At 40.5% G+C, this 57,671-nt stretch carries 50 protein-coding genes, 3 tRNA genes and 2 pseudogenes (2 of these 55 only partly in view); 16 read left to right on the forward strand and 39 right to left on the reverse strand.

The genetic code is table 11. From position 1 onward, the window contains the following. Positions 1–166: the final stretch of a coiled-coil domain-containing protein gene (locus NYP65_RS02060; RefSeq protein WP_415697567.1), read on the forward strand. The gene continues 3,725 nt to the left of window position 1, outside the view; the window shows 166 of its 3,891 coding nt (coding positions 3,726–3,891); the start codon falls outside the window, past its left edge; the stop codon is at positions 164–166. A gap of 453 nt (positions 167–619) precedes the next feature. On the opposite strand, the gene era is transcribed toward NYP65_RS02060, so the two are convergent. The 6 genes from era to NYP65_RS02090 all read right to left on the reverse strand — a co-directional run bounded on the left by era (position 620) and on the right by NYP65_RS02090 (position 6,317). Then, positions 620–1,687 carry a GTPase Era gene (gene era / locus NYP65_RS02065; protein ID WP_415697566.1) on the reverse strand — a complete coding sequence of 356 codons (1,068 nt, stop codon included), beginning with the start codon at positions 1,685–1,687 and terminating at the stop codon, positions 620–622. A gap of 9 nt (positions 1,688–1,696) precedes the next feature. Further along, positions 1,697–3,220, reverse strand: coding sequence for a hemolysin family protein (locus NYP65_RS02070; protein ID WP_415697592.1), 1,524 nt, complete (start codon positions 3,218–3,220; stop codon positions 1,697–1,699). Next, positions 3,210–3,737 (reverse strand): rRNA maturation RNase YbeY, encoded by a 528-nt coding sequence (gene ybeY, locus NYP65_RS02075; RefSeq protein WP_473410534.1) that lies wholly within the window; start codon positions 3,735–3,737, stop codon positions 3,210–3,212. Before ybeY ends, NYP65_RS02070 begins: the two co-directional genes overlap by 11 nt. Positions 3,738–3,739: 2 nt before the next feature. After that, positions 3,740–5,023, reverse strand: a complete 1,284-nt coding sequence (locus NYP65_RS02080) for a PhoH family protein (RefSeq protein WP_415697565.1) — start codon at positions 5,021–5,023, stop codon at positions 3,740–3,742. Positions 5,024–5,026: 3 nt separating this feature from the next. Beyond that, positions 5,027–5,395: a histidine triad nucleotide-binding protein gene (locus NYP65_RS02085; RefSeq protein WP_004130581.1), complete on the reverse strand. Its 369-nt coding sequence runs from the start codon at positions 5,393–5,395 to the stop codon at positions 5,027–5,029. A gap of 124 nt (positions 5,396–5,519) precedes the next feature. Next, on the reverse strand, positions 5,520–6,317 hold the full coding sequence (locus NYP65_RS02090) for a 16S rRNA (uracil(1498)-N(3))-methyltransferase (protein ID WP_016635850.1): 798 nt from the start codon (positions 6,315–6,317) through the stop codon (positions 5,520–5,522). A gap of 145 nt (positions 6,318–6,462) precedes the next feature. Here NYP65_RS02090 and NYP65_RS02095 point away from each other — a divergent pair, with 145 nt between their 5' ends. Continuing rightward, positions 6,463–7,614: a succinate dehydrogenase/fumarate reductase iron-sulfur subunit gene (locus NYP65_RS02095; RefSeq protein ID WP_415697591.1), complete on the forward strand. Its 1,152-nt coding sequence runs from the start codon at positions 6,463–6,465 to the stop codon at positions 7,612–7,614. 16 nt (positions 7,615–7,630) lie between these two features. Here the strand turns inward: NYP65_RS02095 and NYP65_RS02100 are convergent, their stop codons facing one another. The 5 genes from NYP65_RS02100 to NYP65_RS02120 form a co-directional block, all read right to left on the reverse strand. Continuing rightward, the gene (locus NYP65_RS02100) at positions 7,631–8,482 is read right to left on the reverse strand and encodes an LOG family protein (RefSeq protein WP_415697564.1); all 852 of its coding nucleotides are present in this window, start codon (positions 8,480–8,482) and stop codon (positions 7,631–7,633) included. A 100-nt stretch (positions 8,483–8,582) separates the two neighbouring features. After that, complete coding sequence (locus tag NYP65_RS02105; RefSeq protein ID WP_473410535.1) at positions 8,583–9,842, reverse strand: Na+/H+ antiporter NhaA; 1,260 nt, start codon at positions 9,840–9,842, stop codon at positions 8,583–8,585. Positions 9,843–9,994: 152 nt separating this feature from the next. After that, a tRNA-Ala gene (locus NYP65_RS02110) sits at positions 9,995–10,067 on the reverse strand. Between the two features lie 133 nt (positions 10,068–10,200). Further along, the gene (locus NYP65_RS02115; protein ID WP_473410536.1) at positions 10,201–11,415 is read right to left on the reverse strand and encodes a hypothetical protein; all 1,215 of its coding nucleotides are present in this window, start codon (positions 11,413–11,415) and stop codon (positions 10,201–10,203) included. Between the two features lie 104 nt (positions 11,416–11,519). Then, positions 11,520–12,515 (reverse strand): DMT family transporter, encoded by a 996-nt coding sequence (locus NYP65_RS02120; RefSeq protein ID WP_473410537.1) that lies wholly within the window; start codon positions 12,513–12,515, stop codon positions 11,520–11,522. 566 nt (positions 12,516–13,081) lie between these two features. On the opposite strand from NYP65_RS02120, the gene NYP65_RS02125 reads away from it, so the two are divergent. Next, complete coding sequence (locus tag NYP65_RS02125; RefSeq protein WP_004132948.1) at positions 13,082–13,486, forward strand: pyridoxamine 5'-phosphate oxidase family protein; 405 nt, start codon at positions 13,082–13,084, stop codon at positions 13,484–13,486. A 215-nt stretch (positions 13,487–13,701) separates the two neighbouring features. Here the strand turns inward: NYP65_RS02125 and NYP65_RS02130 are convergent, their stop codons facing one another. From NYP65_RS02130 to NYP65_RS02155, 6 genes are all read right to left on the reverse strand, one after another. Further along, entirely contained in the window at positions 13,702–14,151 is a 450-nt protein-coding gene (locus tag NYP65_RS02130; protein WP_004130563.1) for a DUF3021 family protein, read from the reverse strand. 77 nt (positions 14,152–14,228) lie between these two features. Continuing rightward, positions 14,229–14,750 (reverse strand): LytTR family DNA-binding domain-containing protein, encoded by a 522-nt coding sequence (locus NYP65_RS02135; RefSeq protein WP_473410538.1) that lies wholly within the window; start codon positions 14,748–14,750, stop codon positions 14,229–14,231. A gap of 159 nt (positions 14,751–14,909) precedes the next feature. Then, complete coding sequence (locus NYP65_RS02140) at positions 14,910–15,731, reverse strand: histidine phosphatase family protein (RefSeq protein WP_473410539.1); 822 nt, start codon at positions 15,729–15,731, stop codon at positions 14,910–14,912. A gap of 9 nt (positions 15,732–15,740) precedes the next feature. Then, the gene (rsfS, locus tag NYP65_RS02145) at positions 15,741–16,208 is read right to left on the reverse strand and encodes a ribosome silencing factor (RefSeq protein ID WP_473410540.1); all 468 of its coding nucleotides are present in this window, start codon (positions 16,206–16,208) and stop codon (positions 15,741–15,743) included. Between the two features lie 45 nt (positions 16,209–16,253). Then, positions 16,254–17,666: a bifunctional UDP-N-acetylglucosamine diphosphorylase/glucosamine-1-phosphate N-acetyltransferase GlmU gene (gene glmU / locus NYP65_RS02150; protein ID WP_473410774.1), complete on the reverse strand. Its 1,413-nt coding sequence runs from the start codon at positions 17,664–17,666 to the stop codon at positions 16,254–16,256. A gap of 83 nt (positions 17,667–17,749) precedes the next feature. Further along, positions 17,750–17,822: transfer RNA gene (locus tag NYP65_RS02155), tRNA-Arg, on the reverse strand. Positions 17,823–18,070: 248 nt separating this feature from the next. Here NYP65_RS02155 and NYP65_RS02160 point away from each other — a divergent pair. After that, positions 18,071–18,144, forward strand: a tRNA-Leu gene (locus tag NYP65_RS02160). A 287-nt stretch (positions 18,145–18,431) separates the two neighbouring features. Here NYP65_RS02160 and pyk read toward each other — a convergent pair. Both pyk and NYP65_RS02170 read right to left on the reverse strand, forming a co-directional pair. Further along, the gene (gene pyk / locus NYP65_RS02165) at positions 18,432–19,871 is read right to left on the reverse strand and encodes a pyruvate kinase (RefSeq protein ID WP_032839776.1); all 1,440 of its coding nucleotides are present in this window, start codon (positions 19,869–19,871) and stop codon (positions 18,432–18,434) included. A 230-nt stretch (positions 19,872–20,101) separates the two neighbouring features. Beyond that, positions 20,102–21,448 carry an ATP-binding protein gene (locus NYP65_RS02170; RefSeq protein WP_473410541.1) on the reverse strand — a complete coding sequence of 449 codons (1,347 nt, stop codon included), beginning with the start codon at positions 21,446–21,448 and terminating at the stop codon, positions 20,102–20,104. A gap of 625 nt (positions 21,449–22,073) precedes the next feature. On the opposite strand from NYP65_RS02170, the gene NYP65_RS02175 reads away from it, so the two are divergent. Continuing rightward, the gene (locus tag NYP65_RS02175; RefSeq protein WP_473410542.1) at positions 22,074–22,379 is read left to right on the forward strand and encodes a type II toxin-antitoxin system RelB/DinJ family antitoxin; all 306 of its coding nucleotides are present in this window, start codon (positions 22,074–22,076) and stop codon (positions 22,377–22,379) included. Beyond that, positions 22,376–22,708: pseudogene (locus NYP65_RS02180) on the forward strand (type II toxin-antitoxin system RelE/ParE family toxin). Before NYP65_RS02175 ends, NYP65_RS02180 begins: the two are co-directional and overlap by 4 nt. A gap of 255 nt (positions 22,709–22,963) precedes the next feature. Here NYP65_RS02180 and NYP65_RS02185 read toward each other — a convergent pair. The 10 genes and pseudogenes from NYP65_RS02185 to NYP65_RS02230 form a co-directional block, all read right to left on the reverse strand. Beyond that, positions 22,964–24,682 (reverse strand): DUF262 domain-containing protein, encoded by a 1,719-nt coding sequence (locus tag NYP65_RS02185; RefSeq protein WP_060785520.1) that lies wholly within the window; start codon positions 24,680–24,682, stop codon positions 22,964–22,966. A gap of 8 nt (positions 24,683–24,690) precedes the next feature. Beyond that, complete coding sequence (locus NYP65_RS02190; RefSeq protein WP_430886666.1) at positions 24,691–24,870, reverse strand: helix-turn-helix domain-containing protein; 180 nt, start codon at positions 24,868–24,870, stop codon at positions 24,691–24,693. A gap of 579 nt (positions 24,871–25,449) precedes the next feature. Then, positions 25,450–25,731, reverse strand: a complete 282-nt coding sequence (locus NYP65_RS02195; protein WP_004130542.1) for a type II toxin-antitoxin system YafQ family toxin — start codon at positions 25,729–25,731, stop codon at positions 25,450–25,452. Then, positions 25,728–26,054, reverse strand: coding sequence for a type II toxin-antitoxin system RelB/DinJ family antitoxin (locus tag NYP65_RS02200; protein ID WP_004130540.1), 327 nt, complete (start codon positions 26,052–26,054; stop codon positions 25,728–25,730). Before NYP65_RS02200 ends, NYP65_RS02195 begins: the two co-directional genes overlap by 4 nt. Positions 26,055–26,226: 172 nt before the next feature. Then, positions 26,227–27,864 (reverse strand): InlB B-repeat-containing protein, encoded by a 1,638-nt coding sequence (locus NYP65_RS02205; RefSeq protein ID WP_004130538.1) that lies wholly within the window; start codon positions 27,862–27,864, stop codon positions 26,227–26,229. A 512-nt stretch (positions 27,865–28,376) separates the two neighbouring features. Further along, the gene (gene uvrB / locus NYP65_RS02210) at positions 28,377–30,491 is read right to left on the reverse strand and encodes an excinuclease ABC subunit UvrB (protein WP_473410543.1); all 2,115 of its coding nucleotides are present in this window, start codon (positions 30,489–30,491) and stop codon (positions 28,377–28,379) included. 102 nt (positions 30,492–30,593) lie between these two features. Beyond that, positions 30,594–31,271, reverse strand: a complete 678-nt coding sequence (gene coaE / locus NYP65_RS02215; protein ID WP_004132905.1) for a dephospho-CoA kinase — start codon at positions 31,269–31,271, stop codon at positions 30,594–30,596. 69 nt (positions 31,272–31,340) lie between these two features. Next, positions 31,341–31,889: a TM2 domain-containing protein gene (locus NYP65_RS02220; RefSeq protein WP_004132906.1), complete on the reverse strand. Its 549-nt coding sequence runs from the start codon at positions 31,887–31,889 to the stop codon at positions 31,341–31,343. 233 nt (positions 31,890–32,122) lie between these two features. Beyond that, positions 32,123–32,239 (reverse strand): annotated as a pseudogene (locus tag NYP65_RS02225) (dephospho-CoA kinase); the annotation flags it as partial. Between the two features lie 55 nt (positions 32,240–32,294). After that, complete coding sequence (locus NYP65_RS02230; protein ID WP_004132908.1) at positions 32,295–32,819, reverse strand: GNAT family N-acetyltransferase; 525 nt, start codon at positions 32,817–32,819, stop codon at positions 32,295–32,297. Positions 32,820–33,349: 530 nt separating this feature from the next. On the opposite strand from NYP65_RS02230, the gene NYP65_RS02235 reads away from it, so the two are divergent. Beyond that, on the forward strand, positions 33,350–35,557 hold the full coding sequence (locus NYP65_RS02235) for a sialidase family protein (protein ID WP_004132912.1): 2,208 nt from the start codon (positions 33,350–33,352) through the stop codon (positions 35,555–35,557). A gap of 142 nt (positions 35,558–35,699) precedes the next feature. Here the strand turns inward: NYP65_RS02235 and NYP65_RS02240 are convergent, their stop codons facing one another. The 3 genes from NYP65_RS02240 to NYP65_RS02250 all read right to left on the reverse strand — a co-directional run bounded on the left by NYP65_RS02240 (position 35,700) and on the right by NYP65_RS02250 (position 38,854). Continuing rightward, complete coding sequence (locus NYP65_RS02240) at positions 35,700–36,029, reverse strand: TM2 domain-containing protein (RefSeq protein ID WP_004130524.1); 330 nt, start codon at positions 36,027–36,029, stop codon at positions 35,700–35,702. A gap of 271 nt (positions 36,030–36,300) precedes the next feature. Next, a complete protein-coding gene (rpsA, locus tag NYP65_RS02245) occupies positions 36,301–37,806 on the reverse strand; it encodes a 30S ribosomal protein S1 (protein ID WP_004130522.1) in 1,506 nt (501 codons plus the stop codon). A gap of 163 nt (positions 37,807–37,969) precedes the next feature. After that, positions 37,970–38,854, reverse strand: a complete 885-nt coding sequence (locus tag NYP65_RS02250; RefSeq protein WP_004130520.1) for a bifunctional methylenetetrahydrofolate dehydrogenase/methenyltetrahydrofolate cyclohydrolase — start codon at positions 38,852–38,854, stop codon at positions 37,970–37,972. Positions 38,855–39,122: 268 nt separating this feature from the next. Here NYP65_RS02250 and NYP65_RS02255 point away from each other — a divergent pair, with 268 nt between their 5' ends. Beyond that, positions 39,123–40,193 (forward strand): metal ABC transporter solute-binding protein, Zn/Mn family, encoded by a 1,071-nt coding sequence (locus NYP65_RS02255; RefSeq protein ID WP_473410544.1) that lies wholly within the window; start codon positions 39,123–39,125, stop codon positions 40,191–40,193. 93 nt (positions 40,194–40,286) lie between these two features. Here the strand turns inward: NYP65_RS02255 and NYP65_RS02260 are convergent, their stop codons facing one another. After that, on the reverse strand, positions 40,287–40,895 hold the full coding sequence (locus NYP65_RS02260; RefSeq protein WP_115761821.1) for a pyroglutamyl-peptidase I: 609 nt from the start codon (positions 40,893–40,895) through the stop codon (positions 40,287–40,289). A gap of 341 nt (positions 40,896–41,236) precedes the next feature. Between NYP65_RS02260 and nox the strand changes: the two genes are divergently transcribed. Both nox and NYP65_RS02270 read left to right on the forward strand, forming a co-directional pair. Next, complete coding sequence (gene nox, locus NYP65_RS02265; protein WP_473410545.1) at positions 41,237–42,577, forward strand: H2O-forming NADH oxidase; 1,341 nt, start codon at positions 41,237–41,239, stop codon at positions 42,575–42,577. A 183-nt stretch (positions 42,578–42,760) separates the two neighbouring features. Continuing rightward, complete coding sequence (locus NYP65_RS02270; RefSeq protein WP_473410546.1) at positions 42,761–43,894, forward strand: 4-hydroxybutyrate dehydrogenase; 1,134 nt, start codon at positions 42,761–42,763, stop codon at positions 43,892–43,894. A gap of 162 nt (positions 43,895–44,056) precedes the next feature. Here NYP65_RS02270 and NYP65_RS02275 read toward each other — a convergent pair whose 3' ends face one another. The 3 genes from NYP65_RS02275 to NYP65_RS02285 all read right to left on the reverse strand — a co-directional run bounded on the left by NYP65_RS02275 (position 44,057) and on the right by NYP65_RS02285 (position 47,846). Then, complete coding sequence (locus NYP65_RS02275) at positions 44,057–44,710, reverse strand: TenA family protein (protein WP_004130167.1); 654 nt, start codon at positions 44,708–44,710, stop codon at positions 44,057–44,059. Between the two features lie 300 nt (positions 44,711–45,010). Beyond that, positions 45,011–47,089, reverse strand: coding sequence for a YhgE/Pip domain-containing protein (locus NYP65_RS02280; protein ID WP_004130169.1), 2,079 nt, complete (start codon positions 47,087–47,089; stop codon positions 45,011–45,013). Next, positions 47,079–47,846 (reverse strand): ATP-binding cassette domain-containing protein, encoded by a 768-nt coding sequence (locus NYP65_RS02285; protein ID WP_032819532.1) that lies wholly within the window; start codon positions 47,844–47,846, stop codon positions 47,079–47,081. The genes NYP65_RS02280 and NYP65_RS02285 overlap by 11 nt, the downstream gene beginning before the upstream one ends. Positions 47,847–48,517: 671 nt before the next feature. Here NYP65_RS02285 and NYP65_RS02290 point away from each other — a divergent pair. Beyond that, positions 48,518–50,320 carry an ABC transporter ATP-binding protein gene (locus tag NYP65_RS02290; RefSeq protein ID WP_004130173.1) on the forward strand — a complete coding sequence of 601 codons (1,803 nt, stop codon included), beginning with the start codon at positions 48,518–48,520 and terminating at the stop codon, positions 50,318–50,320. A 369-nt stretch (positions 50,321–50,689) separates the two neighbouring features. Further along, positions 50,690–52,021 (forward strand): Na+/H+ antiporter family protein, encoded by a 1,332-nt coding sequence (locus tag NYP65_RS02295; protein ID WP_473410547.1) that lies wholly within the window; start codon positions 50,690–50,692, stop codon positions 52,019–52,021. 157 nt (positions 52,022–52,178) lie between these two features. Here NYP65_RS02295 and NYP65_RS02300 read toward each other — a convergent pair whose 3' ends face one another. The 3 genes from NYP65_RS02300 to NYP65_RS02310 form a co-directional block, all read right to left on the reverse strand. Beyond that, positions 52,179–53,012, reverse strand: coding sequence for a nucleoside phosphorylase (locus tag NYP65_RS02300; RefSeq protein WP_346284134.1), 834 nt, complete (start codon positions 53,010–53,012; stop codon positions 52,179–52,181). Between the two features lie 165 nt (positions 53,013–53,177). Beyond that, positions 53,178–53,756, reverse strand: a complete 579-nt coding sequence (locus tag NYP65_RS02305) for a LemA family protein (RefSeq protein ID WP_115757190.1) — start codon at positions 53,754–53,756, stop codon at positions 53,178–53,180. Positions 53,757–53,797: 41 nt separating this feature from the next. Next, complete coding sequence (locus NYP65_RS02310; protein WP_004130182.1) at positions 53,798–54,784, reverse strand: DUF3137 domain-containing protein; 987 nt, start codon at positions 54,782–54,784, stop codon at positions 53,798–53,800. Between the two features lie 379 nt (positions 54,785–55,163). Here NYP65_RS02310 and NYP65_RS02315 point away from each other — a divergent pair, with 379 nt between their 5' ends. The 4 genes from NYP65_RS02315 to NYP65_RS02330 form a co-directional block, all read left to right on the forward strand. Then, positions 55,164–55,763, forward strand: a complete 600-nt coding sequence (locus NYP65_RS02315; RefSeq protein ID WP_004130184.1) for a sensor histidine kinase — start codon at positions 55,164–55,166, stop codon at positions 55,761–55,763. Between the two features lie 76 nt (positions 55,764–55,839). Further along, positions 55,840–56,640 carry an energy-coupling factor transporter transmembrane component T family protein gene (locus tag NYP65_RS02320; protein WP_004132488.1) on the forward strand — a complete coding sequence of 267 codons (801 nt, stop codon included), beginning with the start codon at positions 55,840–55,842 and terminating at the stop codon, positions 56,638–56,640. Further along, the gene (locus NYP65_RS02325; RefSeq protein ID WP_004132490.1) at positions 56,622–57,473 is read left to right on the forward strand and encodes an energy-coupling factor ABC transporter ATP-binding protein; all 852 of its coding nucleotides are present in this window, start codon (positions 56,622–56,624) and stop codon (positions 57,471–57,473) included. The genes NYP65_RS02320 and NYP65_RS02325 overlap by 19 nt, the downstream gene beginning before the upstream one ends. Further along, positions 57,473–57,671, forward strand: the beginning of a protein-coding gene (locus NYP65_RS02330; RefSeq protein WP_415702661.1) for an energy-coupling factor ABC transporter ATP-binding protein. 605 nt of this gene lie beyond the right edge of the window; 199 of the gene's 804 nt are visible here — the first part of the coding sequence; its start codon is at positions 57,473–57,475; its stop codon lies off the right edge, out of view. Before NYP65_RS02325 ends, NYP65_RS02330 begins: the two co-directional genes overlap by 1 nt.

Raw genomic sequence — 57,671 nt, forward strand, 5'->3', positions numbered from 1 at the left:
TAAGAGCGAATCTAAGAACGCTCAAGCTTCTGGCGGCGCACAAAACGCAGCACAAAGCGCATCCAACAGCACTACGTTTAAGGTTGTTGCAGCTATAGCGGCTGTTGTTGCAGGAATCGCAGCAATCGGAGGCGGCACTTACTTTGCTCGCCATCGTCGTGCGTAATCAAAACTAAAGAAAACAAAAACCGCGGTTGACTGGTCTTATAGCGACTCGTCTGCCGCGGGTTTTGTATCTATCAACAACAAAACCCGTCAAATCGCTCGCGCGTTACAGCGCGCTATTCCTCGCGGCTATTAGTAGCCGCTCGGCTGATTTGGCATGTAAAGTCCACTGGACTTTACATTTGAGCCAAATCACGCTTTGACTGAGCTTGAAATGCATTATGCAATTTCAAGCTCAGTCAAAGCGCTTTGCAGCGCAGAAGCAGTGCTTCTGCCTTGAGCTGCTCAGCGCTCCAAATTGCCTTCTCGCGCTACGCTCTAAGCTCGAAGGCAGGTCGTCGCGCCCGCGCATTTTGTACCAAATTCGACCTAAATCACGTACAAAATCCGTCAAACAACTCCGCACTTTGTAGCTCAACACACTAATGAGGGCTACATTCTCGGGCGCGACGAATTAGAAACCCAAGCGCTCAAGCTTCTTAGGGTCGCTCTGCCACCCCTTTGCAACCTTTACGTGCAAATCGAGCACAGCTTTAGCGCCCGTAATACGATTCACCGCAGTACGCAAACGCTTCTTAACGCGCACAAGATGCTCCGCACCGCGCCCAATAATAATCGGCTTTTGCGAATCGCGCTCAACATACACCGACACAATCACATGCGCTTTATTATCGCTATATTGCACATAGTCCCCATCTACTGGGCGCACAATGCTATCTACAACAACCGCCAGCGAATGTGGCAACTCGTCATCAAGCTCCTCAAGAAAAGCCCCACGAATCAGCTCCGCAATCATGCTAGAAGGACTCTCCTCGCTGAGCTGATCGTCTGGATACATCTTCGGACCTTCTGGAAGATTGTCAATCAAAACCTTCTTAACTTCGTCAACATTGTCGCGTTCCAAAGCGCTAACTGGCACAATATCCGTAAAATCAGCAAACTGTTGAATCTCGATCAAATGAGACACCAACTCATCTCGGCTTAGCGTATCAATTTTTGTTACGATTCCAATAAGCGGAACCTTCCACGCCCAGTTTCCAGCCGCATCTTTTTTAGCAAAGTCGGAGCGAAGTCGGCTTAGAATTCTGCGATCTCCAGGCCCAATCTCTTGATCTGCTGGAAGCAAGAAAGCAATAGCATCAACATCTGCAAGCGACTCGTCTACAATGTCATTCAATCGCTGGCCTAGCAAAGTGCGCGGCCTGTGAATTCCTGGCGTATCAACTAACACCATTTGCGCGTTTGGAGTTGTTAAGATTCCGCGAATCGCCTTGCGCGTTGTTTCTGGGCGAGAAGACGCAATTGCGATTTGCGTTCCGATTAGCGCGTTCATAAGCGTTGATTTTCCAACGTTTGGTCTGCCTACTACAGCAACAAATCCCGATTTATAGCCGTTAAAATCAGGCACTTCTACGCTCGCTTTTAGAGAAGGATCTAAATTAGCAAACATTTCGTCATTCATTTCGTCGTCCATTTCGTCCATATCGCCACTCATATCATCAACATCTTTCATATCATTCATAATTCAACACTATTTATTGCTATCATCTTGCAACGATTTGCTGTCTTTGCCACTATCTTTATCGCCATTCTTGGCATTATTCTTGCCCTCGCTCCTGCTGTCACTCTTTCCAGCGCTATCGTCTTCTTCTTTAAGACCCTGAATATCTTTAAGACCCTGAATATCTCGCTCAACAAGAATCGTGGAGACTTTCTTGCGCCGCCCAGCAGAATCAACCGCAGTTAGCTTAAGGCCGCGAGTCACAGCACTCGACCCAACAATCGGCACGTTTCCAAGCAACTTAGTAAGCAACCCAAACACAGTGTCCACATCGTCTTCGTCTATATGCACTTCAAAAATATCTTCCAAATCGGCAATCGGCGTGCGCGCAGGCATTTTCCACACACCCTTACTCACCTCTTGCGGATCCGCATGCTGAGTGCGGTCGTGCTCATCTTCTAGCTCTCCAACAATTTGCTCAATCGCGTCTTCAATCGTCACGAGCCCTGCAATTCCGCCATATTCGTCTACAACAACGGCAACGTGCTGGCGGATTCGTTGCATTTCGTGGAACAAATCATCCACTGGCTTGGATTCTGGAACAAGCATTGGGCTTCGGCCAATCGTAGAAACCGCGCGCTCAGATGCCGCAGGATTAAACACGGTTGCGCGCACAGCATCCTTTAAATACGCGATTCCTTCCAAATCGTCAACCGACTCGCCAATTATAGGCACGCGAGAAAATCCAGATCTTGAGCATAATTTTAGGAAATTTTCCAGTGTTTCGTCGTTTTTAACGCAAATCATATCGGTTCGAGGAACCATGATTTCGCGCGTTAACGTGTCGGAAAGCGTAAGCACATTGCGCATCATCTCCGAAACTTCTGGGTCAAAATCATTTGCCTCTACAAGCCTGTCAATACTCGCTTTAGCTTGATCTAATTGAATATTCTCCAACTCTTCGTCGTCGGAAAGAGCAGCATTTTTCTTATGATTTTGGCTTTGACTTTGCGAATCTCCACGGCTTGCGATTTTTGCAAACGGATTCACAAAAACAGCAATCGAAACTATTCTAGACAAGCGCATTAGCTTAAACACTGGCTGAGCCGCGCCCACAGACCTTGGCCGCACAAGAATAGAAACAATTGCAACAATCATTGCCACTATTAGTCCGATTAATAGCGTTAGCCAAAAAGACGCACCAAGAGCTGCCGCGATTGCAGCAAAAGCCACGCCGTCCAGCACATTACACACGATTCGCACAAACGCGCACGCTCCGCTCGTTGCGTACCTATCTGCTATAAGCCTCTTTGCTCTGCGAATTCTAGCAAGCTTCCTCAAGCGAACGACTTGACTTTCGTTATCGTTCGTTTGTTCTTCAATCATAAGATTATTAAGACTAGACCTTGTAACTCTTGGCACAGCCCCTTCCGCCGCCGCCATTGCAAGCGAAAGCCACACAAGCAAAACTGCGACTATTGCAATCACACCCAAGCAAGCCCACATATGCGCAGGCAAATCGGGAATCGGCGGAATTGTAATGTTATTTAGCATGATTTTTCTCGTATTCTTCCAGCTCATTTACTGCGCCCGATGGCAAAGTTGCGTCGTAAAGCTCACCAGATCTAGCCGCAAAGAACGTTAGCAAAAGCTGCCTTTGCAAGCCAAACATTTGCTTTTCTTCTTGAGGCGTAGTGTGGTCGTAGCCAAGCAAATGCACCATTCCGTGAATCGTAAGCAATAGCATCTCTTCCATTGTGCTATGCCCTGCCGCTGCTGCCTGTTGAGCCGCCACCCACGGGCAAATCACAAGGTCTCCAAGCATTCCTTCACTCACTTTGTCGTCACTTCCAGGAGTCAGCTCGTCCATTGGAAAGCTCATAACGTCTGTAGGGCCTTCTAAGTTCATCCACTTTTCGTGAAGACTAGCAATTGGCTCGGGGTCCACAAAAGTAATCGACAAATCGGATTGAACGCTTACTCGCATTTGTTGCAAAACCCACATTCCAAGGTCGGAGAATATTTTTGGGTCGATTTGCCAAACGGTTTCGTTCATCACTTCAACACTCATGATTACTTGATATTCCTCTCAAGATTTTGCGATTCAAGATTTTGCGATTGCGCGGTTTCTTGCGACTTTCCACGCGCATCCCCAGCCTCGCGCTTTGAACCATTCTTCTCGCGCCTAAAATCAGCCTCGCGCTTTTCCCACGCTTCGTACGCTTCTACGATTCGCCCAACAAGCTCGGCCCTAACAACGTCTTGCGCATTTAAGTGAACAAACGCAATACTTTTAACGCCTTTTAGCACGTTCTCAATCGAAGCTAATCCAGATTTTGGAACCGCTAAATCGACTTGCGTTCTATCTCCTGTAATCACCATTGTTGTGTTAAATCCAAGACGCGTCAAAAACATCTTAAGCTGCTGAACAGTAGCATTTTGCGCTTCGTCTAAAATAACAAAAGCGTCATTAAGCGTGCGCCCTCTCATGTATGCAAGCGGAGCCACTTCCACAACGTTTTCGTCCATATACCTCTTAAGTTGCGGAGCGCCCAACATGTCGGAAAGCGCATCGTAAAGCGGCCTTAAATATGGGTCTACTTTGTCGTTTAGAGTTCCTGGCAAGAATCCAAGATTTTCACCAGCTTCTACAGCAGGGCGCGTCAACACTATTCTTCGCACGCGACCATCTTCTAAAGCTCTAACCGCTTTAGCAACCGCTAAATACGTTTTTCCAGTACCAGCAGGCCCAATACCAAACGTTACGGTATTTGATTCCATTGCTTGCACATAAGCCGTTTGACCCGCGGTTTTTGCGCGAACAGGATTTCCGCCTGCAAAAGTTATAACGCCTTTAGCCATTCGCGCTTTCCGGCTCATTGCGCGCCTTTTAGCATCTTCACTAGATGGCATTAAATCGGCAGAATCTCGAGCAAAATCGCTTTCCATTGCACCAGCACCAAAGCCAGCACCAAAGCCAGCACCATCTCCAGCTCCAGCACCAAAAGACTTTAATCCGCCAAAAACTCCGCCATTGTGCCCAATCCTATCGATTCGCACATTATGCTCGCTACCTTTAAGCACATCTCTTTCTAACATGCGTTTTACAGCATATGAATCAACAGGAGCATCGTAAGCGCAATCAACTATTTTGCGCAACGCGTGTTCAGCTTTGCAAGCGTCTTCTTCACTTCTTGCGCTTCTAGATACGATTTTCACACAATCCGCGTGAACGGAAATATCTACGCTTGGAAAAGCCTTCTCCAACTCTCTTAAGTTTGAATCTGCTGCTCCCAAAACAGCGACTGGGCTTAATTCGCTTGGAATTTGAACAATACGCGTTGTACTATTTGCCACGATTTATAAACTACCTTCTTCAAGTTTTTCGCCTGTTAAAACATGAGCGTGAACATGGAACACGGTTTGACCAGCTCCCAAACCAGTGTTGAAAACAAGGCGATAATCGCCATTATAAAAGTCGTTTGCAATTTTTTGCGCAACGCATGCAATATGAGCCAAAACATCACAATCATTTTGCGCAAGCTCAGCAACATTCTTGTAATGATTGCGCGGAACAATCAAAACATGCACCTTGGCTTGCGGATTAATATCGTTAAAAGCCACTACTGCATCGTCTTCATACACTTTGCTGCTTGGGATTTGCCCATCAATTATCTTGCAAAAAATGCAATCTTTGTCAGTTATGTATGTATTGCATGCTTTATCCATTATTTTGCCCACTTTTCAATAATTCTTATCGCAATTCTTATTACAATTCTTATTGCAAAATACCATTTACCATTTTACACAAAACACGCACAAAGCTTGCAAGAATTAATTGCAAAATTGCTTACTATTCGTACCTGCCAAGCGCTCTAGAAAGCAATGATAAGCATACTGGCCCTGCTGTAGACGCTCGTAAAATATTGCTTCCTAAAACGCAACTTTTAGCTCCAGCATCTATAAAACTTTGCACTTCTTCTTCGCTAATTCCACCTTCTGGCCCTACAATTACGTAAACAGTGCGCGTTTTGCCGTCTTTTAAGCATTTTTCTGTTAAGTCGTTTACATAGTTTTCGATTTGACTAAAAGAATCCGTTGCATCTTGATGCAAAACAACTACAAGACTTCCATAAACGCATGCACGCCTACAAATCGCTAGAATCTGTTTACTTGTAACTGGCTCTAAAAGCTGCGGCATCCACGCTCTGCGCGATTGCTCCGTAGCAGCCTCAAGCACCTGATTCCAACGCTTATCTGTGCGCCCTGGCTTCCATTTTGAGATTGACCTATTTGCGCACCAAGGAATTACTTCGTCTACTCCGATTTGCGTAGCCATATCTATTGCTTGCTCGTCGTGACCCGTTTTTGCAAGCGCCTGAATTAACGCTAATCTGGTTGTTGGCGCTGGCTCTTTTATAAACGAATCTACTTTAACTAAGCCGTTTTCGCTGTCTGTAATCGTTGCGTGAATTCGCACTCCTTTGCCGTCCGAAAGGTCTAGCGAATCGCCATCAGAAAGTCGCATTGCGCTTATTGCGTGCCTTTTAACGTGTTGAGGCAAGCTAAGAGTCCAGCCCTCTTCAATCCCATTTGCAAGAACGGGCGCATCGTCTTTATTTGTATCCAGCAAAAACAAAGCATCTGTCATAATTTAAGCCTAACGTTAGGCGCAGCCAACATTTTTGCTACTTCTGTGATTTTGTGCAAGTATTTCTACTTCTGCATTTTCGCTCAAGTATTTCTGTGCAAGTATTATGGCAAACTAGAATTGTATGAATTGGAGGTATGCGCAAATGGTTGACGATTTTAGACGCAACTTTGTGCATCCCATTAATCAAGATTGCACTTTACAAGATGAAGCTTTTGTGACTTTTCGCATATCTCGTTTTACGCCAGATGACGGTTCTTGCGATTCCGCTGTTACTGGTGATTCAGCGGTTGCTGGCGACTCAAGCACTGCCCCAACCACTAACTCAACACAAACCTCCTCCACTAACTCCCCTGGTTTAGTTAGAAGGCACCGAGAAAGCCCTTTTGCAAAAAAGCGCAAAAGTAGCCCATTTCAGACGCAAAATTCTGGCGATTTACAAGCTAAACCATTAAGCGGAAAACATTGGCTTCAAGATTATACGATTCGCGCGCGCAAAAACGACACGATTTTAGACTGCTTGCTTAAAATTAAGCGCACACTAGACCCCACTTTGGCATTTAGATACTCTTGCGGTCACGGCGTTTGCGGATCGGATGCTGCAAACGTAAACGGCATGCCAACTTTACTTTGCACAGCTACAATCGCTCAAAACGCTAGGCAAAATACGCAAACTCAAGGCGTTCGATCAAGCGGTTTTAGAAAAACTGGTAGCCTAAAGTCGCAAGCAACCACAACATCAGTCGCCGAAAATCACAATCTGCAGTCACAATCTAAAGAAATATCTTCACTAATCCAAAATGGAAGCTTTGGCATTATTGAGATTGCGCCACTTTCTGGCTTTGCTGTTCAAAGAGACCTTATTTGCGATCTTTCCCCAATGATTGCGCAGCTTAAAAGACTTGAGCCATACTTGCAAGCGCAAAATGTTCAAACAAGAAACAGCAGCGGAAAGCTTGCGATTATTGAGTTTTTGCAACACCCAGAGCAGCTTGCAAAGTTTGAGCTTTTAAGCAATTGCATAATGTGCGGCGTGTGCGAAGGAATTTGCCCAGTCTATGCAGGCGGAGAAGCGTTTATTGGACCTGCAGCGCTTATAAATGCTGCGCGATTTATTAACGATTCTAGAGATAACGCCACTAATCGAAGATTAGAGTTGGCGGATTCTAGCGACGGCATAAGCGCGTGCCAATCCGTGCGCGCATGCTCTAGGCAATGCCCACGCGGAATCGACGTTGGAGAAGAGATTTGGCAGCTTACAACGCTTATAAATGAGCGAAAAATGAAGGAAAATTAGCCAAAACTAGCCAAAACTAATTAATAAACTTATCTCCGCTAGCAATTCGCACAGCTTCTAGAGGATCGTCTGTAATCGCAAGCAAACTAGGGTCAAAAGACGATATAAGTCCTCTTTCTTTAACCGTAGTTTCAATCCAATTCATAAGGCCTTTCCAATATTCGCTGCCAAAAAGAACAACAGGAATTTTAGAAACCTTATGCGTTTGAACAAGCGTAAGCGACTCAAAAAGCTCGTCCATTGTGCCAAAACCGCCTGGGCACACAATAATTCCCGAAGAATACTTTAGGAACATTGTTTTGCGAACAAAAAAGTAGCGGAATTGCATTCCAAGATTTACCCATTTGTTTAAGCCCTGCTCGTGAGGCAATTCGATTCCTAGCCCCACGCTTGTTCCGCCAGCTTCTGCCGCTCCGCGATTTGCTGCTTCCATAATTCCAGGCCCGCCTCCCGTAATCACCGCAAAACCGCGTTTTACAAGCTCTTTGCCCATTATGCGAGCGCTATTGTATTCTGGCTCGTCTGGCTTTATGCGAGCAGAACCAAACACGCTAACAGCTAATCCAAGTTTTGCTAAAGCGTCGAAACCATCAATAAATTCGGCTTGTATTCTAAGAACTCGCCAAGGGTCAAGGCCTTGCCACGCATGATTATCATGCGAATCGCTATTAGGCAAATCGTGTTGCAACAGCGTTTCCGTTGTGCTTTCCTTAGGAATCATTGGCCCGCGCATCATTACGGCACCGCTGTAATAAGTGTCTTTCCAAGGTGAGTTCTGTTCGCTTTGCGCGCGCGAATCGCAAGAATTATCTGGATTATCAGATTTACCAGAATTATCTAAATTACCTAAATTATTATTAGAAACCATAAGTCACCTTCTAAAACTTTCTAGTCACTTTCTAGTCATCTTATAATCGCGATTAAAAAACGCATTAAAGTCACTCTTAATCACTTTTAATTGCCATTAATCACTCTTCAATATCGTCTAATTCTTCTTCCATATGATTCGATTGCTTTGCAAGCAAGAATCCAGAAACAGCAGCCGCAATAATAGACGCCACTAGTACGCCGAATCGTGCCTCGCCCGAAAGATCCGCGTCGCTATAAGAAAGCGAAGCTATTAACAAAGACACAGTAAAACCAATTCCGCACGCGCATGCTGTAGGAAAAAGATCGCGAACGCGCAAATCGTCTGGAACGCGCAAGCCCATAACTTTCTTAGCAATCCAAGCAGTAATCATAATTCCAAGAGGCTTTCCAACAACTAGCGCAATCGTAATCGCAATTAATATTGGAGACAAGAATAGCTGCCAAGTCAAAGTTTCAAAATGAACTCCAGTTGCAAAAAGTGCAAAAACTGGAAGCGCAAACAAAGAAGACAAAGGCTGAATTTTTTGACGATACCTTTCAGCTCTAAGCGACTTTTCGCCGTGAACAAGATGCGCAGGAGTTAGCAAACCAACCATTACGCCTGCAAGAGTAGGGTGAACGCCAGCTTGATACATCATAACCCACGCAAGCAAGCCAACAAGCGCCACAACAGGCCATGGAACGCGCTTTAATCGCACAAGCATAGTCCACACTAATCCGCATAAAACAACGCCTACAAACCAATACCACGCGTTAAGCGAAGAGAAGAATAATGCGATTAATGCAATTCCAAGAAGATCGTCGACTGTAGCCAAAGTCATTAAAAATGCGCGCAATGCTTTAGGAAGCGTTTTAGCAAAAAGAGCAAGAACCGCTAGCGAGAACGCTATATCTGTTGCTGTAGGAATAGCCCAACCAGAGCGAACCATATCTAAAGACGGAAGCGCTCCAGAAGTAAGTCGCATAATCTCTTGACCAGCGTGCAACTCCGAGAATATTGTAACAGTTCCAACAAAAAGAATCGGCGGAACAATCATGCCGCCAACCGCGCAAATCATTGGCATTGCTGCAGCGCGCGGGTCTCTAAGAGATCCTGCAATAAGCTCGTGTTTTAAGTCTAAACCAACTGTAAGGAAGAAAATAGTTAGCACGCCGTCTTGAACCCAGTGGCTAATCGACATGTGAATGTTGGTGTATGGAATTCCGATTTGCGTGTGGGAAACAGCTTCAAAAATCGCAGACGTAAATGGCAAATTTGCAAGCATTAATCCAGCTAAAGCGAATCCGAGCATAATCAACCCAGACGTACGCTCATTATTGGCTATTTTGCATGCCACTTTCCACGCGCGCTTTACCATGCGGAATTTCTCCTCTAAGTTTTAAGTTAAGTTTTCAGTTTAGAATGATTGTGCAAAATATGATTTACATGCACTAGGACTTACAAGTATATAAGATACGTATCGAAATATAACAAAAACGCCACTCCGATTAAAAGTGACGTTTCAAATTGTGGAGCTAGGGGGATTCGAACCCCCGACCCCCTCCATGCCATGGAGATGCGCTACCAGCTGCGCCATAGCCCCGTTTTAGTTGTATAGCTCAAACGAACCTTTGATAGAATACAACAGATTTTGCTACCAACCAAACTCGGCGTGTCGTATGCAGCGGTTTTTAGCGCTATTCCTATTCGCTGCCGACTACTCACGCCGCCTATTCTCAACTGCCAGATTGCTGCGAGCCAGATTCGCCTTGTTGCGCAGAAGATCCACCACCCGAGCCGTTAGTCGAAGTCGAAGGCGAAGACGGCGAAGAATCGCCAGAAACCGAGGAATCGCCTTTAGACCCGCGCGCGCCAGAATCCGCTCCAGAAACGCCAGAATCCTCAGAGCTTTGATCGCCAGAATCTGCCTTAGACCCATTTGAATCTAAAGAAGAAGAGGAAGACCTTTCGTGAGTCTTTTTATCTTGCTTTTCGCTAGGATTCTTGCTCGAAGAATCTTTGCCTTCCTTGCCGTCTTTGCCGTCTTTACTATCTTTGCTGTCTTTACTATCTTTCTCATCTTGCGCATCTTGAGAGTCTTTTTGCACATCTTTAGAGTTCTTATCTTGATTTTGAACGCCATTATTTTGGCCATTTTGCCGCATTTGATTATTTGGATTCTGGCCATTATTCTGCTCGGTATTCTGGCCAGAAGGCACTAAATTATCTGTACCCTTTCCTTGAGTAAACAGCAACACAATGCCAGCAGTAAGAAGAACAGCCGCGAGCGCGCTCAAAATAGCAATAACAATCGTAAGCTTCTTATACTTAGCTTCACTATTTGCGTAATCACTTCTGCCTCCTAATTCGCGTTTAGCGTCGTTAAGAGTAAGAATCGAGTCTTCGTCTCCTTCCGAAAGCGCATTATCTTCTTCTTTTAGTTTTCTTAAGGAAGACAATTCCATAACACTCGTGCTTTCGGCATTAAGTGCTTGCGATTCCCCCGATTTTGCGTTTTGCGAGCTTGAAGAATCGACATCGCGTGAAGAATCGCCAGCAAAATTTGCATTATTTGCATTAGAAGCCATTGCAACAACTCTTCTAGCTTGCTTTTCTTTGCTCGAATCAATCATATTATTGTAAACTTCGTATTCTTTAGGCATATCATCCTCTAATGCAATAAAACGCGCATTATTTACCACTTTAGTGTCATCTTCTTCATAGCGGCTTGAACCTGACTTTAACGCAGAAGAAGACTGTATCTTTTTTGAAGACGCGTGAATAACATTTTGATAAAGTTGAGATGCTACAGCAGAGACAATCGAACCTATTGCAACGCCAATAACAGACCCCGCAATACCAATTTTTGACGAAAGCAAAAACGCCGTCACAGCTGCAAGAGAGCCAGCTAGAACTTGCGTAAATGATATTCCCTTAAAGAAGTTCTTCACAAGCACACCTTAAAAATCGTTATCTACCACTATTCACTAAGCAATATGCACCAATTAGTAATCGCCAAAAATATTCACTAATTAGTGTTCAAATTGAGTACTACTTAGATTGTAGATGCTGGCACAGATGCCACTTTTGCTTTAGATTTATAAGAACCTTGCTTTTTCCTCGCGCGCATTAGCTCAATATGCTCTGCCAAACTTGCAAGCAAAATCGCAACAAAAATCAAAGCGAATCCAACAAAAGCCATATTTGTTACGCGCTCATTGTAAAGAATGCTAGAAAATAGCAATGTAAACAAGCATTCTGTGCACATAATCACAGAAGCATTAGCTGTAGAAAGATAAATCAACGTGTAGTTTTGAATAACTTGAGCAACAACAGTTACTATCACTATAAGATAGAACATGTTTGTAAACGTAATCCAATTATCTTCTGCACTAAAGTTAGGCAAAGGCTCGCTTATTGCAGCTCCAAACAAAAATAGAACTCCAGAAACACTAAACTGGCCGAATGTTAAAGCAACGGGATTGTACTGCCTAGAGTAATACGCTAAGTATGTTAAGTTAAACGCAAAAACAGAAGCACAAATAAGAGTTAAAATATCTCCGTGAGAAAGCGTAAGAACAAGAGAGCCTGGCTTTAATGCAACGAATCCAACGCCAACAACGCATGTTAAAGCAGCAATAATTCCTAAAAGCGTTGGCTTTTTTCTAATAATCATCCACGCGGAAAATGGCGCTATAACGCAGTAGGCTGCTGTAAGAAAAGCGCTTCTGCCTGGATCAATCCACCTTAATCCTTCTGTTTGCGTAACTAAAGATGCGTAGTACGTAACGCCCGTTAAAAGAGAAGGAATTATTAGCTTTTTAGTAAAATTTTTGCGAATCGTCTTAAAGAAGACTACGCCCATTATTATGCACGCTCCAAGCATGCGAACTCCCATAAGCCATTGCGGTGGGAATACCTCTAGAGCGTATTTAGACGAGACGTAGCTTCCGCCCCAAATCGCGGCACATAAGAGCAACATGATTCGCGCGATGTTTACGTTAATTCGATTATTCTGCCTTGGTTGAACCGCGCTATTTATTTCACTCATGTCACTCCCCTCATTATTGCAAACAACAAGTCTATAGCATTAAATTTTTCTTTAAGTTAGCTAAATTGCCTTATAAACTTTATAGAATAGCCACAAAAACAAGAAAAGTACAACCCATTGGCGTTCCTTCGGAAAATTTACTACTTTATTGCGAAATCAGCACTTGATAGCACGCTATTGCCTTAATATTTACGATTCATGATTTACAACACATGACTTTGTAGTCGCTCCGACCTGCCTTCGCGCTACGCTTTAAGCGAGAGGCGCTTTGACTGAGCTTGAAATTGCATAACGCATTTCAAGCTCAGTCAAAGCGTGATTTGGCTCAAATGTAAAGTCCAGTGGACTTTACATGCCAAATCAGCCGAGCGGCTACTAACAGCCGCGAGGAATATAGCGCGCACTTTGTGCAATTAGTGATTTATGTCACAAGTTTACGCATTTTTACAAAAACTCATCGATTTTTAAGCCTTTATATGCACGATTGCGCGTAATCTTAAAAGTGATTGAATCATAATCATATGATTGCGCGATTGCACAATAATCAGTTGAAGAAAGGACTCAACATGGCAACTCTTAGTGAAGATATGAAGACTTTTATTGAAAACAATTTGGCTTGGATTGCAACGATTAGCAAAGATGGCGAGCTTGATCTTGGCCCAAAGATGTCGATGTTTGTTCTAGACGATAATCACCTTGCTTACCACGAGCGCACTGCAGGTCAGCATTTTAAGAACTTGCAAGACGGCAGCCAGCTTGTTGTTGCAGTTGCAAATTTGGCAGAAAAGAAGGGCTATCGCTTCCGCGGAACAGTTACACTTCACACAGATGACGCGATTTACAATGAGCAAGTGCGCGTTGCAGAAGAAAAAGGCACAAAGAAGCCTGCTGCTGTTCCTGTTATGGAGATTAATGAAATTCAGGATTTGACTTCTGGAGCTAATGCTGGAAAGACGATTGCTAAAGATTAGTCAATTAGCCGATTAGTGAACTGCTAAAGATTAGTCAAAATACTAATTTTTTGCAAAAATCTAACAAAACGCCGAATAAATTATGACCATTCTATGATGCGTTTTAGAATAGCGAGTGGCGTTCTTCTTCAAAGGCGAAGATGAACACCACTCAATTTCTATTTGATTATTTTATTTACTTAAATTTTTACTTAAATTATTTAATTGTCACTAATTTACTTGTTTTCTTTACGCAATTCGCGCAATCTAGCGTTCATTTCTTCCGCTTTCTTCTTCTCGAAGTAATAAATTATTGCAGCAATTGCAATCGGGAAAATAACAGTGAACGCAATCCATCCGCAAATCACAGCTGGCTCATCTTTGAATGAAATCCATCCAACAATCACAGACACAATAAATTGAATAGCAATTGGCGGCACTAGTGCAAAAACGAATTTTGCGAGATTTGACATGCGTTCATTCGACCAAAAAATAGCGAATACTCCATATCCTATGCCAATAACAAACGACGCTACAGCATAAGATGCAATTCTGTTTCCAACTGCGGTATTTGCTAACAAGCTTGACACAAAACTAATTGCAGTAAAAATAGTGCACGCTATGCCAATGCCTTTAACAATGTTTTTTACCATTGTTTTGCCTATTGTTGTAACTTGCTTTTCCATAATAATCGTTTCCTTTTTAAGTATTAAAAAATTAGTATTAAAAATTTTGATAGTTTTATATTCGACTACGCTTAAAACTACATTCCTAAGCGCTTTTTGAATCCTGCTAAGCATCTGCGACTAATCCACTCAACGCTTCCATCGTCCATTTTTACGCTCATACTTCCGCCGAATCCTGGATCAACTCGAACAATGCGATTTAAGTTCACGATTGCGGATTTAGATATGCGCACAAACGACGCGAATTGCGGATTGTCGAAATCCATTAGGCGCTTGTAAGAAACGCACTCGCCTTTATCGCTGTGAATAATTACGCGCGAATTTTCTACGCAAATCATAATCACATCTGGCTCGTGCATAACAATAATCGAATCATTAATATAACCATATATGAATGAATTATTATTGCTATTTGCCGCATTCGCAGTATTATTTTCGGCAATCTCAGTATTATTTTCAGTATTGCTTGATTTTGCATCTTTAGAATCAATGCTTTGCAAATTGGCTATAATGCGTTTAAGATTATCGTCAATATTGTGAACTGACAATTGAGCGCGCTGCTCTTCTTCTGGCGACACAATAGCAATCGTTACTTTCATCAAGCCTCCCTTCCGTATACTACCGTTAGAGTTTGCTAGCTTTTGCTAGCTTTCTGTTTTGTAATTTTGACTATACGGCACTGTAAATAATCTGTCTTTACAAAACCGCTAAACGGTAGTTTTAGGAATATAAGCGGCAAAAAAGAGAAATTATGCCGCTTAAGCAGCTCCCCAAATGCGAATAAGACGCTGGCTTGTAGGGTCGGCTGCAGGACCTTGATCGTAAGCATCCAAACGCCAATGAATTGAGCCATCCGCATTAAGGCTTGGAATTAATCTCGCCCAACGGCCGTTTCCCATTCCGCCAATCGTCTTATAAGAAGGATCTACCTTGTCTAATCCAAGAAGCTTATGAACAGTTTGAGAAAGGCAAGATCCGTGCGAGAACACTAGTAAATCGCGGTCTGAGCCAGTTTTGCGCGCCCAATCTTCTACAGCTTTCGCAGCGCGCTCGCCAACTTCTTGCTTGGTTTCTGCACCGTGATTAAGCTCGCCGCCTTCGCCTTTTACCCAAGCATTAAAATCTTCTGGCCATCTTTCGCTAATTTGCTGGCGATTAAGACCTTCCCACTCGCCAAAAAATCGCTCGCGCACGCCATCTTCAACATGCACATTAAGCCCAATCTTATCTGCAAAAGCGTGAGCCGTCTGTTGTGCGCGAATAAGAGGCGAAACAATGGCAACAAAACTAGCATCGGCTTCTTCTGGAGTAATGCGCACGTGCTCCTGGCTATTTGGATTCTTTGGGTCTTCTAAGTCGGAAGCTCCAAAAAGCACTCGCAAAGCCTTGCCAGAGCGAGTCACCTGGTCTATCCCCGACTCATCTAAAGCAATATCAATCATGCCTTGAAGTCTAAATTGTGCATTATAAGGCGTCTGACCATGACGAACAAGCATTACGGAACGCGCAATGCCCTCGTGAGCGCTGTTTTTATTGACATTATGCGCAATTTGCGTTGCGCTTTCAACAAAATCCACCATTATCTTGCGCTACCTTTCAGACTCTTGATTATCGCCATTTTGCGCATCATCGACATAATCGCCATCATCTGAATCATCGCCATCATTGCCATCCGCATCGCTCTCGCTATGCTCTGGAAGTTGCAAATCAATTACAGGGCAATCATTCCACAAACGCTCAAGGCGATAAAACTCGCGCGCTTCCTCGTGCATAATATGAATCACAAAGTCGCCAAAATCAAGCAAAACCCACTGTGCTAGTTCTAAGCCTTCTCTAGATATTGGCTTGCGTTTGTTGTCTTTTAAGTACAAGTCTTTTTCGATTTCTTCACTAACAGCTAAGACTTGACGCTCGTTAGATGCAGAAACAATCAGCATGGCGTCTGTAATTCCAAGCAGATTGCTAACGTCAAAAGCTTGGCAATTAGTGGCTTTTAACCTATCGGCTGCAGCCGCAGCAATCCTAATCGCGTTAACAGAGCTTTCTAAAGCCGCCATATGTTTCTCCTAACTTACCGTACTTACCGTCAACCAACGAATCGTCTAATTTCGCTCCCAAGCTGGCTTCCAGCCTTCTACAACGTGCTGCGTATTTTCCGAATACACCATGGAATCCGCTAGAACATCGTGACGCACAACAGAGCCTGCACCCGTTGTAACTCCATCTCCAACAGTAACTGGAGCTACAAACAGGTTTCCTGCACCAACATGCGCGTTAGAGCCAATAGTCGTATGGTTTTTATGCACGCCATCGTAGTTTGCTGTAATCGTGCCACCGCCAATATTCGTGTGCTCTCCCAAATCAGCGTCGCCCATATAGCTCAAATGCGGAACCTTAGTGCCGTTTCCAATATGCGCTTTCTTCATCTCCACAAACGCGCCAGCTTTACTCTCCTCGCCAAGCACATTACCTGGTCGCAAGTACGTCCACGGACCAATGTTTGCAGCGCGGCAAATATGCGATTCTTGCACACGCGAGCGCTCCACAACCGCATCTTCGTCTACTTGCGCATCAATAAGCGTAGTGTACGGTCCTACAACCGCACCGCTTTTAACAATCGTGTGACCTTGCAAGAAGCACCCTGGAAGAACCGTAACATCTTCTTGCAAAACAACATCGTCTTCAATCCACGTGTTTTCTGGGTCTAGAATCGTTACGCCTTCAAGCATCCACTTTTCGCAAACGCGCTTGTTGTATGCTTTTGCAAGCGCAGCTAACTGAACGCGCGTATTCACGCCTTCTACACTCAACGAATCTGCTGCCGCCATTGCTCCAACTCGTCCCATTGTGCGAGCGTGCTCTAGCGCATCCGTTAAGTAAAACTCGCCTTGAGCGTTCTTGGAGTTAAGGTTGGATATTGCGTCTGTAAGCACTTCCGCATCGAACACGTACACAGACGTATTAACTTCCTTAATCGCAAGCTCTCCTGCATTGGCATCTTTGTGTTCTACAATTCGCAGAACATCGCCATTTTTTCCGCGCACAATTCGCCCGTAGCCAGTGGCGTCGTCTAAAACAGCGGTTAAAACAGTTGCCGCGTTTCCTTGATTATTGTGAAAATCGATTAATGATTGCAATGTTTGCGTGTCTAAAAGTGGCATATCGCTTGCTGCGATTAACACAGCCCCTTTAAGCGCATTACCGCATTCTTGTTTTGAAGCTTCATTAAGATCTCGCATTGCGCATTGCACAGCTCTACCCGTTCCAGGCTTATCGTCTTGATTTATAATCCGAACAGCGTTGTTGTAACTTTGTGCAGCTTCTGATACTCGTTGAGCTTGAGCATGCACTACAACAGCAAGCTCCCCTGGGTTTACGCCTGCCATTGCGTCCATTACGCGATTTAAGAACGTTTTTCCAGCGAACTCGTGCAACACTTTCGGCGTTGTTGAACGCATGCGCGTCCCATCACCTGCTGCCAGAATTATTGATGCTGCTACACTAGCATTTTCCATTACACTATGATTTTCCACAAGTGCTCCTTATTTTGCATAATACGTGACAAACATTTTTCACATAACACAAGAGCAAAGCAAAGTGCCCCCGACGCGATTCGAACGCGCAACCAACGGATTAGAAGGCCGTTGCTCTATCCATTGAGCTACAGAGGCGCAAGTTGCAATTATACCAAAATTCTTACATCAACACACCCAGTATTAAAGAATTTGCAAATTAATATTTCTGTTTTGATTTATATTTATTTATTTTTATTTTACTTTGGGTTTTCGGCGCGCGGTTGCTGGCGATTTTTCCGCGCGCACGCAACTAGCTTTCTTACACGCAACACGCGGTATATTTGATTACTCTGCAAAATGTGGTATAGTCATCAAGTCGCGTTAAAACGCGGATAATTTAAGATGCCCCTGTATCCCAATTGGTAGAGGAAACAGCCTCAAAATCTGTGCAGTGTGAGTTCGAGTCTCACCGGGGGCACGTGCACAACGCCGCTTACATTCTAAGCGGCGTTTTTGTTATCCTCTCTCTCATGCGATTTTGCACAACACACAAACAACACACCAAACGACACACCTAATTCTCGTAGCGTTTTTCATTCCTGCGTTTGTTCCCTTTTTGGCTCAAATGGTAAACAAACGCGGGAATCGACAACTTCGAACTTAAATCGTAACGTAAGAAATCACAAGATTCGCACTAAACAAAAACGCGCACCCAAAAGGATGCGCGTTTAGAAAACTAACGATTAACTAGCAATCAACTAGCGATTAATCGCAAGCACCAACGGTGTGAACGTAAATGGAGTCTGTACGACCAGCTTGGCGCTCACCCTGAGCAGTGCTCAAAACAACAATCTTGTCGCCGTCTTCAACCTTGCCAGCTTCACGAAGAACCTTGTCGGTGAAGATCATAAGATCGTGACGGTTCATATCGTGGTAGTCCTCGTTAATCAAGAAGCCTTCAGTGCCCCAGCTCAAAGCCAACCAGTGATAAGTGTGCTCATTGTTGGTCAAGCCATAGATTGGAGCAGCTGGGCGCTCGCGAGAAATACGATGAACGGTACGACCAGTTTGCGTGTAAGCAACAATTGCCTTAGCGTTAAGCTTGTCTGCCAAGTCTACAGCTGCAGAAGAAACTGCACCCGTGCTAGACATGTCAAGCTCCACAGATGGAATGCGATCATAACCATTTTCAGTAGCGTATTGAGAAATACGAGACATGGTCTGAACGGTAACTGCTGGATACTTGCCGACTGCGGTCTCGTTAGAGGTCATAGTTGCATCGGCACCGTCAAGAACAGCGTTAGCGCAATCAGAAGCCTCTGCACGAGTTGGAACTGGAGAGTTAACCATTGATCCAAGAACTTCGGTAGCAACGATTACTGGCTTTGCGTATTGGCGAGAAAGCTCAATGCAGCGCTTGGTAACGAGTGGAACCTGCTCAAGTGGCATCTCCACTGCCATATCTCCACGAGCAACCATAATGCCGTCGAAGGTCTTAACAATCTCTTCCAAGTTTGCAACAGCCTGCGGCTTCTCAATCTTTGCAACGATTGGAATGCGACGGCCTTCTTCGTCCATGATTTCGTGAGCGCGATCAATATCGGTAGCAAAACGCACGAACGACATAGCAATAATGTCTGCACCAGTGCGAATAGCCCAACGAAGATCAGACTCATCCTTTTCAGTCAATGCTGGAAGAGAAACGGCAACGCCTGGAAGGTTAATGCCCTTGTGGCTAGAAACTGGGCCAGCAACAACAACCTTAGTGTGTACGTCGTTGCCTTCTACCTTGGTAACTTCAAGACGAACCTTGCCATCATCAATCAAAATTGGATCGCCTGCGTGGCAATCTCCTGGCAAACCCTTGAAGGTTGTGGAAGTGCGATGCTCATCACCCTCAATATCGTCTGTAGTAATAACGAACTCTTGGCCCTCTTCCAAATAAACCTTATCTTCGCCGTCAGCGTTCTTCTTGAACCAACCACAACGAATCTTTGGACCCTGCAAATCAACAAGAGCAGCAACATTACGACCAGTAGTCTTTGAAGCTTCGCGCACATTGTTGTAAACGCGCAAATGATCTTCAGGAGTGCCATGCGAACGGTTTAAGCGAGCAACATCCATGCCAGCTTCAACAAGCTTGGTAATGCCCTCTAACGATTCGGTAGCTGGTCCAATAGTATCAACAATTTTGGCTTTTCTCATAATGCCTGCCTGTTTCCTTTGTTTATTTTTAAATGGGAAAATACCCACTTTCCGAGTAATAGTGTACCAGCAAATTGTGACCTATGCGCAAAACTCGCAACTATTTATTTACTACGATTAAACATGACTAACTTGCGACTAACCCACAATCAACCCGCGACTAACATGCGACTAGCTGCGCTCACTTATTAATCACTCTTAACTTGCGATTAGTCACGCTAACTTATCAATCATTTTCTTTCAGTGCAATCTTTCAGCGCAAGTTCTATAAGCTTATCCGTGTAATCAGCCATAAATAACGGAATATTCAACATATCATCGTCTAGTTTTAGATTATTCAGCGAGAATCGTATACGTAATTTCGTTTGATTAGGGAATAGTTCTTTAAACTTTTTCAAACTTCTACTGTTAATATTTGCTTCAGATTTAACCTCAACAGGGAAAATATCATTTTCTCGTTGAATAAGAAAATCCACTTCATAAGGCGGATTCGTTTGAGACCAGTATCTAGGCATAACTTCAAATTGAGTAAGTAACGCCTGCAAAACATAATTTTCTGTTAAAGCACCCTTAAACTCAGTAAACAGCCTATTGCCTTCCGCAAATGCAGTAGGAGCAAGTTGTGCTAATCGCCTTAACAAACCAACATCTGCCAGATAAATCTTAAAAGCAGATAGATCATCATAAGCAGCAATAGGTAAATTCGGCGCAGTATTTCTATAGATTTTATACACCAATTGTGCCGACACCAACCATTGCAAAGCGTCTTCATATTCTCTTGCCCGAGCACCATTTTTAACAACTTTATACAAGAATTTTTTGTTTTCACGCGCCAGTTGAGATGGAATAGAATTCCAAATCATTGATATTTTAGGAAACTCACTAACATTAGGATGTTTCGCAAAATCTCGTTCATAAGCTGTTATAATTTCAAACAATGTTTCTTGCATTGCGTTTACATCTCGCGCTTTAGCCCACATTAAAACTGACTCAGGCATTCCCCCTGTAACATAATACATTTTTAATTTCTCGTATAGAGGATTAAAAAATGCGTCTGGAATCGGCTCTATTTTATCGATTTGTTCAATATACTTCGCTAGATTTTCATCTCCATTAGCAAGTAAAAACTCTGTGAAATTCATTGGGGTTATTTGCATAAAATTAACTTTTCCAACTGGGAATGAAGATGGTTTTGCAAGCGTTATTCCAAGTAATGATCCAGCGCAAGCAACATGATATTGCGGAGCGTTTTCGCAAAAATATTTCATAGAGTTTATTACTTCTGGGCAGTCTTGAACCTCGTCAAATATGATCAGCGTGTTTTCTGGTTCGATTTTTTGGCCGCTTGCAAGCGTGAGGTTTTGTAAAATTCGCTCCACATTTTTAGTGGTTTCAAAGAATTGCTTATATTCTTTGTTTTCATCGAAGTTAAAATAAGCAATATTTTTGTAGTAAAGCTTACCAAATTCTTTTAGTATCCAAGTTTTACCAACTTGACGCACGCCTTTTAATATCAATGGTTTACGATACGGCGAGTTCTTCCATGCTAAAAGTTTGCTCATAATCAGCCTTTTCATGATTACTCACCTTTCATCTTGCATTACGCTATTAGATATTGCAGCCGTATTAGTGCGTTGCTGTTTTTACGCGTGATTGTTCTGCTACGTTATTATGTTGCAACAATTCTGCGGTTATTCTGTTATATTTTGCGTTATCTTTTATCGTGTATCACATTATTATACATAATTTAATGCATTTAATCACATTATTATACATATTTTGGTGTTTTTTATCACATTATTATACGATTATACGCATTGATACGCATTACGCATTAAGTAGCGCTCGCATAAAACATGAAAATACACGCAACAAAAGAATTGCTGCACACACTAAATATTTTGGCCTTTATGACTTGACGACATGTATTTCACACACCGCGCTTTCCAATCGTCCTCACTAAAGCAAACTCAAGCTAGCATTAAAATCAGCTTTTTCTAGCAATTCTTGCACATCTTAATATTTTGCAGCCATCTTCACACTCCTTCAGGTTTACCAATACGCCTAATTTCCATCCAACAAAAAATACCTAAACCAACAACGGGAATCTATAATCTGAATAGTAGTTAAACTTTTGCTTTCATTCGCTTGCATATGCTTGCAAGAATTTTGTAAAATAAGGTCAGAAAGGACGCGAACACAATGACAAACACGAACGCTGTATATGCAAGAATCGACACAAATCTTAAAGAAAACGCTGAAAACATCTTGAACCAACTTGGAATAACACCATCTTCAGCAATCCAAATGCTTTACAGCCAGATTGTTTTACAAAAAGGCATGCCATTTGAACTCCGCTTGCCAACTAATAAGCCTACTGCTTTAGGCAGCTTAACAAGAGCCGAGTTGGATAAAGAATTACAAAAAGGCATCGACTCTATTTCAACTGGCAAACTAGACAGTGCAGATGAAGTAGACCAATTCTTCGCTAAAGAATACGGAGTATGAGCAAATCATACAGAATCATTTATTCTCCACAAGCGTTCCTTGATCTTACAGAGCTATACGAATACATTCGTTTTACATTATAAGTTCTAAGAATAGCTGAAAAACAAGTCAACCGCATTAAGCATGCTATACGTTCTCTTGAGACTATGCCTATGCGATATACACTTGTTAAGTGGGAGCCGTGGTGTTCTAAAGGAATACACAGAGTTCCCATAGATAACTACACAGTTTTTTACCAAGTAGACGAAAATAAAACTACAGTTACTGTTATCCGTATCTTCTACTCAGGCAGAAATATAGAAAATATTGTTAACGACACAAACAACTAATACACGATTTTTTGAGCGAGAATTGAAACGAACTAAGTAGCGAAAGAAGTAGCGTAATTTTGAACGTTACGGAATGCACACCCAGCTTTAACCCCTCAACATTAATACGACACTCTCCACGTGGATTGATTGTTCAACGAGTAACCTATAATCCACCTGCTGTATAGGGCAATCATAGAACAGTCATCCCCCTGAAAATCGGTATGTCGAGCCGACACAAGTGTTGGGTAGCCTTATTGCTTGTATAGGAAAATACTATAAAAGAATATCCTTTAATGCATTGCTCATCAATTCCTGACGTTTCTCCATAAACTCTTCAAAATTTGAAAGTTCATAAGAAATATTTCCTGGAAGGTACTTAGCATTTTCACTATTTTCAGTAATCTTCAACCAATCAACGAGTGGTGTGGCATTCTTAGATTCATTCTCTCTGCCTTCGAGCAACTGAAGGTTTGCTAATGTGTTCCTTCTTCTACGCCAATCTTCTTTAGTATCATCATCAATCACTGTTCCGTCCGGCAATATCAAACCATCAATTTTGCTTTCTTCAAATCCCGTATACGGATGCATATGGTCTTGGTGGAATCCCTTCTGACTATATTTCAAATTTGGATACAGAAGAGATAACAACATAAATGTATAGGCTCCAATCTCGTATGTATCAAACATTGAATCAATCTCATCCGCAGTATATCTAAGAGTTCTGTCACCTGTGAATCTAATCCCATTTAGAGTTTTCATACTAAATGAATTAGATGGCGCAGCCTTCAATGCCTCTCTTATGCTTGTCAGTGCAGAATTTGATGCGGTGCCAAAAATCTGTCTTACCTGTGCGATTACAATATATTTTCTTAATTCAGCTTTACTGCTTGAATCGAAATCACCACCTTTGTATCTGTAGTAAACCATAGGAGAAACAGCCACATAAGAAATCATGTTTTCTGAATTAAATCCGAACTCATTTAACAAATCAACTGTATCCTTGATGGCTTTTCGGATTGCAGCCCAGTTTTGTTTTATTTTTAATACACTGTCTTTTTTGAATGTTTCTACTTTTAATGCTACGGACATATCTAAAAGATACAAACAAGTTCGCATTATAAAGTCATTAGAGAATTTGAATCCTTCGCCTTTCTTATTTATTTCAGAAAGCAACTTATCAATTTCATCCCTTGCCTTATCCCAATGAGAAACAATAGTAGAGAATAACAAGTCACTCTTTGAAAGAACGGTTCCACCAGAATTTACTCTAACGAAAATATCTAATACGCTGTCAATCGAATCTTTTTCTACCTCAAAGTAGTTGATAATTTCATCAGTAACAAGTCTTGTATGTAAAAGCGAAATGTTCTTTGTTGCAACTTTATCTGTTGCCCAGCCATTTGGAATGATAACTTCTGTTAATAAATCTTCAGCTGAATACTTAAGAATATCTTTTACTAAATACCATATCTTATTGTCCTTATTCTTTGCGGCTTCTTCTGCTGTTAAAAATCTGAAATCGTAAGAAATGTCCTCATCATCAGTTTTTTCACTGTGCAAATCAAAGTACAGTTCTTTCTTCGGAAATGCATCATCATTCTTCCATCTTTTGTTTGGAAGTTTTCTGCTCATACTTCCTTGCAAAGCTATGTATAGAGAAGTCAATCTCTGCTGGCCATCCAAAACAGCCCAGATCGTTTCATCTCCACTACCAAACGGGAACGGCTGCGGTGCAGCCGGATTCTTACACATATCTCGCTCATGGTAATCTTTTATAAATTCATACATTGAATACTCTTTTTGGTTCACAATAGTTTTCTTAACTTTCCAAAAAAGAAAAGTTCCAATAGGATATCCAAGCATGATAGAATCCATTAATCTTGTGATCTGTGAATCTCCCCACACATATTTTCTTTGAATAGCAGGAAGATAGAATCTTCTACTATTTACATCATCTATTATTGCTCTAATACTTTTCTTTTCGTATGCCATGATTTCTCTCACTCATTACTTGTTTTTATCATTTCTCCACCCGGGAAGATAAATGATTGCTCAAAGGTAACCTTCATAACATCATCTATCTGTTTCAACTCCTCAAGAGTAACTGTATCTCGTTTCAGTTTCTTACCAAAGTTCTGCGAAGTCTGCCCTATCCGTCTGGCAAGTTCCGAAACGCTTATATTTTTTTATTACATAATTCTTTAATCATATCAAATGTCTTCATCGTTATCCTCTATGTCTAAAACACACCTAAACTTATTACGCTATAAACTATTTGATTGATAAATTCAATCCTGGCATAATTCCACCATATAAATTTTCTATAAATGACAAAAACACCATGTATTGCTGCAAGGTGTCCGTTCTCATCTTTGGTGTATCCCAAGAACCAGTTGTGATTGACATGAATCTCGCAGTTCTGATATCTGAACTGAATACACATCTTAACATTCTTTGAAAGCTACTCCGATTCCTGCCATGCAAGAGAGGCCATAATCATAAGCAACACATCACCTTTAGAGTCCATCGCATTGATGAGCCGCCACTAATTAAACCTTTTAACGTTTAGCACTTACAACCACATTTCTAAACATAGCCAATCGTCATATCAATATCTCGCCAATCGTCGGAACAAAAACTCGCCAATCGTCGTACTAATATCCCACCAATTCGCAAGGAAAACTATGAAACATCGCACTTACGCTTGCACATTAAACCTTTTATCAATAAAAAAGCTGTAGATTTAAAAATGTGTTATTTTATTTCTTAAACAATTCTGAATGCGTACCAAGCCTATATAACATCAAAACAAGAACTTCATTCTTAATTTCATATACTAAAAGCCAATCTGGTTCAATATGACATTCTCTTGTTCCGCTATATTTTCCAGTCAGAGAATGATCGCAATATTTAGCTTCTAGCACGCCACCATTGGCTAAAACATTAATTACTTCTGAAAGATTATCCGTATTTTTATTTTGTTTCTTAGCTAATTTAAGATCTTTTTTGAATTGATTCGTGAATTTTACTTCGTATTTCATAAATCAAGAGCCGCCTTAAGATCTTCCATATTCCTATAACCCTTTACACTAGGATCAGATGCAATTCGTCTACCCTCCTCAATAGCAGCAATCGTTGTATCATTTGGAACCTCTAATTTAAGAGAAAATGGAATCCCGTTCTCACGAATAGTTGTTCGCAAAAACATGTTAATTGCTGTTGTCATATTGAGACCGAGTTCTGAAAAAATCTTATCAGCTTGTTCCTTAATTCCCTTATCTGTTCTGATATTTAAATTCGTAGTAGTCACAACAATACCTCCATCTTCTTTTACTATACGCAAATATTCGTTTATATTCAACATATTATCATTACATTGTATATAATTCAGACCAACTAAAGTAATATAACTGAATAGGAATTGCAAACGCAAACAACAAAGCGCAAGAAACAATAAGGCAATCTAAAAGAACAAGGCGAGCACCGTTTAACCAGTGCCCGCCTTAATTTATTTATGACTTACACAATAATGCAAACTAGCGCAAATGCTTAGCACTATTGAGATTTATGACAGCGCAAGAAGCCACAAATAAACCAAACACAATAGAGACGAAGGATGCAAGAGTTACTCCAGAGGCATCCGCACCACTATTTGGCAGCACTCCAGAAGAGCGCGTGCCAGCAGTCCGCGACTTAGCAGAACCGCTTCTGTTTGCGAGACCGTTTGACGAGCCATTGGCAGCTGCACCATTTGCAGCACCATCTGCCGAGCCGTTCGCAGCACCGTCTAACGTTCTATTGTTATTTACGCTGCCGCCTCCAACATTCAATTCAGGATTATCGCTTGAATCTGGTTCAACACTTCCGCTGTCATTGTTGTCGTCATTATCGCCACCATCATCGCTGCCTGTATTCTTCGTAAAGATGGCATACACAGTCAAATCACTATCAACAGTCGTTGTGCCAGTAAATGCTTTACCTTTACCATCCGAGCTTGTATTCCACTCTTTGAAAGTATAACCATCCTTCGTTGGATTCTTAGGCATAGACTGGCCAGTCAAGGCATCCGTATCAATAGCCTTACCAGTTTCCACCTTTACCGTTTGAGTCTTATCGCCGTTCTTGAAAGTAACTGTATTGCGAATCTGCTTCCACTCGGCAGTAAACACGGTATTAGCATTCAAAGTATAAGTATCACCTGGATTGTAAGTGTTACCAGCAGCATCCGCCCAGTTTAAGAACTGATAATCTTCGCGCGTAGGCGCAGGCAATATATTAATATTCTTGCCTTGCTGTACTGCTTCACTTTTCTTGGCTGTACCATCACTAAAGGTGCCGCCATTAGCATTAAATGTATATCTTGCATTCCATTGTGCGCGAAGTAAAAATACACCATCATATAATGGGTCTAAAGTAGTATCATTGTATGTCTGCCAATCACGGTTACAATCCGAAAATAGCGAATTATTATCCCAATAGTAGCGTTTGCCTACAATGTTACGCTGTCGGTAAGCTTCAATATCAGGAAGCTCGGTATACCATCCCCCAAATTCCAAATCTTTTTTTGTTGGGTTAGCTGGGAAATCAACCGTATTATCTTTTTTTACAGTTTTTATGATTGTGCCCGACTCACTGCCAATATTTCCGCCCTTAGGATCGAATTTCACATTCATTTTTCCAAACGAAATTCTAACAACCATAGGGTCATTATCTTTGTCGAGGTGATATTTGACTGTGAATTTAGAATAACCGCTTGCTTGAGAAATATATTCATGATCCGCATTATAAGAAAGATTATAACCGTCAAGAATGCTATTAGTATCAATCGTTATTGTTAATTTTTGTCCTATCGCAAAATTGCCAACAAAACGCTGAAAGTTAGATTGCAGCTCTTTCTTGACATCAATTTTATTTCCATTTTCATCTTCGACAGTTATCGGAAGATTTTCCCACATATTTTCAATGTTCTTGGCGACTTGATTTTTAGCACCTGGATGTATGTAACCATCTCCAGATTTTAAAACAATATCCATATCAAGTGAAAGCGGATATTTCTTAACTTCTGTAGTTGTTTTGCTATCAGCTTGTGCATTCACAACCCCTGCAAAAAGTCCAATCGCAGTTATAAAAGCAACTATTAAACTAATAACTTTATTTATTATTTTATTATTCATTTTATTCCCAACCAAATTAATGATTATAGTAATAATAATTTTTTATTAAATTCAAAAATTTATATAGCGCAAATATAGGTTTATAGGCCAAAAATTATGTGCGAATTCAAAATAAATAGTGTATAGAGTGGTGAAAATTGTAAAAAATTATGTTACAAAAAAGACAAAATCACGCTGTCTGTCTGTCTGTCTGTCTGTCTGTCTGTCTGTCTGTCTGTCTGTCTGTCTGTCTGTCTGAGCATGCTCTCTCTCAATCCTTTTGTCAAGTATTTTTTCAAAAAAATAAAATAAATTTATTTTTTCACATTAACAAAATTTAGAATATTCCATGGCTGATTCTCTATCAATGCAAAGACATCGCGTGAATCATAGACAATAAATAATCTTTTATTAACATATTCAAATCCAGCACTCACCACATCTAACTAGAATACTCAATATTTGACGCATACATTAGCTTATTTATTATCAACGCTAACTTACAAGATAACTTACAAGCTCACTCATTACGCTCACTTATTAGCCGCATCCATTTGACGCAACTCTTTTTTAAGATCGCGTATCTCGTCGCGCAAACGAGCAGCAAGCTCAAACTGCAACTGTTCTGCAGCAACATGCATTTGCTCGCTCAAATTCTTAATCAAAGACATAATATCGCTTTGCGGCAAGGCGGATATATTCGCCATACGCTTTTCTTTACTTTGCTGCCCAAGATTTGGCTCTTTTGGCACTCCATAATGCGAATTCCCAGCCTTATTAGCATTCCTGTAACCGCCTGCTAGCAAAGTTTGAGTATCAACATCCTCTTTAGCAAGCATGTCGTTAACGTCACTAATCTTCTTTCGCAAAGGCTTAGGGTCAATTCCATGCGCCTTGTTATACGCGATTTGCTTTTCGCGACGCCTCTCCGTCTCGCTAATCGCCTTGCTCATAGCATCCGTAACGCTATCTGCATACATAAGCACAGTTCCCGAAACGTTACGAGCAGCGCGGCCAATCGTCTGAATAAGCGAACGGTAAGATCTTAAGAAGCCTTCCTTATCTGCATCCAAAATCGCAACAAGCGAAACTTCTGGCAAATCCAGGCCCTCACGAAGCAAATTAATGCCAACAATCACATCAATTTTGCCTTCGCGAAGCTCGCGCAAAAGCTCCACTCTGCGCAAAGTATCAACATCCGAATGCAAGTACTCAACTTTAATACCAAGCTCCAAAAAGTAATCAGTTAAGTCTTCCGCCATTTTCTTTGTAAGCGTAGTAACAAGCACGCGCTCATCTTTTGCCACACGCGCCTTGATTTCCGCAAGCAAATCGTCAACCTGCCCTTCCACAGGTCGAACCTCAATCTTAGGGTCCAGCAAGCCAGTTGGGCGAATAATCTGCTCAACTACGCCATCCGAAAGCCCAAGCTCATAGTCTCCAGGCGTTGCAGAAAGATACACAGTTTGACCAACATGCTCCAAAAATTCGTTCCACTTTAACGGGCGATTATCCATTGCCGATGGCAGCCTAAAGCCATGCTCTACAAGCGTTCTTTTGCGCGAAGCATCTCCCTCATACATAGCTCCGATTTGTGGCACGGTTACATGCGACTCATCTAAAACAAGCAAAAAGTCGTCTGGGAAAAAGTCAAGAAGCGTATGCGGAGGCGTACCTGCCGCGCGACCGTCAAAATGCCTCGAATAATTCTCCACTCCTGTGCACACACCCACTTGGCGAAGCATCTCTAAATCGTACGTAGTTCGCATTTCCAAACGCTGAGCTTCCAGCAATTTATTTTGCTTTTTAAGCTGCGCAACGCGTTCGTCACGCTCTTTCTCAATCGCCTCAAGCGCACGCTCCATGCGCTCCGGACCTGCAATATAGTGAGACGCTGGGAAAATATGAACGCTACTCTCTTGGCGAATCACTTCCCCAGTAAGCGGATGCAACATTGTAATTCTGTCGATTTCGTCACCAAAAAACTCAATTCGCACAGCTAATTCTCCGTAAACTGGAATAATCTCAACCGTATCTCCGCGCACTCTAAAAGTTCCGCGCGTAAACGCAATGTCGTTACGCTTGTATTGCATACTAACAAATTGACGTAATAAATCGTCTCGCTCAAGTTGCTGGCCAACACTCAGCATAAGCATTCGCTCGGCATACTCCTCTGGGGTACCGAGTCCATAAATGCACGAAACAGTAGCTACAACAACACAATCCCTACGCGTAAGCAAATTCGCTGTAGCTGCGTGACGAAGACGCTCAACATCGTCGTTAATATTCGAGTCTTTTTCAATATACGTGTCTGTTTGCGGAATGTACGCTTCTGGCTGATAGTAATCGTAGTAAGACACAAAATAGCTCACAGCATTATCTGGCATAAGCTCGCGAAACTCCGCGCAAAGCTGAGCTGCCAAAGTTTTATTCGGCTCAATAATAAGTGTAGGCCTTTGCAAACGCTCAATCAGCCAAGCGGTTGTAGCAGTTTTACCAGTGCCAGTTGCGCCCATTAAAACAACGTCGTTTTCGCCGTTTTCAATGCGATTTGCTAACTCTTCGATTGCTTGCGGCTGGTCGCCCGAAGGCTTGTATGGCGCTTTTACAACAAAAGGCTTGTTTGTGCGCTGAATTTTATTCGACATTATTTTTCTCCAAGAGCATCAAGAGCATTTTATTTATTTTACTAAAACCCAACAATCGCGCGGTTGCTGGCGACTTTTCCTTTGGGTCTCTAATGCTCCTTACTAATCCTCACCCATCCACGTTTTAATTTTTGAATCAACGCTTTTAAGCATAACTTCCATAGGCTTTGTAGAATCAACCACAAAATCCGCGATTTTTTTGCGCTCAATCTCTTCAACTTGATTATTTATGCGCTGCTGCGCCTGATTCTGACTCATTTTGCGCTCGATTATCATTCGCGCAATGCGAACATCTTTAGGCGCTTCAACTGTAATAATATGGTCAAAACTAAATGGAATGCTGTCAATTACTTGCGCGAGAAGCGGAATATCGTGCACAATAATCGAGCTCAAAGCGCCGACTTTGCAACGGTTTTCTTTGAGCTGACTATCATGCTTGCTCTCATACTCGCTTATATACTCACCTTCTAAAGTCTTCGCTAAATCATAAATAGCAGGATGAATAAGCGACTCAATCCTGCTTAATGCTTGCTTATGATTTACATCATCACCAAAAATATGCTCCGCAATAAACTCGCGATTCAAAGAGCCATCATTCAAAACGGCATCTTCTCCAAAAATGCCTACGATTTTCCGCAAGACTACGCTTCCTGGTTCCACTACTTTACGCGCTAAAACGTCGTAATCTATAACAAACGCGCCAAGCGAACGTAAATGGTTTACTACAGTAGATTTTCCAGCCGCGATTCCGCCCGTTACCGCAATCCGCATCATTGTCATATTTTGATTATAATTAATGCCCCAGTAACTAATTACCGGGGCATTATATGCTAAATAGTAATTGTAAAATTAGTCTTGAAGTTCAGCACCATCGGCATCCTTATGCCACTTAGAACCAGGCTGAGAGCAAAGAATGCAAATTCCTTCAATAAATGCCCAAATTCCAGAAACAAAAGCCAGCAAGCCGAAAGAAAGAATAGAAATAAGAAGCTGGGCAATAGCCTTGCCTTTAAAACCAAGATAGAAATTGTGCACACCCAAAGCGCCCAAGAAAATCGCTAACAGGCCTGCAGCAATCTTGTTACGAGAGCTTCTGTATGTGTTTGATGAATAATTATTAGACCCATAGTTAGAGTAGGAAGACGCTTGATTGTACTGAGGAGCAGACTGAGAGTACTGACCATGCTGAGGCTGAGAATACGAATTCTGGCCATACTGAGGCTGACCATACTGTGGCTGAGCATTGTACTGAGGCTGAGCACCATACTGGGATTGGTCGTTATATTGTGGCTGAGCCTGGTTGTACTGCTGAGACTGATCATTGTACTGTGGCTGTCCGTACTGAGTCTGATTGTCAGAGCCTGAGTAATCTCCAGTTTGATTATCCAAATCACTCACAATAATTACACTTTCTCTCGTAAGAAATTTATTTTCTTAAAAACTATATAATAAAAAATTAATAAATCAAAGCGTTATTACTAAAGATATTAAAAGATGCCCCGATGATTACTCACCGAGGGCATCTTGTTTATAAGCTTTTAGTAGAAAACTACTTCTTTTCGCTCAAAAACTGTTCGCGCAAAGCTGCGAGCTGATCGGAATCAGCTAAAGCACCTTCGTTAGCAGCCTCATTTACGCGCTAAAACATCGTAATCTATAACAAACGCGCCAAGCGAACGCAAATGGTTTACTACTGTAGATTTTCCAGCCGCAATTCCGCCCGTTACAGCAATACGCATCATTGTCATATTTTGATTATAAACGATACATTTCTCACAATAACGTAAGTTTTAATTGACACAACTAAAACTTCTTATATAGCACGCAGTAAATAGACCCGTAATAAGATTTCCAATTATCGGTTAATAAACTGTATCCAAGCTTATTATAAAAATCTAAAGCAACAACATTATTATCTTTTTCTGTAGATAAAATTATTGTTTTATATAATTTAAGATTTTCGACTTTCTTCATAAGCGCACTGCCAACGCCTATATGCTGAAACTCAGGATCTACAAACAACTCATTTAGCTCTAAGCTTTGATTGTACCAATCATAATTTTCTGATAAAAATGGCTTAATTTGATTCGCATACCAATTATCTTGTAATAATTCTATGCCATATAAAACACCGATAATACGATTATTCATTGTAGCAACAAGTAAAAGCGCACTATTGTTATCTTTCAAACTATCTAATATGCGCTCACGAACATTATCTATACGATCCAGTTCTTTAGGGAATGCTTTTAGATATAAATCTAAAATTATATTCATATTATCTTTGGCTTCTAAATAATCTAATTTTTTAATTTCAATATTCTTCATAAAAATCCTTTATACAAGCTACTATCCGTATTACAACACAACATATTTAATCGACATATGCATATTTGATTTTACATAACCATCGTTATATAAGTACTAATTATTATTTTCGAAATATTTTCGCTTATATTCACTTAATCAATATAATTTCTTCTTTTTATCATAAAATTCAACATACGTCACATGTCATATGAATGATTTAGAATCTACAGATACGAGGTAATTGTTCTCGCAAACTATAAAGACAAAGATGTAATTTATAGGTAATTACTTATACGCCTTCAATGAAGAAAGGAATATAATGATTGGAACAGCGCATAAAGTTTGCAAAAATATTTTCTCAGCAATTCTTACATCTGCAACAATTGTGTCACTTAGCATAGGTGTAGCATCAGCAACTACCCCCCCCCCATGAACAAACTGAACCAGTAACATTTACGATTACACGTACGGATGATTTAAAAAATGATGTTCGAGTTGGGGATACGCTAAGATATAAGCTGACTTACACAAATAATACTAATCACAATGTGACTGTTTGGCCAACTAACAGTAATCTCACTGCTGTGGCTGTTGAAGGGAATAACGGTAACTGTAGGTGGAGAAATCTACAACCAGGAAAAACTGTATCATGCACGCAAGGATTCCATATAACAGAGGATTCTGATATTAAAGAAAAAGGTTTCACTCCATCAACCGATTGGAAAATTAGCAAAGATGCAAATGGTAATGAAGTTATATCTACTCCAAAATTAATTGGAGACAAAGTTACAAATATTAATCCAGTTCCAAGGCCTAGAAAAGACGGAGATCCTATTAGATTAGCAACAATAGGTCAAACTGTAGAAGGACTAACTGGAAAACCTTATTATAGAATACCTGCAATAGCTGAAGCTAACAATGGTTGGATTCTTACAGCTTGGGATTATCGACCAAATAGTGCATATGATGCTCCTAATCCAAATTCTATTGTTCAAAGAATATCTAAAGATGGTGGAAAAACTTTTGAAAAAATACAAATTGTAGCAAAAGGAAAAGAAAACCCAAATAAATATGGATTCTCTGACCCTTCATATGTTGTAGACCAAGAAACAGGCAATATTTTCTTATTCTTCGTCAAATCATACGATGGTGGAGTATGGGATTCTACAGCTAGCACTAATCAAAGTGATAGACATATTTTAGATGCTGCTGTTACTTGCTCAAAAGATAACGGTTTAACTTGGAGCGAACCAAAAGTTATAACTAAAGACATAACTAAATATCCAAAAAATGAACGAGCTAGATTTGCTACTTCTGGACATGGCATTCAACTAAAATACGGAAAATATAAAGGTCGTTTAATACAACAATACGCAATAGTAAACAGTTCCAATGGAAGTGTGCAAAGAAACAATGAGAAGTGGCAAGCCGTATCTGTATACTCTGATGACCATGGAGTAACTTGGAAAGCTGGAAATCCAGTTGGACTAGGTAAAGAACAAAGCCATATGGATGAAAATAAGGTTGTAGAGCTTTCTGATGGAAGAATTATGTTAAACTCTAGACCGCATGAAGGTGGTGCAAATAATCATAGAATCATTGCTCTTTCTAATGATGGCGGAGAAACGTATGGTAAAGCATACAAAGATGAGACACTGCCAGATCCAGGTAATAACGCTCAAATAACAAGAGCATTCCCAGATGCTCCAATTGGTTCTGATGCAGCGAGAATCCTCTTATATTCATCTTCTTCTGGTTCTGGAAGAGCAAATGGTTTGATACGTGTCTCATACAATGATGGAGAAAATTGGACAGAAGAAAAGGGATTCAAGAATGGCGCAATGGCTTACTCCACTATTCAAGCTTTAAGTCAAAAAGCAGGAGGCGGCTATGGTCTTCTATATGAGGGCGATAATAATGACATAATGTATACGAGAATTTCTGCTGAATGGTTAAGTATACGTCCTAACATAACCTTAGGTTCTACAACTAAAATCAATCTATCCACCAAAGAGATAAGTCTTCCTGTGGTAAATCCTACGAGTACTAAATATGAAAATATTAAAGTTACGTCTATAAACACAAGTGATTTTACTGCATCAAGCGATTCTGTAACAATCGAAGCGAATAAAACTACATATATTCCTTTGAAAATTGAAGTGCCTAAAACAGCAAAAGTTGGAGATAAACTTACTGCAAAAATTCGTATTGCGTCTGCAAATAAAAATCAAGATCGTTCAAACACAGAATTATCATTTGAAACGACTATAACCTTAAATGTTGTAAGTGAAACTAAAAATTCTAGTACTCAAACAGATCCTCTATCTAACGATCAATCACATACTGATATACAAATCAGCAAAGATTCTGAAACAACACAATCTGAAAAGGAGATAAATAAGAATATTAGTCCAAATATAATTCCAAATAAGAATAACAATAAACAGAACAGCAGTACATTTAGCACAGATAAAGAATATTCTCAAAATTACAGAAAGGATTATTCCAATACAGACAATTCCAGAACGAATTATAATTACTCTTCAAAAGCAAAACATGATAATTACAATGTGGATAATAGCAGCATTGATAATGAAAATAATGATAAGCATTATAGTAAATCTGGCAATGCTTTAGCAAAGAATAGAGGAATGATGCAAAAAACTGGAATCAACACAACTATTCCTTATGCTTTAATGATTCTATTAATAGCTATCTCTGCAGCATTAATGAAATTAAAAAATATGCAATATTAAAGAATAAGTGTATTTGCTATATTATTCATTTGTTCTAATGTTTTAGGCATAAAAAATAAAAGATGCGTTTTGGAAATTGAATTCTAAAACGCATCTTTTATTTGTAAAATTACTTATAAATCTTAATACTAAATATTTATTTTTAGTCTTTTAACTCAGCACCATCAGCATCTTTGTGCCACTTACTTCCAGGCTTTGAGCAAAGAATCAAAATACCCTCAACCAATGCCCATATTCCCGTAATAATCAACAGGAAACCAAAAGAAAGAACAGAAATAAGCAGCTGCGCAATCGCCTTTCCTTTAAAACCAAGATAAAAATTGTGAATACCTAAAAATCCTAAGAAAATCGCTAGCAAACCTGCAACAATTTTACTGCGCGAGCTTTCTAAAGTTCCTTTAGCGTTTTCCTCATTATTACCATCATACGAAGGGAACTGAGGATTTTTCTGATTGTTTTCTAAAGTGCTCATATTTTCACCATCCTTTTAGTAAATACGATTAGTAAATATGATTGACGTTTTACATCATATAATCACGATTCTTAAAAGAAAATTGATTGTACCTATATTTAATTACAAAACTTGAGTTATAAAATACTTGTCAAATGTACTCAAAATAGACGTCAAACATAATCAAGATACTCGTAAAACATTATGAACAACAATACGCAAGATGCCCCCGATGATTACTCACCGAGGGCATCTTAGTTTTTATTTACAAGCTTCTAGTAGAAAGTAGAAACTACTTCTTTTCGCTCAAAAGCTGTTCGCGCAAAGCTGCGAGCTGATCGGAATCAGCTAAAGCACCTTCGTTAGCAGCCTCAGAAGAATAGTTGGAAGCAACTTCTTCCTTCTTTTCTTCCTTAGCTGGCTTCTTTTCTTCAGCTTCTTCGCTCTGGCCATCAGCGGCTGCGGATTCTGCTGCAGCTGCGAGTTCCTTAGCGGCGAACACCTTGTGCTGCTCCCACAATTCGTGAGCTGCTGCATACTGTGCTTCCCACTCTTCGCGCTGCTGCTCGTAACCAGCAATCCACTCGTTGGTGTTTGGATCGAAGCCTTCTGGGTACTTGTAGTTTCCTTCTTCGTCATACTCAGCTGGCATGCCGTAGAGAGCTGGATCGAAATCTTCAGAATTTGGATCAACAGCCTCGTTAGCCTGCTTCAAGGAGAGCGAGATCCTGCGACGATCGAGGTCTACGTCAATAACCTTAACGAATACTTCTTCGCCACCCTTAACAACAGTTTCTGGGTTCTCTACATGACGGTTAGCAAGCTCGGAAATGTGAACCAAGCCTTCGATGCCGTCTTCAACGGAGATGAACACACCGAACTGAACAATCTTGGTAACCTTGCCCTTAACAACCTGTCCAGGAACATGGGTGCGAGCGAAGCGCTGCCATGGATCTTCCTGAGTTGCCTTAAGGGAGAGGGAGATGCGTTCGCGATCGAGATCAACGTCGAGAACCTCAACGGTAACCTTATCGCCAACCTTAACAACCTCAGATGGGTGATCGATGTGCTTCCAGGAAAGCTCGGAAACGTGAATGAGGCCGTCAACACCGCCGAGGTCAACAAACGCGCCGAAGTTTACGATAGAAGACACAACGCCTTCGCGAATCTGACCCTTCTTAAGCTGCGAGAGGAAGGTCTCGCGAACTTCGGACTGGGTTTCCTCGAGGAACTGACGACGAGAAAGCACAACATTGTTGCGGTTCTTATCGAGCTCAAGAATCTTAGCCTTAATCTTCTGACCAATGTATGGGGAAAGATCGCGAACGCGACGCATTTCAACGAGGGAAGCTGGCAAGAAGCCGCGCAAACCGATGTCTACAATCAAGCCGCCCTTAACAGCCTCAATAACGGTACCTTCAACAATGCCGTCTGCATCCTTGATTTTCTCAATATCACCCCAAGCACGCTCGTACTGTGCACGCTTCTTGGAGAGAATAAGACGTCCTTCCTTGTCTTCCTTAGTTACAACAAGGGCTTCGATGGTGTCGCCAACTTCAACAACATCATCTGGATCAACGTCTTTCTTGATGGAAAGTTCACGGGAAGGGATTACACCTTCAGTTTTGTAGCCGATATCCAATAATACTTCGTCGTGATCAATCTTTACGACGGTACCTTCAACTAAATCACCATCATCAAAATTCTTGATGGTTGAATCGACTGCCTTGATGAAGTCTTCTTCGGTGCCAATATCATTAATCGCAACCTTGGCGACTTCGTTATTATTCTCTGCCATTACTTATTAGTGGTTTCTTCTTGGGGTGGATATTACTCGATATTAAATTATGATTTATGCACGCGCACTATGCACGCGCTCTGTCAATGTTATATATAGGCATAGCCAAAATCGCCGTTTTACTTCGGGCGTGTCGCAGTGTTTGATATTTACTACTTGCAACTTACTTGCCACTCGCTGCTCGCTCAGCCATGTCAACAACATTAGCCAATAGCATTGCGCGAGTCATTGGTCCAACTCCACCAGGATTTGGCGAATACGCTCCCGCGACTTCTCTACAAGCAACATCAACATCGCCTTTTACGCGATATCTTCCCACTTCTTCATCAAAAACGCGCGAAACACCAACGTCAACCAACACGGCTCCAGGCTTAACATCGCACGGCTTTACAAATCCCGCGCTGCCCATTGCCGCAATAATAACGTCGGAGCGCATCATAATATCGTGCAAATCACGAGTGCGAGTGTGGCACAATGTTACAGTTGCGTCTACTCCCCTGCGCGTAAGAAGGAGCCCGATTGTTCGGCCAACCGTGATTCCTCGTCCAAGTACGCACACATTTTTGCCTTCAAGATCAATGTTATAAGCATCTAAAAGCGCCAAAATTCCTCGCGGCGTGCATGGAAGAGTCGTAACAATATCTCCCGAAATATGCATAACCAGCTCGCCCAAATTGTACGGATGCATTCCATCGCAATCTTTTGCAGGGTCTACTGCCTCAATAATCTTCTGGGAATCAACGCCTTTTGGCAAAGGCAATTGCACAATAAAACCCGTGCAAGAAGGGTCATTATTAAGCTGATTTACGGCTTTAAGAATTTCGTCTTCGCTAGCGTCTTCTGGCAAATCGCAGCGGATTGAGCGAATCCCCACTTCTTCGCAATCCTTGTGTTTTCCAGCAACATACTTCAGCGAGCCAGGGTCGCTTCCAACTAAAAGCGTTCCAAGCCCTGGATTAATGCCTTTTTCTTTAAGCTTTTCTACTCTATTTTTTAAGTCGCTTTTAATACTTGCAGCTAGCGCTTTTCCATCTAACACAACAACCATGATTCACTCCCAACTCGCATGTTAATTCTTATGTTCAACTTACAAATCTTCTAACACAATTCGTACGCGTAGGATATTCGTATGGATAGGCTATCGTGAGGTATCGAAGTGCGCGACACAACTGTTAATAACTGAATATTATAATAGAATGGTATTTGTATTGCATAAGAAAGCTACAATAAACCTTAGCTACAATAAACCTTGCAGCAAGCTACAACGAGTTTTAACAAGTGCTAATGCTAATAACACTGACGGAAGGGGCGCAAAGATGTGCGAAAATATTTTTCATTTAACTCGCGCAAAGAAAATATGCAAAGCTGTTTTAGCGTGCATAATTGTTCCATCAATGTTGCTTGGCATAGCTGGGTGCGGTGCAAGCTCGCAATCTTCTAAAACTCCAACGCAACCCAAAAAAGAAGTTAAGCAAATTAAGGTTGTTTCCACTCTTGAATCTTGGGCAAGTTTGGCTAGAGAAATCGGCGGAAATGATGTTGAAGTGCAATCTATAATCAGCAATCCAGATACAGACATGTCTACTTTTAAGCCATCTAGTAAAGATTTGCAAAAGCTGTATTCTGCGCAAGTTGTTGTGTCAAATGGCGCTGGCTACGATAGTTGGGTTGCAAAGCATACGTCTAAAAGCAGCGAGATTGTAAACGCAGCTTCTACAGTCGGAGCACTAAATGGCGATAACCCTTATCTTTGGTTCTCAAAAGATGCTAGAAACGAGATGGCTTCTAGCATTTGCAACGCTTTTTCTAAAGTCCTTCCTTCAAAAAAGAAGGTTTTTGCTAAAAGACTTGACGCAGTTAAATCGCAAGAAAATAAGCTTGACGAATATCTTGCAAACTTTGCTAAAAGTCACAAAAAGTTTAAGTACGCTTCAATAAATCCTGTTCTTTTCTGGCTTATGTCCGATATGAGAATCAGCGATTCCACACCTAAAGCATATGCTCAGCAAGTAGCGCAAGGCGACGAAGTAGACAAGGCTAATATAGATGAATTCCAAAAGCTTATTGAAGAACGAAAATTCGACGTACTTATAAGCAATAGTCAGCGTAAAGGCGACGATATTAGCATTTTGACGGGAACTGCTGGAAGAAGCTACACATCTGTAATGTGGGTTAATGAACTTATTCCAACGTATGCAACAGATTTAAGAAAATGGGTTATGAAGATTTGCGAAGACATTGACAATGCTAGCAAAACTACGACCGATATGCGCAAAGATTTAGCAAAGCAAGAAGCTGATCAAAAGAAGCCTATTACCGAAAAGCCTACTGTTTCTCAGCCAGATCCAAACAGGTCTAACGAGGGCCAGCAAGATCCTGGAAAGTAGGCGCACGCTTGAGCAATTATAGACAATAAATACTTCATACTATTTATTAGCAATTAGTTACGAATTAAAGATTTGCTGGCGATTTATCTGCAATCACTTGCAATCATCTGCAATCACTCGCAGTGCAATTTCAATGCCTCGAAGCATATCAGCTAAACTCATAGAACTCGTGCTCGGCTTATTGAGAACCTGCTCAGGCAAATACGGAACGTGAATAAAACCGCTCTTAATTGGCAATTTTTTAGTCTGGCAATAATTACAAACACTGTAAAGCACGTCATTGCATACGTACGCGCCCGCAGAAAAAGACACAGCCGCAGGCAATTTCGCTTTATTTAAAGCGTCAACTATGTTCACAACTGGCAAAGTCGCTTTATAAGCCACATCACCATCCTGCACAACAGACTCATACCAAGGCTTATATCCACTATTATCTGGTATGCGCGCAGCTCTACAGTTAATGCCAACATATTCAACGTTAAAACAAGCAGAACCGCCAAATTGCCCTAGCGAAAGCACAGCATTAGGGTGAACTTCCTCTATTTTCTCAATAACTTTTTGCGCACCCTTGTTAAATTCCGTAGGAATCTGCAAACGAACAAGTTCCACGCCTTCAGGCGCATGCACTGATTGCGCAATCTCCCACGAAGGATTTATAGACTCATTATCAAACGGCGTAAAACCAGTAATCAAAATACGCATTAAAATACCCCCTCATACAACTCTTACTTATAAAACTTTATAAAACTTTATAAAAATGCATTGCAAAAACTGTATATACACGAATGTACTTGTATAAAACATTCATGATTCTATTACTTACTTCACTTTCATAGCAAAGTTTAAATTGTAATTACAACTTATACAATAATCAAAAACAACACACCTAGACTCAAAATTAGCAAGACTCGTCTTAGTGTAATATGATTGTCTACTGGCGCGTGCTTAACGAACAATGTTGTTAACGGCGCGCATATAAAACAATATAAATAAACCATATAAATACACATAAATAAAAAATCAATGACGAAAAGAGATTACCGATGACCAAGATTATTCAAATTGGCGCAAATCATGCTGGCACTGCCTGCGCTAACACCATTTTGAGCTACCCAGGAAACGATCTTACAATCTACGATCAAAATAGCAACATTTCCTTCCTTGGCTGCGGTATGGCTTTGTGGATTGGCAAGCAGATTCAAAGCAGCGATGGCCTTTTCTACCAGAAGCCAGAAGATTTCGTTAAAAAAGGCGCAAAAGTAAATCTGGAAAGCAAAGTTCTCGACATTGATTATGCAAAGAAAGAAGTTACTGTAGAGCTTAAAGACGGCACTGTTATTCACGATTCTTACGATAAACTCGTTCTAGCTACTGGCAGCCTTCCAAACAAGCCGCGCATTAAAGGCATTGACTTGGAAAACGTGCAAATGGTAAAGCTTTTCCAGAATGCACAAACTGTTATTGCTAAACTTCAAGAGCGCAATTTCCATAATGTTGTGGTTCTTGGCGGCGGCTACATTGGCGTGGAGCTTGCGGAAGCTTTTAAGCGTTTGAATAAAAACGTGACTCTTATTGATATGGAAGACCATATTCTTAACGGCTACTTTGACCCAGAGTTTTCCGATAATTTGAAGAGAATTATGGAAGATAAGGGCATTAAGTTTGAGCTTGGTCAAGCTGTTGAAGAGATTGTTGGAGATACTGAAGTTAAGGCTGTTAAAACAAGCAAGGGCACTTACGATGCCGACATGGTGATTTGCGCTATTGGATTCCACCCAAATGCTGCTCTTGGAAAAGATCATTTGAAGCAATACGAAAATGGCGCTTTCCTAGTTGATAAAAAGCAGCAAACTTCCGACCCAGACGTGTACGCTATTGGCGATTGCGCTACAATCTACGACAACGCTCGAAGCCGCGTAAACTACATTGCTCTCGCCACTAATGCCGTTCGAAGCGGCTTGATTGCAGGCCACAACGTTTGCGGAACTCCTGTAGAAACTGAGGGCGTGCAAGGCTCCAGCGCAATGATGATCTACGATTACAAGCTTGTTTGCACTGGTTTAAGCTTAACGGCAGCTCAAAAAGAGGGCATGGATGTTGATTACGTTGATTTTGAGGATACTCAAAAGCCTGCGTTTATGGAAGTTGAGAATCCAAAGGTGAAGATTCGCATTGTTTATAAGAAAGACACCAAGGTGATTGTTGGATGCCAACTGGCGTCTAACTACGATATGTCTGCAGCAATCCACCTGTTCTCGCTTGCTATTCAAAAGAAAGTTACGATTAAAGAGCTTGCTTTGTGCGATATCTTCTTTATGCCTCACTTCAACCAGCCATACAATTACATTACGATGGCAGCTTACACTGCTTTGTTGAAGGGATGATTAGTTTCTGATTAATCTCTGCTAATTAAGTTTCTGCTAATTAGCTTAAATCGCGTTTATTAAACCAAGCAATTTGTTCTATAATGGAGCGGTTGCTTGGTTTTTTAATCATCCGCGCACAAATCGCGAACCAAAACGCGCATATTAGCGTAAGACGTACAAATTAAAACAAAGGAGTCTAGGATGAAGCAGCTATCTATTAAGCCAACTATTCACAAATTTGAAAATACGCGCGATTTTGCGCAAGAATTTAAGCTTGGCAAAGACGATTTGGTTATTACAAACAAATACATTTGGGAGCCTTATTTTGGCAGCTTGAACCTTGATTGCAATGTGATTTTCCAAGAGAACTACGGCAAGGGCGAGCCAAGCGACGAAATGGTTGATGCAATTGTTCGCGATATTCACACTACCCCAAAGCGCGTGATTGGCATTGGCGGCGGCACCGTTTTGGATATTTCTAAAGTTTGCGCGTTAAAGCAAACAAGCCCACTCGAAGACTTGATTGATGGCAAGATTCCTGCGCAAAAAGGCGCGGATCTTATTCTTGTTCCAACTACTTGCGGCACTGGATCCGAAGTTACCAACGTTGCCGTGTTCTCTCTTACAAAACGCAACACTAAAAAGGGTTTGGCAAACGATGCTTGCTACGCTACAGACGCAGTTCTTATTCCAGAATTATTAAAGAGCCTTCCAGATTACGTTTTTGCAACCAGCTCTATTGACGCTCTTACTCATTCGATTGAGTCTGTGCTCTCCCCTATTGCAACAGAGCTTACAAAAATGTTTAGTTACAAGGCTTGCGGACTTATTTTGCAAAGCTACATGCGAGTTGTTAAGGAAGGCAGCAGCGCTAAAAGCCAAGTTGTAGGCGACTTGGTTTCTGCAAGTCTTTACGCTGGTATTGCGTTTGGTAACGCTGGATGCGGTTGCGTACACGCTATGGCTTATCCGCTTGGCGGCACTTTCCATGTGGCTCACGGCGAGACGAACGCTGCTCTTCTTACAAGCGTTTTGCGCTACTACTCTAAGCACAACTCTGAAAACAGCGATAGCGCTGAAAATACTGAGCTTTCTAAACTTTTTGACTTTATGGCAAATATTCTTGAATGCCAAAAAGCAGACGTATTAAACAAGCTTGACGAAGTTCTTAACACGATTCTCCCTAAGCACAAGCTTCACGAGTATGGCATGACCAAAGACATGATTCACGACTGGGCTTCAAGCGTTGTTAAAGAGCAGCAGCGACTCTTGAAGAACTCATACATGCATATGAGCGAAGATGCTATCGCCGAAGTCTACGCATCTACTTTCTAATATATAGTTAACAGTGAGATTTTCAATTATTAACGAAAATTTCTCATCTTCTCAAAGGTAGATCCTACAAATCTTGTAGGATCTATTTTTATTCTCACAGCTTGCTTACTTCGTTAGATTTCCATCCGTTAGATTTCCATCCATTCGTTAGAATGCTGTTTGTTAGATTGCCGCAGGAGTCTCATACGAATTATCGAAGAACATGCGCTCCAGCTTTACTGCACGCGCAAAATATTCTCGAGCAATATCAGCATCCTTAGGACCAATACGATCCAACTCATCACGCAAGAACCCTACAAACTTGTGGAATCCTTCATAATCATGCAGGTCGATCCACTGGTAATGAACCTTGCGTTCAGGACGCTTACCTTCAGCGTTTGATGCCCACGTAAGATATATCCATTCCGTAACGTTTAACACGGCTAGCACGGCAGCATAATGTCCACTGTGAGCCGCGTCTAAAAACATCTTTTTAAATTCGCGAGTTGCTTCAGTGTCTGGAATTTTATTGCGGAAAGATTCAGGAGTATTAAATTCGTTAAACGCATCCACAAAATACGTATTCTCATCTCCAGCTACCTCACCAATATATTTCGAAAACACGAGACGAGAATCAAGTGTGTCTGCTGTCGTAACTGCAGCACCAAGCAAAGCCAAGAAACTATCTAAAAATCGGTAGTCTTGAATTAAATATCCAGCTAATACAGCATCATGAATAGTGCCCTCAACTAACTCGTTAACAAAACGATGATGAATAGCAGCATCCCATGTTTCGATATTCTCATTTTTTAATTCGTCGGTAAATCGTGCAGTCATTGACACGTCCTTTCCCTCTGTAACTCATATAAGCCCTTAGGTAGCTTAATATAATTGCGCATAGTTGCGTTAGCCATACAAGTTACGTCATATACGGTTCACATATAGTCGTATAGTTATGCACAACCGAGCACTGCTCGTACACCCAGCTGAACAACTACGCTAGTATGAACAATATCATAAGTAGTCATACTTAACTTGGGTACAAATTTGAGCAGCACTCGGTTGCAATTTTTATATTATGGTAACTTCAGTAACTTCAGCAATCACAGTAATTACTCCCTACTCATTGTCGTATTCTCATGCATCCAATGTAATTACAGGATGCAAATCAAACATTTTTACAGTACGCTTCATGCGGAAGGCAATGCTTGTTATAGCAATCGCAATAACGCCGAAAAGCACAAGCATTCCAACGCCAGAGACTATTTCACCACTGTTCTTTCCAGACATTGCTTGACGCAACCCCATAATCGAGTACGTCATTGGCAAATATGGGTGAACAGCTCTAAAGAACGATGGCGTCATTTGTACTGGGAACGTTCCTGCAGAGCTTGTGATTTGCAACATAAGAAGCACAATAGCAACTATTCGCCCTGGCATTCGGAACACCACCATAATCATTTGCATTATTGCCATAAAGACTATTGACGCTATAATCCCCAGCGCGTAGAATGCACCAACATTATCGATTTGGAACTTCAACGCTCCTTGAACAACGCCCATAAGAATAATCGCTTGCACTACGCCCATAATCACAAACGGCGTCAAGCTAACAAGCGCGCTTTTAAGCGGATTCATGCCGTTTAGTATCGCTCGCCTATCCATAACTCTCAAAACGAATGTTGTCATAAGAGCACCAACCCAAAGGGCGATAGAAATAAAGTAAGGTGCAAAACCGGTACCGTAGTTTTCAACGTGCGAATACTCGTGCTCCTCCAAGGAAACTGGTGCGCTCATCATCTTACTTTTTTGCTTAATATTGTTGATTTTGCTAGAGTTTTGTGCGCTTTTAAGACCTTCATGTAACTTTTTAGCTCCATCAGCAAGCTTTGGAGTATTTTCAGAAAGCTTTTGAACTCCAGAATTCAATTGACTTGATCCATCAACTATTTTTGCAGACCCAAGCGCAGCAGAATTAATACCATTATTGAGCTTTTCACTTCCGTTGCTTACAGCGCTAAGACCTTCCGCCAGCTTATTTGCTCCAGCGGAAAGCTGCGATGAGCCACCTCGAACGCTTGATATTCCTTTAGAAACGGCGTCAACTCCAGCTTTTATCTTCAAGCTACCAGAAGAAAGTGCTCCAGCACCTTGGCTCAACGCCGAAAGATTCGTCTCTAAGAGCTTAGAATTTTCGCTTAATCCTCCTGCAAGACCTTGCAATTTTTCTAACACAAGCTCTTTTGTTACAAGCGGATTTTGCGCTTCAACAAGCAATTGAGCAAGCTGATTTTTTGTAGCCTCGTTTCCAGCCTTAACATGCTGTTCAAGCTGCGCACTAGAATCTGAAAGCTTTTGAGCACCATTATATAGTTCGTCTGTAGCGTTATATAACGTTTGCGCTCCACTATTTAGCTGATTTGCGCCATTTGCCAAATCGTTAGTTTTTTGAGCTAAGAATTGCGCTCCATCTTTGCTTTGCGCATTTGCATTTTTAAGCGATTGCGCTCCCTTTTGAAGTTCGCTTAATCCGTTTTGTAGTTTTTGCAAAGACTGAGTAAGCTTAATCGATCCATAAGCAAGCTTATCTACTCCGCCATTAAGCGATTGCATTCCAGCGCTTAAATCGCCAGAACCACTCACTGCTGAATTAAGAGAATCAGAAGCAGAATTTACTTTTTCAAACATATGCTCCCAATATTCTTGAACAATCGCCTCACTAATTTCGCTTCTCATAGTGCGGAAAGCAGTTTTACCGATTTGTGAAGCCAGCATATTGCTTGCTTGATCGTATTTTACGTGAAGCTTTGCTTTAGTAGGAGTATCGTATTGCGCAGAAGCAATGCACTTACTAAAAGACGATGGAATAGTTGCTACCATAAAATAATCGCCATTTTTAAGGCCTTTATTTGCTTTAGCGCTATCTACAAAGTTCCACTGGAATCCTTCACTTCCATCTTTTTGATTCTTTAAACGATTCTTGATTTCATCGCCAACATTGCGCATTTTGCCGTTTATCATCGCACCGTCATCTTCCACAACAAAAGCGACTGGAACGGTGTCTAGCGTTTTGTAAGGATTTGTAAACGCCCACAAGTAAAGCGATCCGTATAAAAGTGGAATCAAAGCTACGGTTCCAATAACAAGCTTTCTAGCTTTTCCTTTCATCGTATTGTTAATCTCACGAAATGCAAGAGCAATAGTATTAACGTGCATTGTTTTCACCACCATTTGCTTCACTTGTAGCAAGTTGAGAATCAGTATGAGAATTTTCTGTTTTCTCATTATTTGGCATAAGTCTTAAGACTTGATCCGCTTGCTTTTCTAACTCACTTTGCAAAACTCCAACAAGGCAGGAGCAGTAGTTTTTGCTAACATATTCGCGAATGTCTGCAAGTAAGCATTCGCTTTGCTCACTAGTAAGCTCCATCTCAATTCCATCAACAAATAGCAGCCACGGCTTTTTTAGCAAAGCCAACGCAATTGCCAAGCGCATGCGCTCGCACGGAGTCAACTCTCCTATTGCTGTTTTGTGAGGAGAAAATACTTTCCATTGAGTTAGCACGTTGTAAGCGTACTGCTGTAAAGCTTCACGGTTTTTAACATCATTTTTGTATTGCTTCAAAAATAGAGGCGAACGCGCTGCTAGTTTCAGCTCGCTCATAAGAACTTCTTCTATTGTTTGCATTTTGTAGAATTCGTTAATTCCGTTGAATAATCCCAATCCCACATATTTACGCGATTCTTTAAAATCGTTAGGAAGAGTTGCGTCCGCAATAGTAAGAGTTCCGTTCGTAAATTTCATATAACCAGACAATGCAAGCAGCAAAGCTGATTTTCCAGAGCCGTGTTCGCCTGATATTGCAACGATTTGATGAGGCTCTACTTTTAACGATACGTCCCAAAATGGTGTTCTTCTAAATATTTGTAAACCTAATTCTTTCGCTTCTATAAGCGTTTGTTCTTCTTGCATAATTTGCATGATTTGTTTGCTGCAAAATACCGATGGTATACATTTCTAAATGGTATACATTTTTAATGTTGCTATCGAAATTGCTATGCATTCCTCCTTTGTATCTAACTTTTTCAATTTTTCAATTTTTCAATTTTTCAATTTTTTGATTTTTTGATTTTCCTAACTTCAGACTCAATATTTAATTCTGATATCGCCTACAATGATTTTGGCGACTACCTCATATTGCTATGTTGCAACAAAAGGTTATAAATAAAGAGGCCAATTATTGACGTCAATCCCCCGAAAGTACTTTCATTGTACTCTTCAAGGTGAACAAATACTAACTTATTTTTGAACATTTTGTTCATTTGTCTATGTTTTGGTCATAAAAACACGCTATATATAACAAAATCTCACATTTTTGATTTAATCGTGTGACTTCTAATATTATTTCTGGTGAACATTACCTATAAGTTTGTCTAAGTATTTATATAAGTATTTATATGTGTTGTCATATGTTGTCAAGTAGATAATTGTGACCAATCAGAATGAGTATGATAATGTAGCTTTCAACGTTTTGTAGCGAGCGAATCAGAAAAACAGAAGCGAAAATGCTAGCTACAAAAATACCATTAGAGAAAAATAGCAAAATAGCAAAATAGATATAAAGGAAGCGAGAGGTAGCGAGAATGAGCAAAACTGACAACACGGCAAATCAGAATTCACGCGCAAATCAAAATACTGCGTCGAATCAGCAATCGCCTGCGAATCAGCAATCATCCAAACTACATCCCGACGTAAAAAATTACGTAAAACTATTTTTCAAAGAAAACAAGCTTGTAGCTTTTCTTTCGATGATAGTTTTTATTGCCTTGTCTATGATTTACACTGCTATTTCTTGGATTTTGCAAATTATTTTCGATTATATGGCTGGTAAAGGAGCTTTTTCTTTAGCTACTATTTTGCTGCTTGTAGTTTCCTTTATGCTGGCAATCTCCCTGATTTTCGCGTTAAAGCGCAGCGCGTATCCTCGCTTTCTTGAAAAAGCAATGAATCAGTATAAAGAGTCTGTTATTAAAAAGCTGTTAAAAAAGAGTTATAGCGATTTTTCGCTTGCAAATTCTGGAACATATCTTTCTGTGCTCACTAATGATTGTGAGCGTATTCAAGAAAAGTATTTGAAGAAGATTTTTGACTTTGTTCAAGACGTTCTTATGCTTGTAAGCTCGCTAGCTCTTATGATTTACTATAGTCCGTTGCTCACTGTTATTGCTCTTATTATTTCTGTGCTTCCAATGGCGTGCTCGATTCTTACAGCTAGCGGAATTGCCACTCGCGAGGAGCAGGTTTCTAAATCGAATGAGTCTTATACGGCCCTGACGAAGGATGTTTTGAACGGAGTTTCGGTTATTAAGAGTTTTAAGGCGGAGCAGGAGGTTATTAACCGTTATCAGAATCAGTCGATGGAGCTTGAGCATACAAAGAATCTTCGCGAAAAAACGATGACTACTGTTTCTGCTCTTGGCACAATTTCCAGCCTTGCAACTCAGCTTGGCGTAATGCTTGTTGGCGCTTGGATGGTTAACGCTCATGTTGGTGTTATTACTGCTGGAATGGTTTTAGCTTTCACTAATTTGATGAATGGCGTACTTCAGCCTATTGCAAGTCTTCCACAAATGCTTGGCGAGATGAAGGGTGCTAAGAAGCTTATTAGTAAGATGGCTGATTACATGAGTAACGCTAAAGAGGATTCTGGCGAGATTATTGACGATCCGATTAAAAGTGTTGTTTTGCGAGATGTTTCATACGCTTATGATGCGGATCGTAAAGTCTTGAAAAACGTAAATCTAACTTTGCAAGCTGGAAAATCTTACGCGATAGTAGGGCCTTCTGGTGCTGGTAAGAGTAGTTTGATTAATCTGCTTATGGGCTACTACAAGGATTATAAGGGTAGCGTGCAGCTGAATAATCACGAACTTAGCAATGTGAGCAAGAGTTCGCTTTATGATAAGACGACTCTTATGCAGCAGTCTGTGTTTATGTTTGATGCTTCGATTTTAGATAATATTACGCTTTTCAAGCCGTTCCCGGATGCGGAAGTGAATCGCGTGATTCACTTGGCTGGTTTGGATGATTTGATTGCCGCTAAAGGCAATGATTATCAGTGTGGCGAGAACGGTAGTCATCTTTCAGGCGGCGAAAAGCAGCGTATTGCTATTGCGCGAAGCTTGCTTAAAAAGTCCGAGATTCTGCTGGTTGACGAGGCAACGAGCGCGCTAGATAACGAGACGAGCGTTAACGTAACGCAGTCTATTTTGGATTTACAAGGAATTCTTCGACTTGTTGTAACTCACCGCTTGGATGCCAATTCTCTTAAGCAATATGATGAAATTCTTGTGATGAAAAGCGGCGAACTTATTGAGCGCGGAAGCTTTGAGGATCTTATGAATCAGAAGGCTTACTTCTACTCGCTTTACACTGTGTCTATGTAATACTGTTACGCTGGTTTTGGATTGGCTTGCGCTGTACAATTTAGCGCAATAAATTCTGAAGCAGCGCTAGTAACCATTAGGTGCAATTTTGCGGTGATTGGGTACTAGAGATAACAACACAGCTGAGCCTACTCTTAAATGCTATTGCTAACAAACTATTGTGAACGAATCTGCATTAATGTATTAATGTATTTAACTTTTAAAGAGTGATTTATAAAAGCGTAATCTAAGTTTTACTTTACGAATAAAACTTTACGTAAGTCTTTATGATATTGTCTTTAATTATTAAAATTTAAAAATTATAAAAATTGAAAAACATATTATTACAAACATCAAAATGAAGATAACTTTAAAAAGAGGTGAAAGAGTATGCAAATTTTAAACATTCTATGCAACCCAGTAATTGTATCGGTTGTAGTGTTATGCGCGTTAAGTCTCGCTAAACTCAATGTTTTACTCGCAATGATTGTTGCGTGCGTTGCAGGCGGCATTGCCGGCCATCTCCCTCTTTTTGGAGATGGAAGCCATACTATTATGGCGCTGCTTTGCGATGGATTTTCCACAAACGCGCAAACTGCGCTCGCCTACATTCTTCTTGGTACTTTTGCAGAAGCCATTACAGCAACTGGTCTAGCTCAAATCATTTCTAAAAAAATCAGTAAACTTATTGGCGCAAACAAATTTATTCTTCTTGCAATTCTAACGATTATTGCATGCATGTCTCAAAATATTGTGCCAGTTCATATTGCTTATATTCCTATTCTTATTCCACCAATTCTTTCCATTATGAACAAGCTTAAGCTAGATCGCCGTGCTGCCGCTTGCTGTACTGCGTTCGGCCTAGAAGTTCCATACATTGCTATTCCATTTGGCTTTGGCTTAATTTTCCAAACAGTTATTGCAACTAATCTTTCTAAAAACGGCATGAAAGTTAGCGTTTCAGACGTTAGCGCTGTGAATTGGTATTTAGGTGCTGCAATGCTTGCAGCTTTACTGTTTGCAGTTTTTGTTCTATACCGCAAGCCTCGCGAATATAAAACAACCGAAGCAGATACTCGCGCTGCGGACGCTGTTGTTGGCCCGCTTACTAAAGCACGCTACGTAACCATTCTTGCGATTATTGTTGTTGTAGTAGTGCAAGTTATTAGTAAGGATCTTTCGCTTTCTTCTCTTGCAGGTCTTGCAACCATGATTATTTTTGGCGCAATAAAGTGGAAAGACATCGACAAGCAGCTTATGGGCGGCGTTAAGCTTATGGGTCTTATTGCATTTATTATGCTAATTGCTGGAGGCTACGCTAACGTGATTCAAGCTACAGGCGGAGTTAATGAGCTTGTACACCTTGGCGTTGCTTGTATGGGTCAAAACAAGCTAATCGCTGCATTCGTTATTACGATTATTGGCTTGCTTGTTACTATGGGCATCGGCACCTCGTTTGGCACGGTTCCTATTCTTGCAGTTTTGTTCGTACCGCTTTGCCAAAGCATTGGTTTTAGCACTCCTGCAACAATTCTTCTTATGTCTTCCGCTGCAGCTCTTGGAGACGCAGGTTCTCCTGCTTCCGATACAACGCTTGGTCCTACTTCTGGCTTAAATGCAGATGGTCAGCACAGCCACATTTGGGATACTTGTGTTCCAACATTCCTTATTTTTAACATTCCACTTATGGCTGCAGGCATTGTAATATCGCAGTTTATTTAGCATTTAGCTGAAAGTCACCAACAATATACATCTAATAAACACTGGTGAAGATTTTTGCCATTTGCGGCTATTTTCTTCACTACCCCAAATTGTAAAAAACAGGCAAAGTTTGATACACGTCGAGCCCATTAATTAGCTCTGTAAACGCGTACAAAAATCAAATGCGCAACACTGCTTCAATACAAAGCTCAAGCGCATACGCTTTAGAATCCCCACCCCAATTGCGCTCATCGTAATTTTCAACATCATGCAAAGTATCTGCAGTATAAAGAATCTCACCCCAAACAATCTCACGCATTTGCGCACACGCAGCTAAAGCAGAACACTCCATCTCCACAACCGCGCAGCCCTCCTGCTTACGACTAGCAACTTTCGTCTTAGTTTCACGGAAAAACCCATCCGTAGTCCACGTTTTAACTTCATGATAAGGCAAATTGTGCGCTTGCAAAGTTTGTAAAATAGCATGCCTTGAACGCTCTGAAACGTCAACATAACGACTTGGAGGCAAATAATGATAAGAAGTTCCCTCATCTCTTAAAGCTTTATACGGAACCAGAAAAACGTTTTCCGCATAATCAACTAGCGATCCGCAAGAACCAGCACTAACGACTTCCCTAACGCCGTAAGAAATCAACCAATCTAATATCTGAACAGCGGCAGGAGCGCCAACTGGGGCCTGTACCAAGCAGATTTTTTGCGTTTCTTCTTCTACTTTTTCATCTACTTTCTCACCTGCATTCTCACCTGCCTTATCCCCTACTTTTTTCTCTACTTTCTCTTCCAAAACATATATTGGATATACTTTAGTTGCAGATTCAAAATTTGCTACAATCGTAGCTTTCCTGCTTAAAGCATACTGATCGATTTCATCGCCTAAGAAAGCAAAAACCGCTTTAGATGGAAGCTGAACAGAAATATTATCGTGATTTGGCATTAAAACTGCACTTTTATCTGAATCATACTCTAAAATCGGTAAATCATATTCTGCCATATAATCAGCTCCTTCACACAATCAGCTCCATCCTATAATCACTCAATACTATATACAAATACAAGCATTAGTACGCAAAGATTATAAAAAAATAGCCAATCACTGCAAATTCGCGGGCGATTGGCTACTTCATATATGTATATGCTATCTAGCTCAATATAGTGTCTAGCCCAATATGCTATCAATATTCTTCTTATTGCTTAGATCATCTTCATCAAGAAAAGCCATCTGCTTTATTCCGCTTAATCTTGCAATAAGCGAAACTGGGAAGGTAACAATATTTTGATTAAGAGTACTAATGTTACTATTTACTATTCTTTTTGCTGCAGCCAGCTGCTCGTTTTCGTCGTTCACTTCTTCTTGCAAATTCAAAAATTGTTCTGAAGACTTTAATTCTGGGTAAGCTTCTGCCAAAGCATAAATCTTCCCTATTGCATGATTCTGATTTTTCATTGCTTCGCTAGAATCCGCAGAGTTTAATCCTTCTCTTAAACTCACCAAATCAACTAATGTTGTTTTTTCGTATTTTGCAAACGATTGCGCAACTTTAAGCATTTGGCAAATCGTGTCGTACCTTTTAGCGAGCGCAATGTCAACGTTTTTTTGCGACTCTTCTATAATCACCCTATATTTTCTTAGTCTATTTAACGTACCAATAAACCAGCCAATAGCCACTACAAGCACTGCCGCAATAACTATTAAAATAGTCTTATAATCCATAATGCTATCCATAATGTCACTCATAATGTCTCCTTTATTTTTAGTTTTTCTAGTCTTAATTATCTCTAATTTTGCAATTTTTCTTTAATTACGTTGATTACTTCATAATACTCAGCCAAAACATCCCTAAATCTTGCATATTCTCTTGTTAAAGATAGGTTTTCTATTCCAGATTTTCCAGGATTTCCTAATATATACCGACCAGAGTCAAAAGATGCAATAATATGCTCGCTATCTATATATATGCAAACTCTCATTCGTTTTTGCAAATTATTCAATACTTCTATAAAACTTGGATCCAACACAAGCTTTGTATAAAAATCGTCTGTAGAAAAGATTGAATACGAGTTGTTAAACTCAATGGATTCTGTTTGAACTTCACTCTCCCCTTTTGTTTTTTTGCCATAGTATCCATTTAGTTTTTGCCCCATAAAGGTCTTTCCAGTAACGGGAACAATTCTAATATGACCATTTATATTGGTTTTTGCGTTTATTAATAAGACTTGACCAATAAAATCAGTTTTTTTGACAGTTTTTCCACTTTCAGTTCTAGAAAAGTGCATTGCTTGCATATTTGAAAATTCAGTTTTAGATTCATCGCCAAAAATTATGTGTTTGTTTGAATAATACCTACTAGATATTGGCAGAAGATTATTAAAAATGCTATTGTCAATTCCTTCGGAATTTTCTAATACAGTTCCAGGCAGAATCGCATTCAAAATCGGCGTTAAAACATTATCCGCGTATAGCGAGCTTACATCAACCTTATTTGTTACAAAAAACTTGCCAGCAAAGCAAACAACAAAAGCAATTACTATGAGTAAAGGATATTTATAAGTAGAGTAATCAAGTGAAGGCAGATAATTGCCAACAGCACCAATAATCAGGACTACTGGTATTAATGGAATCAAACGCATTGGGTCAAAAGCGTTGTTTTTTACGCCTTCTTTTAACTCATTTAATTTCCCTTGCATTTGGGGAGATTTTTCTAATTTATTAAGTCTTTCTAAAACTTCGGAATCTGTAAACACGCTACTATGCTTTACATTCATCGTCATCTCCCTCTTATAATCGCCAATATTTTTATAACAATATTTTTATAACAACATTTTTGCAAAAGGCATAAAAGGCTCTTATATTTTTTTATCATAAATAACCATTATTTGGAATAGTAAGATTTGTGATAGTTGAATTTGAAATAGTGAAATAATAACCACTTTGATTTTGAGCCACTTTGATTTTGCTAGCAAAGTATCTTAAATGTGATTATTTTCAATAAAGATTTAATACAAAACAAATAGTAAAGAACAAAATAACACAAAATAAACAATATAACAATTTATAACACATTAATTTTCAACTACTTTAATAACATTTGGCAAAGCGTATAATGAACTTGAATTTATTCCTTAACTGATAGGAAATTCCAAAATGGTACAGAAACTAAAAAATATTTGGAGCGTTAAATTAACTACTGCTTCACTCGTACTAATACCAGCTGCAATCGGCATAAATTATGTTGCAAAACTATTTGCAAGCATGCTAAAACTACCACTTTGGCTTGGCACACTAGGCACTTGCATTTCAGCTTGCTTAGCAGGACCAGTTGTAGGCGGAATTGCAGGATTTTTAACTAATATTGTTTACGGCTTAACGATTGATCCAATTTCTACAGTCTATAGCATTACAGCTGCAGCAATTGGCGTAAGCGTTGGAATCGCTGCACGACTAAAGTACATGAACAAAGGCCTACACATTTTTATAACAAGTCTTATTGTTGCAGCAATCGCAATAATCATCTCTACACCTCTAAACATGATTTATTGGGGTGGAACCACTGGAAATGTTTGGGGTGACGCTGTTTTTGCAGCAATGGGTTCCAAAGGCTTCTTTGCATCATTCGTAGATGAGCTTGTTGTAGATATACCAGATAAGATTGTTGTTTTGTTCCTTGCAGCTGGAATCTATAAAGTTCTTCCTAAGAGTTTAATAGCCATCTATCAATCCGATGACGAAGATCTTGATAAATAAACGTTTATCTCAAGCAAATAAATCGCATAAACGTTAAGTTCTACAAGTTTTTATAAGCGCAATAAGACGAGATACTATGAAAAGCATCAGCCTATTTGAAGATAAGAATTCGTTTCTAAACGGATTATCTGCAAAAACCAAGCTTGCATACGTAATATGCGCTACAAGCACGCCGAGTTTGCTTGGGGGCTATGCTTCTTTCGCTATCTTTATTATTTTGAGCCTAATATTACTTGCAACATCAAGGGTCCTAGCAAAAATAAAAATCGTAATACAAGTTACTGGTTTTATTATTGTAACTATTTTTATAGTTCAAACTTTCTTTAGATCGGGAAACTATACGATTTTATTCAAACTAGGACCTTTGATTGCTCGCAAGGAAGGTTTTGAAGTAGCAATGAAGATTGTGCTAAATATATTAAATATTTCGTTTGCATTTTGTGTTTTAACACTTACAACTAAACCTTCTAATATGATGCAAGAGATGATACAAGCTGGTTTACCACCTAAAATGGGATATGTTTTTGTATCTCTATTTCAAATCATTCCTCAAATAACACAGCAAACTTCGACTATTGTTGACGCTCAAAGAAGCAGAGGATTACAAACAAAAGGTTCCCTAATAACGCGTTTCAAAGCTTTTTTGCCTTTAATATCCCCGATTATAATGTCTTCGTTTATGAGTTCTAAAGAAAGAACTATAGCTTTAGAAGTTCGCGGATTTTCGTGCAATAATCAAAAAACATTCATAAAACCATTTAAGCCAAGTAAATACAATACGCTATTTTTATGCGCTTGTTTAATCGTAATAATCGCATCTATTATTTATGCGTTACTTAATAATTTAGGATATGTAGCATGGCAGCTATTCATATAGAGCACTTAAAATATCGCTATCCTTATAGTAAAACTCTTGCGCTAGATGACATTTCTTGCGATATTCATAAAGGCGAATTTATTGGAATAATAGGTGCTAATGGAGCTGGAAAATCAACATTATCGCAAGCGATTTTAGGTCTTGTTCCTAATCTTTACCACGGAGCGTACGGCGGAAAAGTCGAAGTAGACGGTCTTAACGCAAAAACTACTCCAATAGACAGTCTTTGCAAAAAAGTTGGATTGGTTTTTCAAAATCCTTTTAATCAAATTACAGGCTCGAAGCTTACTGTGTACGAGGAGATTGCTTTTGGTCTGGAAAATATTGGCATTGAGCAAAACGAGATGCAAAATCGCGTAGAGAAAATCATGGAGATGCTTAACATTTCTAATCTTAAAGATTGTTCTCCATACGATTTATCTGGCGGTCAAATGCAACGCATGTCTATTGCCGCTATTCTAGTTATGCAACCAGAAGTAATAATTTTAGACGAGCCAACTTCGCAGCTTGATCCTAAAGGTTCCGAAGAGGTTTTTAAAGCAGTAGAATCCTTAAAAAATCAGGGTCAAACTATTATTATGGTTGAGCACAAAATGGAAAAAATCGCGCAATATAGCGACCGCGTAATGCTTTTAAGCGAAGGAAAACTCATTGATTTTGATACTCCGCAAAAAATCTTTTCTCGCGAAGACTTGGAAGAATATGGCGTAAATTCTCCTGTTTATACTCAAATTTGCAAAAAACTTTCGTTAAAAAACAATAATGGCTTGTATCCAATAACTCTTGAGCAAACGTCACGAATTTTACGCTCGCACGAAGGGAATCGCTTATAATGACTCCTACTATTGAAATACGAAATGTGTCTTTTTCTCATACTCCAACATCACAAATATTCAACAATCTAAATTTGTCTTTTGCTCCTGGAGCATGCGCTATTGTTGGTCAAAATGGCACTGGAAAAACAACTTTACTTAAAATCCTTAGAGGTCTTCTTACGCCAAAATCTGGAAGCGTTTTATTAAATGGTAAAG

It is taken from the genome of Gardnerella sp. c12Ub_1, from assembly GCF_055804375.1.

Bases quoted from the DNA above. Each gene is read 5' to 3' on its own strand.
- ybeY (WP_473410534.1), bottom strand. From the start codon at position 3,737: ATGAGTGTTGAAGTGATGAACGAAACCGTTTGGCAAATCGACCCAAAA.
- NYP65_RS02325 (WP_004132490.1), top strand. From the start codon at position 56,622: ATGGCAGCTATTCATATAGAGCACTTAAAATATCGCTATCCTTATAGT.
- NYP65_RS02285 (WP_032819532.1), bottom strand. From the start codon at position 47,846: ATGCAAGAAGAACAAACGCTTATAGAAGCGAAAGAATTAGGTTTACAA.
- coaE (WP_004132905.1), bottom strand. From the start codon at position 31,271: ATGACAATGATGCGGATTGCGGTAACGGGCGGAATCGCGGCTGGAAAA.
- NYP65_RS02275 (WP_004130167.1), bottom strand. From the start codon at position 44,710: ATGACTGCACGATTTACCGACGAATTAAAAAATGAGAATATCGAAACA.
- NYP65_RS02280 (WP_004130169.1), bottom strand. From the start codon at position 47,089: ATGCACGTTAATACTATTGCTCTTGCATTTCGTGAGATTAACAATACG.
- NYP65_RS02255 (WP_473410544.1), top strand. From the start codon at position 39,123: ATGTGCGAAAATATTTTTCATTTAACTCGCGCAAAGAAAATATGCAAA.
- NYP65_RS02260 (WP_115761821.1), bottom strand. From the start codon at position 40,895: ATGCGTATTTTGATTACTGGTTTTACGCCGTTTGATAATGAGTCTATA.
- NYP65_RS02205 (WP_004130538.1), bottom strand. From the start codon at position 27,864: ATGAATAATAAAATAATAAATAAAGTTATTAGTTTAATAGTTGCTTTT.
- NYP65_RS02305 (WP_115757190.1), bottom strand. From the start codon at position 53,756: ATGAGTGACATTATGGATAGCATTATGGATTATAAGACTATTTTAATA.
- NYP65_RS02250 (WP_004130520.1), bottom strand. From the start codon at position 38,854: ATGGTTGTTGTGTTAGATGGAAAAGCGCTAGCTGCAAGTATTAAAAGC.
- NYP65_RS02120 (WP_473410537.1), bottom strand. From the start codon at position 12,515: ATGAGTGAAATAAATAGCGCGGTTCAACCAAGGCAGAATAATCGAATT.
- glmU (WP_473410774.1), bottom strand. From the start codon at position 17,666: ATGGAAAATGCTAGTGTAGCAGCATCAATAATTCTGGCAGCAGGTGAT.
- NYP65_RS02130 (WP_004130563.1), bottom strand. From the start codon at position 14,151: ATGGAAAAGCAAGTTACAACAATAGGCAAAACAATGGTAAAAAACATT.
- NYP65_RS02175 (WP_473410542.1), top strand. From the start codon at position 22,074: ATGACAAACACGAACGCTGTATATGCAAGAATCGACACAAATCTTAAA.
- NYP65_RS02140 (WP_473410539.1), bottom strand. From the start codon at position 15,731: ATGGTGGATTTTGTTGAAAGCGCAACGCAAATTGCGCATAATGTCAAT.
- NYP65_RS02135 (WP_473410538.1), bottom strand. From the start codon at position 14,750: ATGAAAGTAACGATTGCTATTGTGTCGCCAGAAGAAGAGCAGCGCGCT.
- NYP65_RS02070 (WP_415697592.1), bottom strand. From the start codon at position 3,220: ATGCTAAATAACATTACAATTCCGCCGATTCCCGATTTGCCTGCGCAT.
- NYP65_RS02315 (WP_004130184.1), top strand. From the start codon at position 55,164: ATGGTACAGAAACTAAAAAATATTTGGAGCGTTAAATTAACTACTGCT.
- NYP65_RS02105 (WP_473410535.1), bottom strand. From the start codon at position 9,842: ATGGTAAAGCGCGCGTGGAAAGTGGCATGCAAAATAGCCAATAATGAG.
- NYP65_RS02100 (WP_415697564.1), bottom strand. From the start codon at position 8,482: ATGGTTTCTAATAATAATTTAGGTAATTTAGATAATTCTGGTAAATCT.
- NYP65_RS02195 (WP_004130542.1), bottom strand. From the start codon at position 25,731: ATGAAATACGAAGTAAAATTCACGAATCAATTCAAAAAAGATCTTAAA.
- NYP65_RS02200 (WP_004130540.1), bottom strand. From the start codon at position 26,054: ATGTTGAATATAAACGAATATTTGCGTATAGTAAAAGAAGATGGAGGT.
- rpsA (WP_004130522.1), bottom strand. From the start codon at position 37,806: ATGGCAGAGAATAATAACGAAGTCGCCAAGGTTGCGATTAATGATATT.
- NYP65_RS02295 (WP_473410547.1), top strand. From the start codon at position 50,690: ATGCAAATTTTAAACATTCTATGCAACCCAGTAATTGTATCGGTTGTA.
- NYP65_RS02230 (WP_004132908.1), bottom strand. From the start codon at position 32,819: ATGAAGAATATTGAAATTAAAAAATTAGATTATTTAGAAGCCAAAGAT.
- rsfS (WP_473410540.1), bottom strand. From the start codon at position 16,208: ATGGCGGCTTTAGAAAGCTCTGTTAACGCGATTAGGATTGCTGCGGCT.
- NYP65_RS02090 (WP_016635850.1), bottom strand. From the start codon at position 6,317: ATGACAGATGCTTTGTTTTTGCTGGATACAAATAAAGACGATGCGCCC.
- uvrB (WP_473410543.1), bottom strand. From the start codon at position 30,491: ATGTCGAATAAAATTCAGCGCACAAACAAGCCTTTTGTTGTAAAAGCG.
- NYP65_RS02125 (WP_004132948.1), top strand. From the start codon at position 13,082: ATGGCAACTCTTAGTGAAGATATGAAGACTTTTATTGAAAACAATTTG.
- pyk (WP_032839776.1), bottom strand. From the start codon at position 19,871: ATGAGAAAAGCCAAAATTGTTGATACTATTGGACCAGCTACCGAATCG.
- NYP65_RS02310 (WP_004130182.1), bottom strand. From the start codon at position 54,784: ATGAATGTAAAGCATAGTAGCGTGTTTACAGATTCCGAAGTTTTAGAA.
- NYP65_RS02290 (WP_004130173.1), top strand. From the start codon at position 48,518: ATGAGCAAAACTGACAACACGGCAAATCAGAATTCACGCGCAAATCAA.
- NYP65_RS02170 (WP_473410541.1), bottom strand. From the start codon at position 21,448: ATGAAAAGGCTGATTATGAGCAAACTTTTAGCATGGAAGAACTCGCCG.
- NYP65_RS02270 (WP_473410546.1), top strand. From the start codon at position 42,761: ATGAAGCAGCTATCTATTAAGCCAACTATTCACAAATTTGAAAATACG.
- era (WP_415697566.1), bottom strand. From the start codon at position 1,687: ATGAATGATATGAAAGATGTTGATGATATGAGTGGCGATATGGACGAA.
- NYP65_RS02095 (WP_415697591.1), top strand. From the start codon at position 6,463: ATGGTTGACGATTTTAGACGCAACTTTGTGCATCCCATTAATCAAGAT.
- NYP65_RS02320 (WP_004132488.1), top strand. From the start codon at position 55,840: ATGAAAAGCATCAGCCTATTTGAAGATAAGAATTCGTTTCTAAACGGA.
- nox (WP_473410545.1), top strand. From the start codon at position 41,237: ATGACCAAGATTATTCAAATTGGCGCAAATCATGCTGGCACTGCCTGC.
- NYP65_RS02240 (WP_004130524.1), bottom strand. From the start codon at position 36,029: ATGAGCACTTTAGAAAACAATCAGAAAAATCCTCAGTTCCCTTCGTAT.
- NYP65_RS02085 (WP_004130581.1), bottom strand. From the start codon at position 5,395: ATGGATAAAGCATGCAATACATACATAACTGACAAAGATTGCATTTTT.
- NYP65_RS02300 (WP_346284134.1), bottom strand. From the start codon at position 53,012: ATGGCAGAATATGATTTACCGATTTTAGAGTATGATTCAGATAAAAGT.
- NYP65_RS02185 (WP_060785520.1), bottom strand. From the start codon at position 24,682: ATGGCATACGAAAAGAAAAGTATTAGAGCAATAATAGATGATGTAAAT.